Below are 57,671 nucleotides of genomic sequence, written 5' to 3'. Positions count from 1 at the left end.
TGTATACTTCAACGAATTCATCTTCCACTTATTATCTTGTTTTTTAAATTGATAGGCTACGAATCCGCCAACCGTATAGCCATTTTGGAATTCCACTGTGTTTACATTCAATGTAGTGGAATCAGGTTGTGTAAAATCGAAACGTACCAATGGCTCATTATTAATATATGGCAAAACGTTCACATAGCAGTCCTGGCATTTAGGATCGTAGTAACCTTTCAGATCCCCGTCTACTAACGCTTTTGTCGCATTCATACGTAGAGTAGATTCTATATCCGAATATCTCCACTGATTCATCCGGGCGTCGCGCATAGTCTTCTCCAGTTCAAACGTTGTCCGATTGACGAGATCCCACGCTTTACCTTTTGTTACTTTATCCGTAGCTGGACGCGCTTCCTTCACTTTGATAGCTGCGTATAAAAACTGTGCGTAGTGCGCGCGTGTAACGGGTTCGTCCGGCCTGAATTCACCGTCTGGATAACCACTCGAAACTCCACTAGCTTTTAGCGCATTGGCATGTGTGTAACCCCAATGCTCAATATACACATCATAAAATGAATTTTGTTTCGTCATGTATAAATCAAATGCGATATCGAGTACTTTCGCCATTTGAATCCGTGTAATCGGTGCTTCAGGATTGAAATAGCCATCCGTTCCACCACTGAAAATACCTGCTGCTGTCAATTTCATGATCGAGCTATAGTATGGATGATTCTTCGGTACATCATAATACGTCACCGCTGTTGTGGCTTGTGGTAATTTCAGTGCTTGATCCAGTAACTTCGCCACGTGTTTACGAGATATTTGTTCCTTCGGTCTGAACGTGCCGTCCGTATAGCCCCCTATAAAGCCTTTATCCTGTAAATAATGGATCGCTTCATAGTTCGGGTGATTCTTCGACACATCCTTGAATTCCTTTGTTGCTGCTTGGGCAGAACCCAATGATACAAACGAAAGCATAACGATCAATACAGTCCAAACGAAAATCCGACTAGTCTTCTTCATAATCTTTCCTCCTCAGTGATTTATTTTGTCGGCTGTTGGTTACTTGTTATTAATATTCTACCAAGTTTCAAATGATTCGTATATATTTATTTACGGAATAATCCAAATATTTTAACTATATTTTTACTATTGTCATAATTCAGATGGAAGTGCCTTAAAACAGCACACTATCGACAGTTTAACAGACTTAACTTTTTCTGGAACTCACTATTTGACCAATAGTTTTTTGTTTGATAGCATGACCATATTATATGGCTTTCGACGGAATTCGACAGTAATAATTTCGCGATTGAAAGAACTGTAGTATACTTAAGAATAGGCTCTTGGCAACGTATATTTTCCCGTGCAATGTTTAACGATTTCATTGGGAATAATTCGCTTCACAACAGTCTACACTTCATTTAAGGTACATGGGAAACTTATTTGTTGTAGGTGCAAGAAATTTCAATCATAATAGAGATAACAACCACCGCAACTGTAGGTCCTCTTGCGTATCGTTTAGAAAATGAAATTCGAAACAATATAAACAGACGGATTTCTCGTCTAATATACTCAAGAAAGGATGGAAACTTTATGAATTTAGCAGCAATTGGTGTACCTGGGCTTATTATCATCTTGGTTATCATCTTGATTCTCTTCGGACCTCGTAAATTGCCTGAAGTCGGCTCAGCAGTCGGCAAAACGTTGGCAGAGTTCAAGAAAGCTACAAAAGATATTATGGGTGATGATGAAGAGAAAGACAAAACAACTGTTACCCCTGCCAAGACTATCGAAAACGACAAAAAAGATATTAATTAAGTAGGTGACATGATGGATCCGCATAGTGATCAGAACCGTAAAGATCTCAATTCGTTAGATAAAAAGGAAGAAGCTGCGCTACCCGATCACTCTGCGGAGACTTCTTCCACTACACAATCTGTTCCAGAAAAACTAAAACCAGAACCAAAACCGGAAGAGCCTAGAATGCCACCTCCAGAAGAACCAAAAGAACAAAAGGAAGATGTAGACCCAGCGCTCATCGACCACCTCACGGATCTTCGGAAACAGCTGATCAAAAGTGTCGTTGTATTCCTAGTTTTCTTCATTGCAGTTTTCAGTACGATCAATCTATGGTTCCCGTACGTTACGCGTGGCTATACACTGATCGTCTTAAGTCCGCTTGAAGTCATTTCGTTCTATACGACGATTTCTGCAGCCATGGCATTCGGTCTATCTGTTCCGTTCGTCTGTCATTTCCTTTGGCAGTTCGTCAAGCCAGGTCTTACGCAGAAAGAGGGTCGCTTCTTAAGCCTCTACTCTCCTGCGATCCTGCTCTTGTTCGTCGGCGGTCTGGCATTTGGTTATTATGTAGTCAATCCTCTGAGCTATAACTTTTTAGTAAAGCTCGGTAAAATGAACTTTGATGTGATGATCACAGCAAAGGAATATGCACGTTTCCTATTGATGACGACAATGCCGATCGGTTTATTGTTCGAACTACCGATCGTCGCGCTTTTCTTGTCCGCTATCGGAGTTTTGACGTCAGCCACGATGAAAAAAGTGAGAAAGTGGTCGTATGTAACACTCGGTGTAGTGTCTGCATTGATTACGCCTCCTGACTTCTTAAGTCAATTGATCATTTTGATTCCGATGATTGGCTTGTATGAAGCGAGTATTTTCATTGTCACGAAAACAGAAAAACGTTTGGTACCGGATGCCGATGCATCGTAAAGCTATAAAAAAAGAGTTATCCTGAACATCGCACTTGCGATCTAAAGGATAACTCTTTTTCTGTAGTAGAATCGTGTATTTGCGCTTCCGAAAAGACGCTTTTTCTACTCCTCGATTATGTCCTGACCATTCATTGCTCGCTCCATTCCACGATTAAATACTTTAGCAATGTCGATGAACGATTGAAAGTCTTCTGTTGCATAGTCGTTAAGGTTCATTAAATGCTTTCCGTATTCTGCTTCGTCTAGCTTCCTGTGGTATTCATGCACGATTCTACCTTGATCAGTAAGCTCAATAATCAATTCCCGGTAATTATTCGGATTGCGGTATTTAACAGCCAATCCTTTTTTTATAATTTTTTCTACCATTTGCGATACCGCACTTTTAGTACGATTGGTAATCTCAGCAATTTCAGTTGTGGTGATTTTTTTATGATCTCCAATTAAACTGAGTGTATGAACTTCTACCATATACAGTTCATCATCCGTTCCATAAGTTCTCGGAACACTTTCGTAAGAACTGATCATCCGTGACGTTTCATATAAAGTATCCATCAGTTCATTAAACAACTTTTCCCTTTCCAAAATATCACCCCACGACTTGCTTTATTTAGTAAAAATAGCAGTATCTATATTCTAGCATAATCTGTATGAAAACCTCTTTGTGAGGGTAAATAACAGTTGACCCCATACAGTTAAGGTGCTAAACTTATAAATGATTAGAGTATTTTGATTAGTCCAAAGACACTGACAACATTTAGTTTTTGTCTGTTATCTATCTGTTACTCAACTACAAACAGTAACTGGATAAATCTACTCATCTATCGAATGTATCACCACATCTAGGGAGGAGAAACTATGAACCAAGACACTTTGTATCAAAAATCCAATATGAAACGACTGCCAGAAATGGCCAAGCTGGTACCCGATACCTTTAAGGCATTTGTTGCATTTGATCAGTTGGCGATGGCGGATGGATTGATCCCAAAGAAGACAAAAGAATTGATGGCAATCGCCATTGCACATGTAACAGGTTGTCCTTACTGTATCGATACACACGTAACTTCAGCAAAGAAGCTGGATGTCACGAAAGAAGAACTAGCGGAAGCGGTACTCGTTGCTACGTCTCTAAAGGCAGGTTCTGCTATGGCCCATGGTTTGAATGCCCTCCAATCCTATGATGGTGCAGATAATGAAGATCTTTATAAAAAGTCTAATCTAGGAAGGTTCATGGAATTCAAAGACCTAAGTCCAGAAGCATTCCGTGCATTTAATCAGTTCGATCAAGCAGCTATGAAACCCGGATTGATCGATAGAAAAGATAAAGAACTTATGGCCATCGCTATTGCCCACGTGACGGGTTGTCCATATTGTATCGAAATTCACATTGCCAACGCTAAAAAGATGGATATCTCGAAAGAAGAAGTGGCAGAGGCTATCTTTGTTGCGACGGCACTAAAAGCAGGATCAGCGCTTGCGCATAGTGTAAACGCTCTCAATAGTTTTGATGCATAATGAAAACTCAACCGAACAGAGATGTAGATATGGAAATCATTTTTACTGATCATGCAACGGGAGAAGTGGTCGCTTCATCGGACCTGTAATTCATGTGCAACTATGACAACCGGCGTACCTTATGCATCTGGTACACCGGTTTTTCATTGATTCATCATTCATCTCAGAAACTATACGCAACTATTCGGTGTCCTTATATGAAGTCGCAACACCCTGCCTTCATGCACTTTTTCATCCTGAACTCCACAGTTGCGATCTCAGTCTTTACACAAGGCATGCTACTTATTATATTCCTAGTGCTTTTTTTATTCAAAACCGATCTGAAACTGCTCCATGCAAAAGAATTATACTAGTAAAAAGCAGTGGACAGCCGATTATGCGGCGGTCCACTGCTTTTGTTCTTACTTTACTTTCCTTTGTAGCGCTTTTCCTAAACGATGCAGCGCTTCTTCAAGTGCATCTGTTGGCAGAGCAATATTAATTCGTTCAAATCCATTGCCCTCTTCTCCAAATACGTATCCTTCGTCCGTAAAGAATTCAGCTTCCATATGCAAGAATTCTTCCAACTCTTCGTTCGTCATATCCAGCTCTCGGAAGTCAAGCCACTGAAGATACGTCCCTTCCACTAATGGTGCTTTGATTTGCGGGAAGTTCTCTTTGAAGTATTCATGTACAAGTCGCTGATTGACATCTAGTAGCTTCAATAATTCATCCAGCCATGCTTCAGACTTCGTATACGCTAGTTCGCACGCTTTATACCCTAGGATTCCTACTAGGTCTCCGCGGACGATCCCTAGCTCATGACGGAACTTCTCACGTAATTCCTCGTTCGAAATAATCGTGCTAGAGTTCATCATGCCTGCTAGATTGAATGATTTAGATGGCGCTGTACAGGTGATGAGTAAATCATTCAATTTTTCATTTACAGTGGCTAACACGGTGTGCGTATAGCCTGGCATAACAAAGTCATACCAAATTTCATCTGAGATTACGTATAGACTATGTTTTACTGCTATTTCTGCTACCTTTTCAAGTTCGTCTCTCTTCCATACGCGGCCTACCGGATTATGCGGACTACAGAAGATCAATATTTTGTTCTTCGGATCAGCAGCCGCCTTTTCAAACGCCTCGAAATCAATTGTGTACTCTCCATCCTGATACAACAGAGGCACATTCACTTCTGTGCGTTTATTATCATCAATGGCTGCACCAAATGGATAGTAAACCGGTCGGAAGATAATGACACCGTCTCCTACATTGGTATATGCGCGAATCGCTGTGTAAAATGCAGGCAAAACGCCAGCCGTATTCACTATCCATTCCTTTTTAATCTCCCAATTATGACGCTTCTTTTGCCAATTGACGACAGCATTCAAAAACCCATCAGTAGGTCCTGTATATCCAAGTACAGCCTCATCCAGATACTCTTTCAACCCTTCAATTACTTCAGGCGGGTTTTTCAGTTCCATATCCGCTACGGATAAAGGTATTACCTCTTCAGACACATCTGGATTCCATTCATACATTTGATTCCACTTCAGTGAACCTGCATTTTTTCTGTTGATTCTAGTTGTAAAATCGTATTTCATAATCAGCACTTCCCTTTTATTGATGTTTACTGGTTACTTCATTAAAAAGTCTACAGCAAATTTAGTTGTTGCCATCACACCGTTTACCAACGCATTTTCGTCTATATCGAATTGATCGTTATGATGTTCCGCACCACTACCGTATTCTTCATCACGCACACCGACAAACACAAATACAATAGGAGAAATCTTTGAATACTTATTAAATGATTCAGACGCAAACCACTTGATATCGTGAACGACGGAGCCTGGTAAAATTTCTTCAAAGCCGTTCTGGGCAAGCTCTGCCAATTGTTTATCATTGACGACGGGATCAGATGCAATTTTAAATATCTCCTTGAATTCCACTCGACAATTATGTGCTTGGGCAGTCAAATCAATTACTTTTTTCATGAGCTCCAATGCTTTTCTTCCCTCATCCATATCATAGAAACGTAAAGAGCCGCCAATATCAATCTTTTCAGGGATAATATTCAGTGCAGTTCCGCCATGTATTTGAGTCAGACCGAGTGTCACGGTCTTTGTTACGTCAATCTGATTGGCCCATGCGTTTGTCAGTCCAACTAAAATATTCGCAGCTGCGAACAATGGGTTGATGGAAAGGTCGGGACGAGAACCATGCCCACTTTTACCATGCACGGCAAAATCAACTAAAATTGCACCTGCCATTCTCGGTCCTTCATCTACGCAGAGTGTACCGCTATCCATGAATGATGCCAAATGGTTTCCATAGATCGCTTCAATGCCCCTGCCTTCAAGATGCTTGATCATAGCATCGATACCACTCCCGATTTCTTCTCCCTCTTCAAAGATGAAGTATATTTTTCCACTTAGAGAGTCTTTCATGCTTTCGAGAATTTTGATAGTGGATAAGACGATGGACATATGCCCGTCATGTCCACATGCATGCATGACATTCTCATTCTTCGAGAAATACTTTCTTGGTCCCGCCATATTCATCGGGTTCTCTGTTACAGGCAGTGCATCAATATCCGCCCGTATGCCAAGTGTCTTCCCTTCCCTACCCGTATCAAGCAAAGCAGTGAATCCTGTACTCCCCGGTACATCTTCAATTACTAATCCCAGCTTCGTAATTTCTTCTTTTAGAAACTTGGATGTTTCGTATTCTTTACTGCTCAACTCCGGACGTTCGTACAAGTATGTTCGCACCTTGATCGTCTCCGGTTCCAGTTCCCTTGCTTTGTTTTTTACATATTCATTTACATTTGTTGAAGTTATCATGTATTTCGTCCTCCCTCAATCTTTTTTATGTTCACTAATTTAAATAGCTCCGCCTGTCCAACCAACAGTGGTCATGATATACAAAATAACAAAGCTTAGAAGTAAGAATAGAATCACAGCAGGCAATACCCAACGAACCCATTTAAAGAATGAAACGCCAGCCAATACACAAGAACCAATCGTCCAACCAAGAACAGGTGATACCATATTCGTGAATCCATCTCCGAACTGGAAAGCTTGAATTGCAACTTGCTTTGTTAGACCTAGTGTTTCAGCAATTGGCTGAATGATCGGTATTAAGATAGCCGCCTTACTTGTAGCCGACGGGACGAGCGGATTGAGTAACGAAACAATCATGGAAATTCCTATTGTCGCGAAACTCTTGTTGATATTCATCAATGGTGCTGTCAACGTAGCAACGATCGTGTCCAAGATATTACCTTGTGTCAAAATCAGTGACATTACGCGAGCCAATCCGATGATGAAGGCTATAAATGCCATGGCAGCTAGGCCTTTCGAGAAGCTTTCGCCTAAATTATCGAATGACATACGAGTCAATAAACCAATTACAATAGCTGTAAGTATATTAATCACAATGATAAAGTTGTAAAGGAACTCGGGATCTCCACCAAACGCGGAGTAACCTATAATCACTAAGTATTGAACAATGAACGCGACCAACGCAAAAATGCTTGTCAATTTAAGTTTTTCTTCCTTGATTTCATCTTCAAGATTGATCTTGCCAATCAAATTGGCTCTCCAGCCATCTTTATACATTAAAGAGGACTGTTCGTTTTTCTGAATCTTTTTGATGTACCGCATTAGATACAATAATCCGATTATCATGAAGAAATTCATGAGCATAAAGCGGACACCAAATCCGGAATAAGGACGAATTTCAATCATCATTTGAGGAATGAATAGCCCCTGTGGTCCGGTACCGAATCCAATCAAAGCTGGGAAAGTTGTAATTCCAATAGCAACAAGTGGATCGAGCTTTAGCTTCTTAGCAAAGATTACACCAATCGGAACCAATGCGATCAATGCGTCACTTCCAGCAAATCCACCGATGTATACGATTAAGATGAACATCGCACTTACAAGAAGACCCAATCCTTTATCCTTCAGTTTGAAAATAGCCCAGTTTAAAATATTATCAATTGCACCCGACGCCAATAAAACGCTGATTGTAGCACCGGCAACTAGTACAAGGAAAATAATAGTACCTGATTGATTCAATCCATCTAGGAACAACATCATCATCTTCCATGGGCTTACAGGCGTTTGATGACCTATATATTCAAACTGGTCTCCTAGTATTACCCCATTTTCATCTACAGCAAAGTTCCCTGCTGGAATTACATATGTAGCCAAACTTGCTAGTAACAATAAGCTGAACATAATCCAGAGTAAGTGAGGCATTTTTAACTTCTTTTTCTTTTTCAGCTCTTCATTTGGCGTTTGTTCCACGTTGACATCATTTGTCATAATGTTTTTCACTCCTTTGATTAGTATCTATTTGAATACGTTGAAAGCAATTTTGTTATTCACTAATAAAACCAACAGCTTATTTATCTTAATTACTCTTCGTCACTTAAGCACCTTAACAATGACATAAAAAAATCATTGTAGCTTGTCATTTATCGCTTAAGCACCTTAACTATGTTACGTAGTGAAAGCATTCCCATGCATTTCATCTCCCCTTCGTATGTTTCATTTTTGTAAGCGCTTTCTAATTCTATACTATTCTGAATACTGAAATCTGTCAATAGCAAATATTCTATTATTTCTATTTTTCTTTTAATACTAATGATTGAGTAAGGAAAAGCGATCCACTGAGTAATTTCAGTGAACCGCTTTTTGATTTGTTGTATCGATTAGGAGACTATATTATAGTTCAGACAACACGATAAACTCTACATAGAATTGAATTCACCTTAGTCTACGATTGTGTAACACACCATCAATACATCAGACCACTATCGGAATGGAACGTCACATGATCGCGACCGATATTGCTATCCACCGTGAACTTATACTGATCTAATGTATAAGGTTCATGAGTGGAATAGTCTTGACTTGTAACTTGAGATTTTGACACGAATTTCACTTGTACCTGTTGGAAACCATGACGCTTATATTCGTCTTCAATTGCAAACTTCGCTTCGTCTACTGTCAGTTGGAAATTCTTGGTCCCCGGATAGTCGACATCGTAATCGGCAATTCTCCATTGTCCTTTTTCTCGCGTAAATGCAGCGTGCACAAATCCGCCCGTGTCGTCGTTTATATTTCTGAATTGGATCGTTTCAACATGTAGTACATCTGCGTCGGGTTGCGAGAAATCGAATCGCAAACGTACTTCAGAGTGCAACGGATGATTTACATACTGCAAATAGTCAAACTCTCCTGTATACACTTTTGCAATGACGTCATCCACGTATCTTGCCGTTGCGTATTGAAGAAATTCTGGGCGGGCTTTAGTGAACGTTTGATTGTTCTCTTTGCTTAGCACGAAAACACGTTCAATTGATGAGGTTAATCGATTTAATTTGTCCAAGGCGTCGTCTTTATTCATCTTTGCACCACCCGGTTGAGCAGCTCGTGCGGCAATGGCGCGATTCAGGAATTCTGCATAATGCGCGCGCGTCACTTTGTCATTCGGCTTAAACTGTCCGTTATCCCCTTTCGTTACCCCTTGGGAGAATAATGCATTCGCATGAACATATCCCCAGTGCGTCACAAGTAGATCATAAAAACCCGCATGCTCTGTCATATTGAATTCAAATGCCAAATCCAGCATTTTGGCCATTTGGATACGGGTAACAGAAGCTTCGGGATTAAACTTCCCATTGGAGCCACCTACAATTCCTTGATCGTACAACTTCATGATGGGGCTATAATACGCATGATTTTTCGGCACATCTGTAAAAACAACTTGCGTAGTAGAAGGCTGTGGCAACTTCAGCGCTTTATCCAGCAACACCGCCACATGCTTACGACTCACCGGCTCATTCGGACGAAAAGTCCCGTCAGGATAGCCATTAATGAACCCCGCTTTTTGCATTTCTTGGATTGCTGCATAGTTCGGATGCTTTTTTGATACATCCTTGAACTCTTTTGCGGACGCTTCATTGATTCCGGCATGAACAAACGACAAAGCAAGCAACAGTAACGTCCATAAACCAATCCTGAACATCTTCTTCATGCTTTCACTCCCTTTATATTTTATTCATCGACAGTCTCCTACTACCATACTACCAAGTAACTAACTAGTTTGATATACATTATTAGAATAATCTGTTACTTATCCACTAAAAACGTTCCACTGGGAGTATTCAATCCAGTGGAACGTTTTCGTAGTTGTACATTACAACCTCAAGTGTTGGCTTCCATGTTACCCTCCTACTCCTTTATTCTACTCCGCGCCGGCGTCGACGTAACACGACGAACACACTCACAATAGCTACTGCCAACAATATGCCAAACCCTACCAACCAGCCAACGGAAGGTCTAGCAGATGCCTTTGCGGTATTATTACCCGCCGTACTATTCGCAGCTTCGATCTGAGAGGCATTCGTGTAGACTTTACGATTATTCGACAACACGGCCACAGTCGCCACGTCATCCGTCAACTGTAAGAAATCCACAAGCGGACGGTCAATCTGCGACTCAGCCGTCAATGAATCGATCACCATCATTGCACGATTCGAATTGCCCCACAAACTTCTTTGTATAAAGCTGACCGACTTCGATGAACCTTCCATGAAACCGAGCGCTGCCAGATCCGGCTTACCTGTAGCATACGACACAGCAAGCTCTTTTTGCTTCGCTTTCAACAGCGGTTGCACACTAGGACCACCCATAAATAACGCGTGCTGGCTTTTCAATTCTTCTTCCTTCAATTCTTCGCCATCCGCGAGCTTCCAATTCATCGGGTGTGAATTTACATAGAGCTTGCGATATAAATACAAGAGTTCATCATCAGCGACAGTAGTCTTTGGTAGAACGACTAATGCCTCATCTGCTTCATCCACGAATGGAGATGGGAACTGTGCAATGGAAGGAGAATTCTCGCTATCCGTTTTCTCTTTCGGGAATGTGATAAAACTATCCTTTTCGATATAAATCCAACGATTATGATCCGTCGTCACACATGGGTTTTTCGCCATCAATCCACTGGCCTGCAACTGCAAACTGATCATGCGATTCTCTTTCATTGCACTCTTATCAATCGGCAACTGCACGGAATAGACCCCCTCTTGCGGATCACTCATGTCATCCAAATTTATTGAATGCGGTACATCATTGACGAGTACCGTTAATTCGATAGGTCCTCTAAACACTTCTTCTGTTGCGGTCGTTTCACTTGTATCACGCGCTGAGCGCTTCAGATGCAATTCAAGTACAGCCTGACGATTTTTATCCATGGCGAACGGTGTGTAATGAAAAAATTGCTGGCTCTCACGATTCGAACCATTCAGTGTTATATCTTCTATGCCGAATTGACTGAGTTTCACTGTGTTTCCCGTCTCTTTGGAATGACGAACCGGCATCGTACGAACGCGGAACTGTCTACCTGTCATCTGTTCATATAACTTCGGTTCTGTCAGTACAGAGACTCTTTCCCCTAGCGCTGCTGGAGTTTCTGAAATAGCGAGTAATGCGTCGACTTGACCCTCGCCGTCCGTTATGGTTTCGTAGGACAAAATCATGGAATTTTCAACCGCTGTTAAAGAAGCTTGTTTTAGTAGACTCTTCATAGCGGAGCTTGAGAATTCATCTATAGCACCCATAATTATCACATTTGACGATAATGATTCCACATCATCTTCGCGCTTGATTTGTATAGGGAATTTCTCGTCTGTCGATTCAGACAAGAACGCACCTACCTTTAATGCGCTGTCGAGCGTCTCGACCGATGCTTTCTGCGGAATGATAATCGCGACGGGGTACTTCCCTTTCCCAATGAATGCTGCAGGATAGTCCGCCAAGTATCTGTCAGACGGTTGCTGTCCACTTAGTTGTAAATAGGAATCTACTTGAATCGCCAACCAGTTAGCGGATGTGCCTTGTTCTACACAAATGCCTTCCTTGATGACGCCGTAAAATTGTACCGTTATTTCGTGCACTCCTTGCGTAAGCGCTTCTTTCTGTAACGGAATCACCAACTCTTTGGATTCCTTCTCTCCATTTAATGGCTGCGAAGTGATCGGCTTGCCATCGACTTGCACAGTGAGCGACGAAGGAGCCATCAATAGCTCAGAATTTTGAAAGCGCAAAACGAATTCCTGATCTCGTTCCGTACTATCTGATTTCATCTCATAGAAGAACGACACTTGTTGTTCAGGCCCCCGTAATTCAATGACTTTATTCGTTATAGGTTGCCGTGTTGTAGTCGAACGGTCTGCGTCAATCTGAATTTGTTCTATACGAAGAGACGCTTCACTGTCGGTAGCCGTGAATGTAAACGTCAAAGCCAACGCCAACAGCAACATGAGTACTGATTTCATTGTCATTCCCCCGGTTTCTTGCGGACATAGCGCTCCGTCTTATACCAACGCGCTTCTTGCCCGAGAATCATTCGTTTCGTTTCTAGAAAAAGCGCATGCATGACAAGGATAATCCACATCTGCGAATACGTGAAATACATCAAAAAGATATAAAAGAAGTTTTTGCGGGTCATTTCGGTTCGTTCAATGCTCAACGCAATCGTCACTTCCGCAATGAATAATAAGAACGCGAGTCCCCATAATACAAGCGCGACATTTCCGATACCTAACTGGATATCGAAGAATAGACTGGCGACGAAGATCGTATTCGAAATGATGACACCCAAGAAGAATAAGAAGTAAGTAAAGAAGAAATAAAACAGGTCGAAGACGATGCGTTTACGTTTTAATTTAAAAAGCTGTGTCATGAATTTCAGCACGACGTATTGATTGCCACGCGCCCAGCGTAAGCGTTGATTCCACCAAACCTTCAGCGTTTCAGGCTCCTGTTCCCATGTGACTGCTTTCGGGAAGAAGCGAATGTGATAGCCAAGATTATAGACACGGATCGTCAGCTCAGTATCCTCTGCCATCGCTTTGACGTCCCAGCCACCAAGCTGCTCCATGATAGATCGGCGAATGGCGAAGTTCGTACCGGGAATCGTCGCCACTTTAAACCATCTCCAGCGTCCAGCCTGTGCCATCCACTGAAAGCAAATTGTTTCGATATTAATGAAACGCGTCAGCCAGGTTTCTTTCGCATTGATGACACGGAATTTCCCGACAACAGCACCCGCCTTCGGATCATTCAGCAGCCCCATGACCAAATACCAAACCGCCATTCGTTCGGGCGTATTATCGGCATCATAAACCGCTATAAATTCGCTTTCCGACTGAACCAGCGCTTCATTCAGCGCAGAAGACTTACCGATTCCTTTATTCGGTGGTTCTGTTACAACCATACGAATGAACGGAAACTTCACCGTAAATTCTTGTACAATTTCTCCCGTTCTATCGGATGAATTATCATTGATGACGATTACATCAAGCTTATCTTTCGGATAATAAAGTCGTGACACCGCCTTTAGCGTCTGTGCAATGACGACTTCTTCATTATGTGCAGGAATAAAAACTGCGACAGTTGGTAGCTCTCCCATGTTTTTTTCCCATTGCGGAATGACTTTTTCAAATGATCGATAATGCCGATACCCGCCTTGCATGAGGAACATATGATAAAGCAACATGATCCAGATTAATGATAATGATGTATAAAACAGGATATTAATCAAGCTGATCACGCTCCTCAAACAGACGTTTTTTTAATCGTAACCGCAGACTGAGCACATACACCGCAAACGCTACTAGAAATAACACAACCACGACGACGATCACCCAGAGCGATGCATTGACTGGATTTTCCTTAATCGTCTTCACCAGCTTCTGCCGTTTTGTAATAGTGGACGTGGATTGTACGCCTTCTTCTGTGTAGCGAATTTTACTATCAGGTGTTTGCACGCTAAGATTCATTTGGGAAAATTCCACCCACTCCATGCCAGGCACCGATTCCATAAGCCGAACCATTTCAGGCAAATACGATGCACCGATATAGGTGTGATACAATCCGCCGATTGCTGAACCAGGTACCGCTTGCACGTTCCTTATAGTTTGCTCCATGTCTTCAAACGGCTCCGACTTATCTACATTGACATAACCGATTGTTTCCGGGTACAGCGTCATGCCCGACAATCTTCCCGGCTTTGTGATAAATAGTGGCATATTGATCAAGCGGCCGTCCGTATCGCTCACTTGCATCCTGCCGAACATCGCATTAAAGTACTCGGAAGTAGCTACGTATCCATTCGCACTCATCGTATACTGCGGAATTTCCACACCTAACGGATAAAGCCCAACGTCTAGCAGACTTTCAATTGAGAGTCGCTGTTTTGTATGAACTATATTTGATTCTGCCTGTAGATCTGCCGCGCGATAGTTCGCATAGGCTTGATCCGACGAAAATAGGGTAGGAGGTTGAATAGGTGACGGCAAGTCGTCGACCGGTGAAGCGCCAATCTGTTGATTCAGCTTCATATCCCAAAATTCGTAACCGATAAACTGTTCATTTAAACGGTAGCTATGATTATAGCCATTGACAATCACGATACCGCCGCTTGCCTGAAGTGATTTCAATTCTTCTACTAACTCTTTATTGGAAGACAAATCCACCTTTTCAGAGGTCTTTGCGTTCACATGCACTGGCGTGACGGATAGGATGAAAGGAATGTCACGCTCCGCCAAATACCTTCCCGCTTCTCGAATATCTTGAACTTTAGAAATCGGCGTAATGCCTTCAAGCTGAATATATGTTGGATGTGTCGGCGGCGGCTTTATATCAAAAACATCATAGAGCGCACGTGACAAAATATACTTTTCTTCTGTGCTGAATGCGGTTGTAGCAATAAATGAAATATTTTCATGCTGCACGATGAACGGTATACGTTGTTCAATTGTTTCTGCTTCCGCTAGTCGTGTCGCATTTTTCGGCGGACTCGCGTGGACAATGGATTTCACTGCATCGAGCAGTTGCCCTTCGACACTAGCGATGCGTTGATCCTCCTGGAAATCCCACTTTTGAAACTGTGGCAGTTGATCCGCATTATATCCAAATGCCAGTACCGTTCCGTTGAACTGCCGCATTTCGCGCTGTAGATTTTCTGGAATTGTCCCGATGGTATCGCCGAATAGCACGACACGTTGGTAGGCTTCTACAGTCCCCGGCTCGATGTCTTCAGCTGCAATCACATCGATCGCGTCGACGAAAGCCGTTAGATTCGCTTCCGCCATAACAACACGGTCATTCATTTCTCCGTTAGCAGTCATATACAGCAATAAAAGACGATCAGATGAATCCGCTTGTGCGGGAATAGGAATCAGCAACAGCACGAACGACACGAAAACTAGAAGTTTATAGTTCACGAGCCAACATCTCACTTTCCAGTCGCTCAATCAATTCCACATGCCCTCGCATGTTCTTCTCTTTCATGTACATTTCATGCGCTACACGAAACGTCAGTGTGACATACTTCTCATTAAGTAATTGATGATTTTGTAGCGACTTCCTTAACTTTTCATACACGATATCAATGGACCCATCATCCGTATGTGTTAGCAATAGAGCAAAGCGATCGTCGTCGTAGCGGAACTTCCTATCCGTTAAACGGATGACGGACTGCATATGATCCGCGAGAGAAGCTAGCAAATACATGTGCTCTTTGTCTCCGTAAAGATTATGGAATTCTTCAAGGAAATCCATCTTTAATACGATGAGCGTAAACGCGCCGCCATACCGATTGGTTCTAGCAACCTCCATGTCTAGTTCACTTTCCATACGATGACGATTATCGAAACCTGTTTCAGAATCCACAGCAACCAACTCCCGCAATTCCTTCTCCGATTTACGTGTATAGTGATTCTGTTGGACGATTTGATCATGAATGACACCCGCCACTAGAATTGTCAACAACAGCACAAAGCCGAAAATCAGCAACTCTGCCAACGAAACCGTCAATGGTCTAATGAATGTATCTGGCCGTAAAAAGAGTATGATCAACAACGTGCCCATGATGAAAATGGAAAACACACTGCCCATCAACGCAATGACCGGACCCGCTAGAAGCGCCAAAACCGTCAGTAACAGTAAGAAAACGGACAGCAACATTCCCGTCTGCCCTTGTTGCACAAAGTAAAATACCGCAGCTTGCATGCCGATTACTAAAAATGAAAGCGACAGCAGTGTTTTAGTTTCTTGCTTAAAAAATCCCTTCATCGTACCCCTTCCTTTCAGCAATCAAGGCTAAAAGATTATCAAACGGATGCGTACTTTTTGAAGCTACATCAATATAACCTCCGTAATAAGGCTTTTTCGAATCCGTTTGCTGCATCGCTTTCATATTTTTATAAAGCGCGACCGCCAACTCATCCTCTTTAGTTTCAATCGCAAGTAGAATCGCCAGCGCATAGACCGATACAGCTTCAAACTCCACTATGGGCTTTCCTTCATTCAGATCATATCGACCGAATAACTTCCCTTCATCCGCGTATGTCTGACGGACAAATTCCACTAATTTAGAAACGTCCCCTTCCCACTGCGCACGATGATAGCCCATATATAGCTGATCGATCATATTCGCTTCTGTTTCAAATATATAACTATGCGTCGACAGGTCGTATGTTTTGGGCAAAAAGCCGAGAGAGTTATTTGGCGCGTTAGTTAATAATGAACGTGTTTGCTCATACGCCTCCTTGTCGCAGGCTTTCATTTTGTCTACTGCAGATGGAATTAAATAGCTCAGCGTGAGTTGTTGTCCTTGTTCCTTCGTTTTCACATCTACAAAATCAACGAATATATTTTGATTGATTTGATAATCCACAAGTGCGTTTTCTATTTTCTTTGCTACTGTAAGATAGGAAGAATCCGACCACTTCTCTTCCGCGTCATAGAGAGCATTCATAATCCGTATATCGTCAATGAAGGCATTGGCAGTGGCTTTCTTTTTCCCTTTCACTTCCCAAGCGATCAATCCATCAGGCGTCATAAAGTACTTTTTCAGCACATCCACTTGTTGATCAAAAGATTCTTGATCATCCGCGAGCAATAGATATTCCATCCATAAACCTACCGTCTCAGATAAGTACTCCTCTTTCCGTGATGTCAAACCCGTCGCAATTCTTCCATCGGTCTTCATTAAGTGATGCCGGACGAATTGTTCAGTCGACGGAGCATCTTCCTTACTAATAGGCGGCTTACTAGTAAAGAGCGTGTAATATTTGAGTCCTAGTAACGCCAATAACACAATAGCTAAAATCCCTATCCATTTTTTCATGTTACACGCCCTCTCTATCATTTAATTAATACTCGGTACCATATGCTTGTTAATTAAATACATGACTACTTATGCTAAATAGTTTATGAGGATGGAACTACTATTTCATTCAAATTATGAAGTCCTTTCCTTTTAGTCGATTATTATATACTATAATTTGGAATCGCATGAAGGTTACTAAATAGTATCATTGTGACTATATGTCTTTATGCTAAAAAATAGTATAGAAACTGAGCAACTATTCAGCAAAGAAAAAACTCCTACAATCCACTTTCTTGTGGTGTAGGAGTTTTTTCTCTTAGTCTATCCATAGATTTGGATCAGTACGTAAAGCCATCGTCTGAATTCACAACAACCGTTTCCCGACCGTCTTCCGTGTCTACAGTGAATTTATATTCAGTAAATGGATACTTTTCTTTCGTTGCATAATCTTCGCCTGTCTTTTTCGCTTGTGAAACATACGTTACCTTAACCTTTGAAGAGTAGCGATAATTCATTTCCACTACACGCTTAGCTTCATCTTTCGTCAGTTCAAAATTCTTTTTCCCAACGTCCTCACCTGAATAATCGTCCATTTTCCATATACCTGATTCATTCTTGAACACGTAATGAACATAACTAGCAGACGATAACATATTACGTAATGAAATCGTGTGCACTTGAAGTGTCTTGGCATCTGGTTGCGTATATTCGAAACGCAGTGAAGGTTCAATTGTTAAATCTGGGAATAAAAACGAATCACAATGTGTACATACATCCGGGTAATCGTCTTTTAACAACCCCTCGACAAATGCTTTTGTAGCATAAGGCAACTGCTTTGAACGAAGCTGGCTGTATGTTTGCTTATCCAACTTTCCTTGAACGCGAATTCCTTCAATCACAACAGGAAGGCGCATAGTCAAATCAACGGCTTTTTCTTTACTAACCACACTACTAGAAGGCGTTTTCCCCACTTTCATAGCGCGATATAAAAACTCCGCATAATGCGCACGTGTAACGGATTGATTCGGTAAGAACTTTCCGTTATCGCCTTTCGTTACGCCATTGGCATACAGCGCACTTGCATGGACGTATCCCCAGTGCAAGAAGTTTAGATCTTCAAAAATTGCAGGTTCTTTCATATTAAAGTCAAATGCCAAATCGAGCATCTTCGCCATCTGGATTCGTGTAATGGATGCATTCGGATTAAACTTCTTGTCCAGTCCTCCACTAATGATTCCCTTGTTGTATAACTTCATGATGGGCGTATAGTACATATGGTTTTTCGGCACATCGGCAAAAACCAATTTATCCGTTGGCGGTTGCGGGAACTTCAACACTTGATCAAGCAACGAGGCGACGTGTTGACGACTGACTGGTTCACTTGGGCGGAACGTTCCATCAGGATACCCATTGATATAGCCCGCTTTTTGCATCTCTTGAATGGCCGTGTAGTTCGGATGCTTCTTCGATACATCTTTGAACTCTTTCGCCGACGCTTCATTGGAATCTGCATAAACTAGCGATAAAGCCAACATGCACGCTGTCCATACTAGAACTCGTAAAGTTTTTTTCATACTCTTCCACTCCCTTAATAGTTAGTAGACTAGTCATGACTAGTTATGTACATAATACCAATGAACATCCTATTATTGTAGGGTATTTAGAACGCTTTGTAGAGGATCTATAACAGAAAAATCCACTCAATCATAAAATCATGATCAAATGGATTCCTATCATCCTCGTAAATAACTCAACGCCTGAATGGTATTCTGCAAACTCCGCATAATATGTGCGCGCATCGCTGTTTCAGCGCCTTCTGCATTTCCGCTAGTTACGAAATTCATAATTTCTTCATGCTCATCAACTGGCTTCGTCGCTGGATACTCAGGATCTTTATACACCCCGACACGACGATATCTCGCCAATCTGCTTTTAATCTGGCGCAGCATATTGACTGCGGTTTGATTGTCGCTATGCACTTCGAGGATATTATGAAACTCGTTTCCATAACGGACAACGTCGGCTTGTCGCCCACTTTCTGCTGCATTACGCATCAGCAGCATTACGTCTTGCAAGTTATGAACGATGTCTTCTTTTGAAGGATGTGCAGCAATATGGATGGTCGCTAGACGTGCGATGAGTCCTTCCAGAATTTCCCGTACATAGAAGATCTCTTCTGCTTCCTTTTTTGATAATGCCGCTACGTGGATCCTGCCTGTCGTTTTTTTATAGACTAATCCTTCGAGCTCCAAACGATACAAAGCTTGTCGCAACGGAGTTCTACTTACCTGAAACTCCGTGGACAACACTTCTTCGATTAAATGTTCATTCGGCTCATAGGCCATCTCTACAATTTTCTCTTTAATCGCTTCATATACTGTATCTATTGTGGAGTTTTTCTTGTTTGTCATCATACGATCGACACCTGCCGTTATCTGGATTTACTTGTATAAATCGTCCAGTACGGTTTTGGAAATCGTTTCATCCAATTCTTCGTACTGATCATATAAAATTGTATCATATAACTCTTTTCGTGTTTGCATATCTCCCAACAAAGCAGACTGCGTACCTGTTTCATACAATTCTTTATACAGGCGTTCAATTGCTTTCGCCGCAATTCGCAATGAAGTCACAGGATAAATCACCATCTTATACCCCATATCTTCGAACTGTTCTGCTGTATACATAGGCGTTCTGCCAAACTCAGTCATGTTCGCAAGCAATGGCAATTTCGTCTGATCGTAGAAGCTTCTAAACTCTTCTTCCGTCTTCATCGCTTCCGGGAAAATGATATCCGCTCCCGCGTCATGATACATTTTTGCGCGCTCGATCGCCGCATCAAAGCCTTCCACGCCATTCGCATCTGTTCTAGCAACGATGACTAAATCTGCGTCTGCTTTACGTGCTGCTTTAATTTTCTGGACCATTTCTTCAGCCGTCACCAATTTCTTTCCATTTAAATGACCACATTTCTTCGGAAGATCCTGATCTTCGATTTGAATAGCTGCCGCCCCTGCTTCAACCATTTCATAGACTGTGCGCGTGACATTCAAGATGCTTCCGAAACCTGTATCAACGTCCACAAGCATCGGCATGCCAGTAGCACGTGTGATTTCACGTGTACGTTGCGATAATTCATTCAATGTCACGATTCCAAGATCCGGCATACCGAGACTTGCCGTTAACGCGGCACCTGATAAATAAATCATACCAAAGCCTTGTTTCTGTGCAAGCAATGCAGCCATTGCATCATGCGCTCCTGGAATCTTAATGATCCCCTTTTCATTCTCAAGCATTTCTCTCAACTGGACTACCGGATGTTCTTTCTTATCACGTACTAACCAACTCATCGTAATTCCTCCTCTTTAATTTGGAATATATAAATTCCCATCCATTATTCTTCTCGCTGTTCGATCTAAGCCTACATATAAGATGTCTTCAGAGTCAGGATCTTTCCCCACACGAATTTCGGCTACCCCTTCCGGATGTCCGACTCGGATCACTTGGTCTTGAATATCTTTATCCACAGTGGATAACTCATAAGGAATCGTATCTTTTAATACACATGACGCCGCTATATTTAATAATCCACTGACCGCAAATGTCCGATGCATTTTTTTCATCGACACCATACGTGCCAGTATATCGATCTCTTCTTTTCTGATGAGTTTGCCACCAGACGTTTTGTAATCCTGTGGCGCTGCGACATAAGCGACTTTCGGTATGGCCGGATACAAGTCACGCGCATCTTGCACGGTATCCGCAAGACCAGCAGAAACGGTGCCGATCTCCCGTATCGTTTCAAGCCGTTGCAAAATTTCAGGATGGTTCGTAATTTCTGCGTTTAATTCAGTCCCTGTCAATGAAAGATCATTCGCTTTCACATAAACGAACGGGTTGACGATATCGACGAATGAAAACTCCATTTCATCACTAGTTTTCCTAGCTCCGACGGGCAATGTGCTGCCTGTCTTCCCGCCACCTGGGTTCAGAATAGAAACAACATACTTCGCACCTGGAGATTTGATGCCCGAGATGGAATAGTCGCCCATAACTTTTGCTTTTCCTTCTATAAGAGGTACATCGATTTCGATCAACTTTTCCACATTCGTGCTCCAAGCTTTCACGACTATACGCTCTGCCCCGTCTGCAACATCTACTAAATTTTCATCTACCGCAAAGGCTCCAACCGCCGCCATCAAGTTCCCACAAGTTCCTTCATAGTCGATTGTATCATCGCCAATCCCCAATTGTATAAATGTATACAATATATCCGATGAAGAATCTGGACTCTTTTCTATGATGACTACTTTGCTCGTATGTGACGTAGCTGCACCTAGGCCATCAATCTGAGATGCATCTTCTGAACCAATGCCTTTTAAAAATATTTTATTCCGTATGGATGGATCTTCAGGTAAATCCTGCTTATGAAAAAACAAGCCACGACTTGTACCGCCACGATAGATAATACATGGAACTGTAAATTGATCCATTTTGTAACCACCTTTCCTTTTCATTTATAAATCCAGCATACAATATTGTATACAGTTATACAATATCGCAACTTCATTATGTCCAAAACTTTCAATCACTATGTATGGTGATTATAACAAAATAGGTTCATTCTATCGTTAGTAGAATGAGGGATACTATGATTATTATCATAATAAAAATACACCTACATAGTAGATGTATTTTTATTAGATCGTTATTTTTATAGTAATTACTTTTCGCTTAACCTTTCAATTAACTCAGCTAGAAGATTTGTTCTTTCTACTAGGGTAGGTACTTCTAAATATTCGTCTACACTGTGTGGGTTTCCCCCGACTGGACCTAATCCGTCGACTGTAGGAACACCAAGTGCAGAAGTAAAGGACGCGTCCGATCCTCCACCAGTACCTATATCCGTTATATTTATTCCTACTTTGTTTCCAACTTCCCTGATAATATCTAGGAAACTAATCGTTTCATCATTTTTTACCATTGGTGGGCGATTTAATCCACCCGTTAACTCGATAGTTGTACCTTCAACATCTGATTTCGAACAGATTTCACGAATCTTTTCATCTATAAACTCGGCCTGTTCAATTTTACTGATTCTAACGTCCACATGCGCTACAGCAGAAGGCGCAATTGTATTTACAGAATCTCCACCTTCAATGAGACCTACACTGACATTTATACCTTCATCATGATTAGTTAGTGCGTGTAACTGGAGTACTTTATATGCAACTTCTTCAATTGCACTAATTCCATTTTGCGGTTCTATTCCTGAGTGAGCAGCTTTTCCCTTCACAAATAAAGTATATCTGCCCCCACCCCTACGTGAACTAACTAATGAACCATCTTTTCTAGCCGGTTCCATAATTAAAGCATACTTCTTCCCTTTCGCTTCCTGCTCGATCAGATGACGCGAAGTACCAGAACCTATTTCTTCATCGCTGTTCAATACAATACGAACGTCTTTGAAACTTTGTTTGTTATTCTCTTTCAATGCCTTTATAGCGTAAAGCAGGGCAACTTGACTCGACTTCATATCAATGACACCTGGCCCATACGCTCGCTCATTTTCTATCTTAAATGGTCTTTCACTCGCTGTGCCATCTTTAAAAACAGTATCCATATGCGCTACAGCAATTAAGTTCGTTTCCTTAGAATCACTATGCCGAATCAGTAGATTATTACCATTATTCTCTTCCTTTACTACCTCTACAGTAAAATTAAGTTTCTTATATTCTTCGCTCAGAATTCTACCTACCTCATCGATACCATCTTTGTTATGAGATCCAGAATCGATATTTACAAGTCTTTCAATTAATGCAAGCATTTCATGTTCTTTGTCGACTAAGTAGTTCTTCACAGATTTCATTCCCTTCAATTAATTACTTATAATATTCTCCACATTTAACGGGAAATGACACGCCACTAAATGATTTGTCTCTCTCTCTATCAATGCCGGTTCATCTACTTTACATTTATCTTGTGCGAATGGGCACCTTGTATGGAATCTACAACCAGAAGGTAAATCCACGTTACTTGGCATATCGCCTTCCAAAATGATACGTTCTCTAGTATCCCTACTAAAAGGATCTGGCAGGGGAACTGCTGAAACTAAGCTTACTGTGTATGGATGCATTGGTCGATTGAACAATTTATCTTTTGTTGTGATTTCTACAATTTTCCCTAAATACATAACTGCGATACGGTCACTAATATACTTTACAGCAGGCAATCCGTGTGCAATGAAAATGAATGTTAAGTTAAATTCCTTCTGAAGACTGATTAATAAATTCAAAACCTGCGCTTGAATGGATACATCCAATGCAGAAACAGGTTCATCACAAATAATTAATTTCGGGCGCAATGCTATGGCTCTGGCGATTCCTATCCTTTGCCTTTGTCCACCACTAAACTCGTGTGGGTAACGTCTAGCGTAAGATCGATCTAATCCTACAGCATCCATTAGTTGATAAACTTCATCTCGTAGTTGTTTTCTACTCAACTTTTTATGTGTTTTTAATGGCTCTGCAATAATATCATTAACACGCATTCTTGGATTCAATGAAGAAAATGGATCCTGAAATATCATTTGTATATCTGCTCGCATCTTTCTAAATTGTTCCGTATTTAACGAATCCATATCTTGTCCATTAAAGACAATAGTTCCTTCTGTCTTTTCAAGCAAATGAATTAGTAAATTTCCAGTCGTTGATTTACCGCAGCCTGACTCCCCTACAATACCTAGAGTCTCTCCTTCAATTACTGTGAAATCAATGCCATCTACTGCCTTCAAAGTCTTTTTAGATCGCAGACCGTCTGGAACTTCAAAATGCTTTTTTAAGTTCTTTACTTCAAGTAGAACCTTTTTATCTATTAGAGGCACTGTTTGTATGTTAGTCATTTAAATAGCAGCCTCCTTATCATTATACAACCAGCATCTGACATCCTGATCGGCTAGGCCTTCTATTTTATCCAAAGTAGGTTCTTGTGCAATACAAATATCCATTGCAAATGGACAACGCGGATGGAATTTACATCCTTTTGGCATAGAATCAGGAGTAGGAACAGTTCCCTTTATAGACTCTAGCTTTTCATCCGAGTCAAAGAATTTTGGTGTACTGTCAAGTAAACCTTTTGTATATGGATGTTTCGGACTACTGAATAATGTGAATACGTCTGTGTATTCTACTACTTGGCCTGCATACATAACGACTACCTTATCAGCCATTTCGGCAACTACACCCAAGTCATGGGTAATCAATAAGATTGCTGTATCTTCTTCTTTGGCTAAGTCTTTCATTAGCTTTAAGATCTGCGCTTGTATTGTTACGTCTAACGCAGTTGTCGGCTCATCGGCAATAAGTAGCTTGGGCTGACATGACAATGCAATTGCAATCATTACACGTTGTCTCATACCACCACTTAGTGTGTGAGGAAAGGAATCATAGACTTTATCCGCCCGTGGAATCCCAACATGGTTCAGCATTTCAATACTTCTTTTTTTTGCTTCTTTCTTATCCACATTCTGGTGTAACTTGATAGATTCAGAAATTTGATTACCTATTGTGAACAACGGATTTAAAGAACTCAGTGGTTCTTGAAAGACCATTGCAATATCGTTACCGCGTAACTTTCGATATTCTTTATTACTCACTTTTGTTAGATCTTTATTCTGAAATAAAATTTCTCCGTCTTCCACTTTTCCGGGAGGCTCAATTAATCCCATGATGGATAGTGAAGTAACACTCTTTCCAGATCCCGACTCCCCAACAATAGCGAGGGTTTCCCCTTCTTTAACTTCAAATGAAACACCGTTTACAGAAGGTATTAAACCATGTTCTGTTCTGAAATACGTATGCAGATTTTTCACTTTTAATAATGTATTGTCCTTCATTGGTTTACCTCCTTAACTTCGACCTTGTGAACGGGGATCAAGCACATCACGTAACCAGTCCCCCAAGAAAATAATACCTAGAACCGTTACGGTGATGGCAATGCCCGGGAACGTAGCCAACCACCAACTAGTTGCCAAGTAATCTCGTCCATCGCTTAATATTCCTCCCCACGAAACAGTAGGAGGCTGTACGCCAAGTCCTAAGAAACTAAGAGAGGCTTCTAATATAATTGTCGTGGCAACACTTAATGTGGAGATGACAATAAATGAAGAGATAACATTCGGCAAAACATGTCTGCCTATAATTTTATTGTTCTTCACACCCATTGAACGGGCTGCCTTAACAAATTCTCTTTCCTTAATAGAGAGTGTCTCTCCTCTAACAATTCGTGCGTAGGCAACCCAATTCGTTACCCCCAATACAACAATCAATGTAGGGACACTTGGACCAAAAACACTTAAGAATACAAGCGCAAATAGAATATTCGGGATAGAGAGAAATGAGTCTACTAGTCTCATTAAAACTGTATCTAGCCATCCGCCATAATATCCTGCAAATAAACCTACGATTACCCCAATAATTCCAGCGAGTATTACGGAGGCAACACCAACTAATAAAGACACTCTAGAACCGTAAATAATTCTACTTAGTATATCCCGACCTAAATTATCTGTACCCAACACATTCGCAATGCTTCCACCATCCAACCAAAAAGGCGGCTTTAATATCTTAGTAGGATCGATCAAAGCAGGATCATATGGCGCTAAAACATTTGCAAAAGCAGCTACAAATATAACGGCTAATACAATCAACATCCCCACCGTTCCCGTCTTACTTTTCAACAACATTCTAATCCATCTTTGGAAACTACTTTTCTTTACCGACTGTGTTGTTTGTTCAGAGCCATTTATCGCAGGATTATGTAAATTAGACATGAATTCACCTCTTAGTTATATTTAATCCGAGGATCTAAAACTCTATATAAAATATCAGCTATTAGATTCGACAAGATAACAAGAACTGCTATGACAAAGACACTTGCTTGCACGATTGCCATATCTCTTGTATTCACAGCTTGTATTAATAATTGACCCAAACCTGGCCACGAAAATACTGTTTCTGTAATTAATGTTCCTCCTACAAGCGTAGAAGTTTGTAATGCAGTAATTGTAATGACGGGAATTAGTGAGTTTCTAAATGCATGCTTATACACAACAAAGAAATTCCGAATCCCTTTACTTTTTGCTGTTCTTACGTAATCTTGACTCAATGTTTCCACCATACTTGAACGGATGAGTCTCGTCATTTCTGCCGCTATTCCAGTACCTAGCGTAATAGCAGGTAAGACTAAGTGAGCTAACGTTCCCCTACCGGAAACTGGCAGCCACCCTAGTGTTACAGAAAATAATAAAATTAGCATAATTCCCAACCAGAAGTTAGGCATTGCTTTACCAAGTACTGCACCACCAGTTGCAAATAAATCAATAGAAGTATTCTTTTTCGTGGCAGACCATATTCCAAGTGGTATCGCAATAATAATAGCCAGTAATAGTGCTGCTACACCGAGTTCTAATGTGGCTGGCAGCCTCTCTAATACTAAAGGTAATGCATCCGTATTGTATTTAAAGGATTGACCAAAATCACCTTGTACTAGATTTAACATATACTTTCCGTATTGGACGACAAAAGGTTGATCTAACCCAAGCGCGGCTTCGAGTGCAATAATATCCTCAGTAGAAGCGTCTTCAGGAAGCATAAGAGCAACAGGATTACCTGCAACAAATACAAGAGTAAATACAATAAAAGATATAATTAGAAGAACAGGTATTATTTCCAGTATTCTTCTCAGCAAGAATTTAACCATTGCTTTCCTCCTTCTTAAATAAACTAGGGGTCAGGGTATACAGCTCCCCTAACCCCCAGTAGATTATTTAGTTTCGTTTGATATTCGGTACGTAAATCATTTCATCTTTTGTTGGTTCAAAGTTCACACGATCACTAACGCCTGTATTTATGGATTCCTGATATAGAATTACGTGAGGCACGTCTTCAGCAGCAATTTCTTCGATTTTCTGAATTTGCTCTTCGCGTGTCTTCTCATCCATGTTTACAGCTGATTGATCAAGCAATTCTTCGATTTCATCATTCTTGTAGTCTGTTTCCCCTTCGAAACGTTCCGCGCGGTACCAATCTACCGAATACGCTCCATCAAACATTGAGTTACCTAACCCCAGTAAGTAAGCATCGCCGTTCTTTTTCGCAGTACGCATCTCTACAAAGTTACTCCACTCCATGAATTCCAGTTTCGCTGTTATACCTACTTGTGAAAGCATTCCTACAATCATTTCGGATACTTCAGCATCTTGTAAATAACGTCCACGTGGTGATTGGAACGTCATTTCAAATCCATCTTCATACCCTGCTTCTTTCAGTAACTCCTTGGCTTTATCAATATTATAGTTGTACGTATCATACAAATCCGGGTTGTGACCAAAGTTTCCTGGGCCAACTCTTGTACGCGTTGGAACTCCTCCGCCTTTTAATGCATGTTCTGCTAAAGCTGCATTATCAATAGCATAGTCAATAGCTTTTCTAACTCGAACATCAGAAGTCGGATAACCTTCTGTTGATCTTAACATTAGCAAAAGTGTACGATTGGAAACTTCTGTTTTCATTGAAGTACCATCGTTGTCATTAACACGGTCCCAATCACTTGGTGGGATATTGGTTGCAATATCAACACCACCAGTTAATAATTCTGAAACACGTGTTGAATTTTCGGGAATAACACGGAATACTACTTCATCCCACTCATCGACTTTACCGTCGTAATAATCTTCAAATGGCTCTAGAACCACTCTGTCGTCTCTAACCCATTGTTTAAACTTGTATGGCCCTGTACCTACTGGATTTGAGAGATAGTGATCCCATCCATTCTCATCAATATAGTTTTTAGGTAACATACCAGATCCTAGTCTGGACAATCTATGGAATAATGATGGCTCAGGATCATGTGTAATTACATTGAAAGTCAAATCATCTATTACTTCAACTTCTTTAATTTGCTTATAGTTAGCATGTTCTTTTAGCTTTTCATCTGTTGCTACTCTTTCAAGTGTAAACTTCACGTCTTCTGAAGTTAAATCATCTCCATTATGAAACTTCACACCTTCTTTTAACTTCATTTTAACTGTAAGTTCATCTACCTGTTCAAAACTTTCAACTAATTCAGGTTGAACAACATTATCTGCATCTCTTTTAAACAAGTAATTATACATATTGTCGTGCACAGACTCAGTAGAGGTATTATTATGATCATGAATATCGAAACTGACAATATCTGATCCCATTGCTACCGTTAACACTTTACTGTCCTCATTTTCTTTACTACCACTTTTGCCATCTTTGTCCTTAGAGCCATCGCCCGAACAAGCAGATACTACTAGCATCGCAACAAATAATGTTAGTAATAAACCTAGCCTCTTACTCATAGCCATCATCTCCCTATACTATTCTATTGCTTTTTGCGTTGTAAGCACTTACATTTGAACATTCCCATATCACTTATACAACGTACTATAAATATATAATATTTAAAAAAGACAATATGTTCATTCTATTACAATAATCAAAAATCGGTCAATATCACTTTATACCTATATACACATCTGAATTTAATTACAAATCAAGATCTCTAGTTAAAAGTAATCATTTAAATGCTAAATGACTATTTCAGGGATCAAGTTACCCAAAATATGTATATATTTTCAGGTGCTTAACTTAATAACCTAAATTAAGTAGCATGAGATATCCCCCTCTGTAACTTTTACACTGTATTAATTTAAATAGAAAGATAGCCCTATTAGTTATATAACTCTTTATGTGGTTTAGAAGTATTTTCACATTGCTACTTAAATTATATATTCTAGCTTGAAATAGCCATTGAATCAGAATAAAAAAATTAAATAAACGCTCAATAACTTTATATCGTTTATCATTCGTTTTATTGAAATCTTCTTGACATAGCATGATGAATTAGGTAAAACTGTCAAATCGCCAAATTATCTATTTAACATTAAAGCACTTTTGAAATTAGGGGGATGGAAAATGGCCGATCATAAAGATGTAAAACCAGGCGGGTCCAATGCTGGACAAGCACCCGATACAAGTCGTCGTCAATTTATGAAAAATTCCGGCTTAGTTGTCGGTGGAGTCGCAGGTGGTTCATTGTTAGGTGGACTACTGACTAACCAATTTAAATCCGATAAAAGCGCACCCGTACAAACAGATACGAAAAAAGTAGAGTTAACTGAAGCACGTATGTTCTTTTCGAGATATGAAGACTTCGTCGTTCTTGAACAAGCAACTGAGCGTATATTGCCAAAAGATGATAATGGTCCAGGAGCGATTGAATTAGGAGTTCCTTACTTCATCGATAAACAAATGGCTGGATCTTGGGGCATCAATGGTTCCGATTACAGACAAGGACCATTTTTAACAAATGATCCTCCCGTTGATCAAACTAGTCTAAACAGAGGCCAAGTAATTATTACTGGAATTAGAAAAATGAATGATGAAAGTAGAAAACGTTTTGATGTAACGTTTGATAAAGCAGAAGAAGAGCAACAGATCGAAGTTTTGCAAGACTTCGAGTGTTCCAAAGTGAAACTTCGTGGCGTAAATGCGGGTAGTATGTTCCAGTTACTTCGCGAATTGACAATGGAAGGTGCATATTCTGACCCACTATACGGTGGAAATCGTAATATGGCTGGCTGGGAAATGCAAGAATTCCCTGGTGCTGTACCTTCATACGCAGACATCATCGAAAAAGACGAATTCGTTAAACGCGATCCAATTAGTCTAACAAGTTATCAACAAAAATCGTAATGTAAGGGGTTTAATACATGGCTGAAAAACTAGAAAAAGTAGACGTTGTCGTTGTTGGAAGCGGTTGGGCCGGAGGAATCGCCTCGGCTGAATTAAGTAAAGCTGGCTATAAAGTGGTCTGCCTAGAACGTGGTAAGGAAAGAAGCACAAAAAATTTCATCGGTTCAAAAGACGAACTTCGTTATACAAAACGTCATGAGTTAGCTCAAGATTTAACGAAACAAACGATGACGTTCGAAACAATATAGGTGATGATGCAATTCCTATGCGTAAACATAATGGATACCCAATCTATGACGAAGGTACAGGCGGGACATCCGTGCATTGGTCAGGTTGGTCGTATCGCTGGCTTCCCTCCGACTTTGAAGTCCGTACTAAAATCGTAGAAAAGTACGGTGAAGAACGAATCCCTAAAGATATGCCGATTCAGGACTGGGGCGTTACATACGATGATATGGAACCGTATTATGATAAGTGGGAAAAAACGGCGGGGATCTCAGGTGAAGTGAATCCATTAGGACCACCACGTGCTAACGATTATCCAAACCCACCGATGAAAGAGTCTCCACCTATCAAATTATTCAAAGAAGCTACGGCTAATCTTGGGTATCACCCATTCCGCATGCCAGCTGCAACGATTTCACAACAATATGTAAATCCAGATGGCGAAACAATCAACGCATGCGTATTTTGTGCATTTTGTTCTATGTACGGTTGTGACTTTGCGGCAAAAGCAGATCCGATCGTTACAGTTCTTAAGACAGCACAAAAAACTGGAAACTTTGAGATCCGTAACAATGCACACGTAAAACGCATTCTACATGACGGGAAAAAAGCAACTAGCGTATTATACGTTGACCCACTTACTCTTGAGGAATTCGAACAACCGGCAGACCTTGTTGTATCGGCTGCATTTTTCTCAGGTAATAACCGTTTGATGATGCTATCTGGAATCGGAGAACAATATAATTCCGAAACTGGAAAAGGCGTAATTGGTAAAAACTTCACTTCACACTACACAGGAACTGGCGGAAACTCCGCTACTGCATTCTTTGAAGACAAGAAGCTCAATACATTCGCAGGAGCTGGTGCACTCGGTTGTGTAATCGATGACTTTAATGGAGATCATATCGATAACACGGCTACAGACTTCCTTCTTGGATTTAACATCAGTATTTTCCAAGACGGTGCGGCGGCTATCTCGAATAACCGTGTACCTCAAGGTACTCCGTATTGGGGTAAAGAATTTAAAGAGAAATCCATTCATTATGCACATCGTTATTTAAATATTGGTGGTATGCAAGGTACGTTACCACGTACGCATAACTACCTAGACTTGGATCCAACGTATAAAGATATTTACGGTGATCCTCTTCTACGAATCACAGCTAAGTTTACAGACCAAGAACGCAATATGGCAAGAGCAATCGCTGAAAAATGTGCTGAAATCGCAGAAGAAATGGGCGCGGATATCGTCAATACTCCTCCTGTATCGGACGATGTAGAAATGACTTCATCCAGCGTCAATACACATGCAGCAGGTGGCGTGATCATGGGTACAGACCCAGAAATCTCCGCTGTTAATACGTATTCACAAGTATGGGATATGGAAAACGTATTCGTCGTGGGCGGATCATCATTCCCTCACTTCGGTAACTCGAACCCTACAGAAACGATTGGTGCATTCGCTTATCGTGCTACAGAAGATATGATTAACTACCTTAAAGGTGACGGTGGTTTATTGGTTGAACCAAAGAGCAGTAAAGCTACAGTTTAATAGTATACAAGCCATGCAAAAAACCAGACATCTTCGTCTGGTTTTTTTGTTGTTTTCCTATCCTTCTATATCCCGATTTGTATAGCGATTGATGCCAATTATCATCAACAAGATCGCCATAACTATCAACCCGCCAGCATACAACCAATTCATATCCTCTATCGGCAATTTTGAAACGAATCCGAAAGGTGACAACTTTTCCATCCACTCAGGAAATTGGAACAGCCCGCCTAAATAGAGCGTCATAAATCCATAGAAAAGATATAGCCAAACCAACCCGACCGCTTTCTTGGCAATGCCGATCAAACATGAACTGACTCCTATCAACACCGCAATGGCTGGAAAATGGACGAGTGCTGCCTGCCAAACCGTTTGGAAAGAAAAAGGTTCTTCCATTGAAGTAGTTCCCGCTAGCCATAAACCAAGTGCTGCAAAACTCAACATCATAACAGCCGTAATACATGCAAGCACTAGATACGACATAAATAACGCAGTTCTAGAAACAGAACGGCTAAGCAGTATATCCACACGTGACTTACGTTCTTCCCCCACCACTTTATGAATCGACAACAATGCGGGAATCGTACTGATGAATGCTAACACCGCCATGAGCATGGGCAAGAATTGGGCAGTTAACGAACTGTTTTCATCCGCCACTATCATCGAAGCGAGCATATCATTGTCTTGGAAAAACGCATCTAAATCACCAAGGACTGAACCATACGACACACCGAGCACCAACATGCCGATGGACCACGATAGGAATGTCGTCCGTTGTAATCGCCAAGCGAGGCCAATCGGTGAACGCAATAAAACAGATGCATGCGCACGACCGTTTCTTGACGGAATCAAGCCAGATCCAATATCCCGTTTTCCTAGTAACATCACCGCAAATAAAAACAACACAGCACCCGCGACGAGTAAGCCACCTACAGGTAACCAGTTATTCTCACTGTACGGCTGAACTTGCGTCAACCAGCCAAATGGCGGGATCCACTCGGTGCCTGACCGCAGCAAATAGCAGGCGATCATCACCGTAAATGACAACCCGACCGCTCCCCGCGAACTTCCGGCCAGTTGGGAACAAACGGCTGTGATACTCGCAAAAAACATCCCGATCACACCAAGCGCCGCGCCATAAATGAACGACCCCGTTACTCCCATACTATCGAATGACAGACTAGACAGACCCACACCAATCAATAAAGCTAGCAGTAGATTCACTCCGGTCAACGTCAGCATCGAAGCCGTCAACTGCGAATCCCGGGCGACTGGAAATGACCGCAATAACTCCACTTGCCCTTCTTCTTCCTCTGCTCGCGTATGTCGCACCATCAATAAAATATTCATGACAGCGACTGCGATTGCGGTCATCAATAGCATCTGATGTGATACCATCGCACCCAGCGTGTAATTCGCGAGGTCACCAGGACCGACCATCGTCTCCATCACTGGGTTTTCCATCGTTTCCGCTAACACGTCCCGGTCTTGCTGTGTTGGATATAATTCATTAAGAGCCGGTGGAACAATGAGCGTCAGCACAATGATACCCATAAGCCACCATACATATCGCAGTCGGTCTTGGCGGATAATGAACATTGATAGACGAGCGACTCCTACAAACCGCCCCTTCATCACGACTCCCTACTTTCCGCTGTTTCTTCATAGTGTCGCATGAATAAATCTTCAAGCGTTGGCGGTGCACTTTCTATTCTTTGTATGCCGTAACTGCTCAGCTTCTGCATAATCGATTCCATTTCTTCAGCGTCCGCATGAAATGTCCAACCCATTTCCGTCTGTACTACGTCATGGACGCCTTGCCAGGAAGCGAGCAATTCTATTGGAACTTTCGTTTCCACCGTTAGTTGCATACGTGTTAAATGTCGCAGTTCATTCAATGTGCCGCACTCGATTAGCCGACCTTGCCGAATAATACCGACTCGATCACACAGTTTCTCGACCTCGGATAGAATATGGCTCGACAGCAACACTGTCTTCCCTTCCGCCTTCACTTCCGCCACGCATTGTTGAAAGACTTTCTCCATTAACGGATCGAGTCCAGACGTAGGTTCGTCGAGTAAAAACAACTCCGCATCCGAAGCAAATGCCGCTACGAGCGCAACCTTCTGTCGATTCCCTTTCGAATACGTCCGACACTTCTTCGTTGGATCTAGCTGAAAACGCGCCAGTAATTTATCACGTTTTTGCGTATTCATTTTCCCTTGAAGACTTGCGAATAAGTCAATCACTTCCCCGCCCGTCAGCTGCGGCCATAAATTTACGTCCCCTGGCACATACGCAATACGACGATGAATCTTCACCGCATCGCGCCATACATCTTCACCAAAAACCGTCGCCGTCCCACTCGTCTTACGGAGCATGCCAAGCAACACCCGAATCGCTGTCGACTTTCCTGCCCCATTCGGCCCGATAAAGCCGAATACTTCCCCTTTCATTACCGATAGATCCAGTTCATCTAACGCATGATGCGCACCGAAAGCTTTCGTCACTTGCTTCATCTCAATCACGTTCATCTGCATGCCCTCCCTAAGTCCAAGTCAGACTTTTCTATTAATTATAGTGTAGCATAGGACTATGCCGCTCGAGATACTTTTTTGCAAACACCAAAAAGCAGACATGTGATCCATGCCTGCTTTGCTCCTTAATATTCTATTAATTAAAAATCATATCATCTTCTTCACTAACCGTTGCGTCTACATGCAGGTAAGGGCCAAATTGACTGACTCTCACCCGGATACCATCGTACACCCTGTGATTTCCCTGCGACACTCCCTTAGCTTCCGGGAAGTCGACAAAGAAATCTCCTGGCTTCTTCGGTGTGATACGGAACACATTCGTCCCCGGGTCCCTTGTCACCGTCGCAATCTGTTCACTTCCTTTAGGCAGCACATGCTTGCCCAGTTTAGCGCCTTCCCATATGCTCAGCACTTCATTCGGTTTGATTGACGTGACATGGACGGAATAATAAAATTGTTCTTTTACTTCAGTCGATGCGATATAATAACGTGTTTTCACGCCGTCAGCATACGTAACCGTCGCAATAAATTCGCCCGGCTGATCCATTTGGATGGCATTACAATATTGCAACGACTGATTTCCGCATCGCTTAAATCCTACGCGATCATTCACCAGTTCTCCTTCCGCTGTCGAAAGAGTAATCGACTTAGCATCTATGAACGGTTCGTTATTTTCTCTTCTTTCATAATACTTCCACAGCTCTACAGGTGTGGAATAGATATCTGCCGTCTCTTCCAATGAAATATCCCATGCATCATTCACTTTTTTGACATGTACGTAGTATTTTCTATAATTTTTATCGAATGTCTCGGATGAAGCTACCCCTGAAAAAGTCAGTGTAGCCGTTCCTTCTTTCTTTGGAACAATATGAATCTTTGTATTCAAATTGGGCCGGCTTGGAATTTCACTGTCTGCCACGACATCGAATACATTCGAATTTGTTTTGCTGACATTGTTGAATCTCTTCCATTTAAAATCTTTTGCATGCATCGTAAGAATTCCAGGCTTTACATCTTCCGCCGCTTTGAGTAATTTCGCTGCTTGACCTCTTGTAATGGAAGCGTTTGGACTAAATGTCGTAGGAGACGTCCCTGTTGTAAGCCCGAGTTGATACAGACTATATATTCCTTCACGGTGGCCATTTTTATGCGCAACATCTAAAAATCCATAATCCGGATCATGATATAGTGGCAATTCAAACGCTTTGATGATGATCGAAGCCATTTGCGCACGCGTAATCGAATCGTTTGGTCCGAATCGTCCGTCGCCATAGCCGTTGATGACTCCTTTTTCCGCTAATACCGCAATCGCTTTATAATAGCCATTTGCAGTCGATACGTCTTTGAATTTCGGATCTTTTATATTCGTAGTAGGCAGTTTCGTCATCTTCACGATAATGGCAGCTGCTTGCCCTCTCGTGATAGAGTCGTTCGGCCGGAATGTACCGTCTGGATAGCCTCCAATTATATTACGGGCCGCCAAGTCATTCACTGCTTCCGCGAAATGTTTCGTAGCGGGAACATCCGGAAACCCCGAATCACCTGCAGCTGCGCTTGATAAAGGCACACTGCATACTAGCAAAATCGCACCGAGTACCGCTATGATTTTATTCTTCATTCGACTTCATCCTCTCCATAATCTAGTAGTATGCCGTACAGACGTAGAATTACAGAAATAGTTTCAAAGCTTTTTGAATTCATTTCCCTCTAGATTCATGCATAACAGTATAAATCAAATTAAAGACCCCTCTCGCAGAATGCTTTCTATCTGTAAGGGGGTCTTTTAAAATATAAATCTGTGTATTTGGTCGTTTCTTACGCTGGTATCATAAAGTCATGATTCGTGAAACCAATTATTTTCTCCAGATTTCCCTTGCCAAGTAACTCCACCGTTCTGGCATTCTTTCTGAAGTCTACGTTTAACGCTGCAGAAGCGATATCGATCAAGCTACTGCAAGTAGGTGTTTTAATACCCAACATTTGTCCGAGAGATTCTAATAAAACTAAGCCTTCGGGTACGTCTTCTGTAATAAATCGGGAATCCGCTACAAACGGACCTTCTGGCGAACTGTTCTTTGCGTACGTCAGAAACGCTTCTTTCGCATCAATAGTTAGATCTTCAGAATTACGGTACCTACACGCTTCCACATAAGGTAATCTTTCTGCCCCAATCGCTTCCAGAACATTCATTTTTTCATCATCTAAACTGTTGACGATGTTCCAAACATGCGGTGTAAATACTTCTTTATACATCCAATAATCACCTTTTGTATGTTCAATGCGAGGAATACTCATAATCCCACCGATTGTATGAACAATTAAATTAGGATTATGAAGAGCCGCTTCGATAATCGAATTCAAATACACGAAGTTATAGTCTAGTGTATTCAATTTCTCCTGTATTACTTTTTCATTGCGATTGGTAAATATCGCTACAGGATTTCGCACATTCTTGAATAAAACTTTCACTTTCCCAGGTTCTACAATTCGACAATCAATTGGAGAACTTTGTGCTTCTACGATCGTGAAACTTTTCTCTTTTTCGTGTTTTAAGAAATAAGCAGTAGATAAGTAACCTGGTTCCAGCAACACAATTTGATCTTCATTCATGAATGGAATAATACGTTTGATTACGTCCTCATGGTAATTTGTTTGCACATATATAATAATAATTTCCGCATTTGTGATAGCCAATTGTACATCCGTTGTGACTAAATCGAGATGCACAGTAGTTTCTACGGAATGATCTAGTAATGTGATTTCGCCTTTATTTCGCGCAATATGATCGAAATGTTCAGTATGCAGCCCCTTGGATGTTTTCAATAAGGTGACCAAGTGACCTTTCATTTTTAAATCTGCTGCAATGGTTGTACCTCCGTGCCCTGCTCCTACTACTGTAATGTTCATAAAGTTCCCTCCAATGATTTGATATCAAGATTCATCAATTTCATAGTTACGGGCCCATTTTATATAAACCTTTTAGAGTGTTTACAAAGAGTCTATTATAAGGTTTTTTAGAATACATTTTCCCTCATTAAAATGAAGACAAGTTTCTACCAAAAAAGACTGCTTTCTTTTTTCAATTTATTAACTTTTTTGTATTACTTCCCTAGCATACACCATATCGGAAGATTTAGATAACTCCAGTGATTTCTACTAGATCATCAACTAGACAATGTTAGTCGAATTAAAGAATGTGGTGATATTATGTGAAAGACCTCTTCAACTTGTATAAATAGAATGTTTAGAACGATAGTAGATGATGATTGATTAAATAATTTGGAAAAGATATTGAAATAGTAGGTAAGGTTACGTAGTATTGTAAAATATAGACAGATACACAAAGCCCGAATTTAAACTTCAAGTTCATAGAGATGATAATAATATTAGTAAGTAGTTGCTTATTTTGTTTTCTATGGAGCTGGACCAGGACCATGATGATGTTCCGCAATCGGGCCAGATTATGCTGTAAGTGCACTATTCAGAATCCTTCCTATATTCCATTACTACATGGAATAGCAAACTTTATTATAATTCGAGGATGTACTGTAGCAAGTTAATGTTTACTCTTTACTTCATTCACCCTTTTTCATTTTTTGTTGCAAATGCAACAAAAATACATTAAATTTAATACATCGACTTTATTGCATTTGCAACAAAATAGTTACTAAGGAGTTAATTTATGAAGGAGATTCTTCGTGAGATTGGAATGATAGCAAGAGCGTTAGATTCTATAAGTAATATAGAATTTAAAGAATATGACCTTACAAAAGGACAGTATTTGTATCTTGTGCGAATATGTGAGAACCCCGGAATCATTCAAGAAAAGTTGGCTGAGATGATAAAAGTAGATCGAACAACAGCCTCTCGAGCTATAAAAAAACTTGAAAAGAATGGCTTTGTTGAAAGAAGGGAAGATAAGTATAACAAGAAAATTAAAAAAATCTTTCCAACTATGAAGGGGAAAAATGTTTATCCTAATATTAAAAGAGAGAATGATCATTCGAATAGTGTCGCATTAGCAGGTTTTTCCGAAAGTGAAGTAGAAATTATTTCTCAACTTCTTCAAAGAGTTAGAAAGAATATAGAAGTTGACTGGGAATATGTAAAAAAGGGAAACAAGAGAAACTATTGAGATTATATAAAGGGGAGAAAAAGTAAAATGACTATAAGAATGAAAGAGTGCACGCTGGAGGATTTACAAACACTTCAAGAAATAAGTATAGAAACATTCAATGCAACATTTAAAAATCAGAATTCACCTGAAAATATGAAGTCCTATTTGGAAAGTGCATTTACCTTAAAAAAATTAGAAAAGGAACTATCCAATACTTTATCACAATTCTTTTTCGTTTATATTAATCATGAGATTGTTGGATATTTAAAGGTCAATATTAGTGATGCCCAGTCTGAAGAAATGGGTGAGGAGTCACTTGAAATTGAGAGGATCTATATAAGGAACAAGTTTCAAAGACATGGCCTTGGTAAAGTTCTGCTTAATAAGGCACTGGATGTTGCGAGGGAACATAATAAAAAGAATATCTGGCTAGGTGTATGGGAAAAAAATGAAAATGCTATTGCTTTTTATAAGAAAATGGAGTTTACTACCATCGGAACCCACACATTCTTTATGGGGGATGAAGAACAATTAGACTTGATCATGAACAAAACACTCGTATAACCTCTTGGAAAGGTGGAATTCTATGTATATTCCAAAACATTTTAAGGTGACAAATGTTGATGAAGTGTGGGAATTTATTCAAAAAAACTCTTTTGGTACGGTTGTTACAACAGATCAGGGGAAGCCAATTGCCACTCATGCACCGTTACAATTAATCCGAACAAGCGATGGTGACTACATTACTGGGCATATGGCTTATGCGAATCCTCAATGGAAAGCGTTTGAGGTAGAAAAGGAAAACATTCTTGTTATATTTCAAGGTCCTCATGGGTACATTTCATCATCATGGTACGAACATGAAAATGTGCCAACATGGAATTACCAAGCTGTCCATGTATATGGAACAGCGAATATTATGAGTGAGAAAGAGTTGGAAGAAGATCTTATATTATTATTACAAAAATATGAAGGGCATCGTAAGAATCCAGTGTTATGGGAGAATCTGTCTTCTCAAACGAAAAAACAAATCAAAGGTATAGTCGGATTTAAAATAAAAATTCAAGAAGTACAAGCAGCTTATAAACTAAGCCAAAATCGAAATAAAGAAGACTATCACAACATTATTGAAAAGCTAAGTACGGAAGAAGATATACATTCTAAGACATTGGCTGAAGTGATGAAAAATAGAAAGTAATTTCGTTACTCTCCATATATCCAATTTGTAAGAAGTGGCTTCCACAAACGGGCGCGTTTGCTGTACAAAGAATCGTGTCCATACCGCAATCGGGCCAGTAAGTTAGGTAAGTGACAAGATGCAATTGTTATAATCACTAGTAGCATGATCAAATTTTATTTAAAATCTAAAATAAACACACACCCTTTTCACATAGAAGTAAAAAGTGTGTGTGTTTTGACGTAGATTTGAAATTTCTTACATATTACCAGATTTCTTTCGACAACTTAATAATATGTTCCATTTTCCCCCACTGCTCTTCTTCTGATAGACTGTTTCCTTCTTCGGTACTTGCAAATCCACATTGCGGTGATATTAATAAACGTTCCAATGGGAAATGCTCCGAAGCTGCTTTCACTTTTTCTTTCATCGCATTTGCATCTTCTAATTCTGGAGTTTTCGAAGTCACGACCCCTAATACTACTTGTGTACCCTCATTTTTGATGTTCGCTAATGGTTCAAAACCGCCTGAACGTTCATCATCATATTCCAATAAGTACACATCATAACCAAGCTCATCGAAATACTTAGAAACAGTTTCATAACCACTTGTATATAAATAAGCAGACTTATAGTTTCCCTTACACATATGTGTCGCCACAATCATATCTTCTGGTTTATTCTTTAATGACTCCTTAATCACCCTAACGAATAAATCTGTTGTGTCTGTTAATTTTAATCCTGTGAAATTCTCCATAATGTTTGCTAGTTTTGGGTCATCTAATGCGGATAAGATACACTCATCAAACTGTAAATATCTACAACCGGCATCGTAGAAAGCCTGGATCGCATCTTGGTATACTTTAATTATGTCAGCTGCTAAATCTTCGATAGTTGGATAGATTTCTTTTTCCTTTTCTGTAAGGACTCGTTGGAAAAACATGGTTGGTGCGGGAATCGTATACTTTGCAAATTGCGATCCATCCCCATACTCTTCAACTAAGTCAGCTAGAAATTTTAAATCATTTACCATTTCATGATTTCCAAATGAAATTTCACCTGTTACTTTAAAGGATTCCGCCCTAGTTGTTTGTCCGACAAAATCATAACCTTTTTCAACCGCTTCAAATGAAACGCCTTCTAAGCCCCAGAAAAAGTCATGCATAAACCATGAACGTCTAAACTCACCGTCTGTAATGGCCTTTATTCCTAAATCAATTTGTTTCTTTACTAATTTTTCAATTTCTACATCTTCAACTGACCGCAGTTCCTCTGCCGTCAATTCATCATGTATGTAGGATTTTCTCGCATCTTTAATGGCATCTGTTCTTAAAAAACTTCCAACATGATCATGTTTACCGATTTGTATCATTATTCATTGTCCCCCTAATAAAATAAACTTTTTCTATAGTAGTATTTCATCCACTTAGATTTTACACTTACAAATCTACTCGACATTTGCAAGTCAGGTAGAGAACGACACCATCAATGTAGCATTATCTGCATTAACTTGCAAGATTAATCCAACCATTCTGAATATAATCAAGTGTTCGTATGTAGTACCTCTTTTAATTTGAGTAAGGATTCTGTCGTTTGGGGTTTAATGGATAATATAAAGTACATAAAATAATAAAACTAAGGTGGAGTTATGGTGTAAGAATTACTACGTCTCAATCCGGGCCATTGTGTAACATAGTTTATTCACACATCTCCAATATCAAAATTTCAAATCACATAAAAGTCCTCCTCAACGCATGTTGAGGAGGACTTTTAAGAATGGTCATAGAATTTCACGATTGCTTTAAAAAATCTACTTCTACTTCATTTTTCCGCGGTTCACGCTTAAAGAGATAGCCACCATTTCTCACAGACATCAGCACTTCTGCTCGCTCACGAATAGCCTCATACGGATCCTGTGCATCCAACACGATAAAGTTGGCAGGCTTCCCTACTTCAATACCATACGCATCATTTACTCTCATAATGTTTGCACCGTAATACGTGATCAAATCCAATGCCTTATTGATCTCGTCAATATGTGTGTAATGCGCTAAGTGAATCCCATTGTCTAAAATATTCATCATATTCCCATTGCCTAACGGATACCAGTAATCCGCTATGGAATCTTGCGCAAACGCCACATTGTTTCCGTTATTCAATAGCTCTTTGACTCGAGTTAAGCCACGACGTTTAGGATAGCTATCGCCGCGTCCTTGTAAATGGGCGTTTTCAGTTGGACAAGAAATAAAATTAATTTGTGATTCTTTAAAAAGACCTAACATTTTATTGGCATAGCTATTATCGACTGAACCGAAGCTACATGTATGACTAGCCGTTGTATACTTACCGTAGTCTTTTTCCATAACGAGCGCGTTTAACACTTCTAAAAAACGACTATTTGGATCATCGTTTTCATCACAATGAATATCAATCATCACGTTATGCTTTACCGCCATGTCGACAATACGTCGCAATGACTCCACGCCATGCTCATACGAAATTTCAAAGTGAGGAATCCCCCCTACTACGTCCGCACCCATTTCAAGCGCTTCTTGCATTAAACGCTCTGCCCCTTCATATCTAAAAAATCCTTCTTGAGGAAAAGCTACGAATTGTAATGTAACGAGGTCTTTCAATTCTTCGCGCAGTGTAACTAATGCTTTCATTCCCGTTAAATTTGGATCTGTAATGTCTACATGTGTACGAATGAATTGAACTCCTTTACTCACTTCTTTTTGAATTCCTTTTATCGCACGTTCACGCACCATTTCTTCAGTCAATGATTTCTTATTATCACTCCAACGCTGAATGCCTTCAAATAATGTTCCGGATACATTTGCATTTCCTTCGCCTAGTCCCGAAAAGATATAATCCAAATGTAAATGAGGGTCCACATAAGGTGGCAATACTAAACGTCCTTGCAGATCAATTACTTCATCTGCGTTATCTAGATCATTACCAATTGCGGTAAACTGACCATCTTCCACTAAAAACTCATGGGAATCTGGGTCACCGTATATATTCGCATTTATATATTTCTTCATAAAATACATTGCTCCTTTATCCGTTGGTATAGTCATGAGTATAGCAGTTACGAAACAAGAAAAATAATTCTTGCTCTCAACAGCATGTGATCAGCTTATTCTTGTCTATTTTTAAAATAAAATCCAAACTTTTTGCAGAAGCTGTCCGTCAAAAGAGTAAGACGTGATCGCGACATGTTTAAAATTGAAGAAGGTGAACCTTTTGTCATGACAAAAAACAAAAAAATGGAGCAGGTTGAGCAATTTTTAATTGAAAACCAAAATGCTCATTATCGGCTCGCCTATAGCTATGTGAAAAACAAGGAAAATGCGCTGGATATTGTGCAAGACTCGATTTTCAAAGCATTGAAATCCATTCATCGTCTAGAAGAAATGAAGTATTTAAAGACGTGGTTCTATCGCATTCTCGTGAATACTTCCATCGATTTTATTCGTAAGCATCAGCGGGTGATGGTGATGGATGACGAAGTTCTAGATGTCTATTTACCAAAAACTGAAGATGAACCAACTGATATAGATTTATTAGATGCGCTAGAGACTCTTTCTCCAGACGAAAAGTCGTTGATTATTTTACGCTTCTTTGAAGACTTGAAGATTGACGAAGTAGCAGCCATTTTAGATGAAAACAGTAATACCGTGAAAACCAGGCTTTACCGAACTTTAAAAAAACTGCGGATAGAAATTGAAAAGGGGGATTTGGAATGAAACGGATGAACAAAATGAAGAAAGAATATGACGATATTGAAATTCCTCCCGAATTAGATAATTTAGTGAAAGATTCAATTCAAAGAGCTAAACTTTCAAAAAAGAAGCCTTCTCCACTGAGAAATTGGTCACTCAGTGTAGCTGCGGCGGCGGCTTTATTCGTTGGTGGTATTAATGCTAGTCCAACTTTCGCCAATTCGCTAGTGAACATCCCGGTTCTTGGTTCGATCGTGCAAGTTTTCACGATAGAAACCTTAACAATGGAAAAGGAAACGTATCAAGCAAACATGGAAACGCCGGCCATCGATGGTTTAGAAAACGAAGGATTACAAATTGCCCTAAATGAAAAGTATATCGAAGAAAACAGAGCGCTCTTTACGAAATTTGAGGAAGAGATCGCCAGACTGGAAGAGGCGGGTAGCGGACATTTAGGCATGGATTCAGGTTATGAAGTAAAAACGGATACAGAACAAATCCTATCCATTGCGCGTTATGAAACGACTACGGCTGGATCCTCTTCCACTGAAATGCAATACGATACGATTGATAAACGACATAATATCCTTCTTACATTACCAAGTCTCTTTAAAGACGATTCCTATGTCGGGATCATCAATACGTATATTAAACAAGAGATGAAGCGACAAATGGAAGAATATGAGAACACTGCGTATTTAGCTATTGAAGGAGCGGACGTTGAATTCAGTTCAATCGAAGCAAATCAAGACTTCTATATTACTGCGGATCATACACTCGTCATTTCTTTCGATCAGTACGAAGTAGCACCAGGTTATATGGGAGTCGTCACATTTGAAATCCCTTCACATATTTTACAGGATGCCCTAGTTGGGGACGCGTATATTCAGTAAGTTATTTAACAGCAGCAGATGATGGATTTCGTCTGCTGTTCTTCCTATAAGCAAAGGAATTTATATACATACATAAGATAGTCAATTGAACACATAATGATAGGAGATGTAAATTTCATGAATACGTTGCATCAACAAGTCGGAAAGAAAAGAAGAAAGCTGAAGAAAAGATATTTTCTGCTTCTGATTTTTCTTCTCGTTCTATCGGGTACTGTTCTTTTTGTTGGGACGTCCTACTCTTTCCGTGAAGTACCTAGTACACCGGATCAACCTGTAACCAAACCAGCACCAACTGAAACACCACCATCAAATGATCAGCCAGAACCTATTACACCGCCAGAAGAATCTAGTCCTGAACCTGAAATATTCCCTACAATAGAATCCGATGAAACAGAAACACCTACCGAAGAAGAAACAGAGATATCTTCTGAAGGACCAACGGAAACGCCAGCTGAAGAAAACACGGAGCCACCAGTAGAAGAGGAAAAAACAGAAAAAGTAGTGTATTTAACATTTGATGACGGTCCAAGCAAATGGACTGAGCAATTTTTAGACGTCTTGGATGCACATGATGCCAAAGCTACATTCTTCATGCAAGGCAGTAACTTGAAGAAAGAACATCTTCAGGAAAGCGTAAAACGTGCAACACAAGAAGGTCATTATATAGGCGGCCACAGTATGACTCACAATTATCAAGCGCTTTATACGAATCAACAGTTTGTACCCGAAATGATTGAAACACTAGATCTAATTCATAAAATCACAGGAACTACTCCTAGTCTAGTTCGCCCTCCTTATGGATCAGCGCCTGGATTGAACGGTGGACAAATACGGAAACAATTAGCTGACGCCCATATTAAAATTTGGGATTGGACAATCGATTCGCATGATTGGGAACTACCCGGTAATCCCTCTCAAATAATACAAAACATCAAACGGGACACTACTTCTGATAAAGAAATTGTATTGATGCACGAAAAATCACAAACTTTAGAAGCACTTCCTGGAGTTTTGAACTTTTTCAAAGAACAAGGATACGTTTTCGGAGTGTACAATGACGCGTCTCACTTTGTCATGAACTTCCAAAATGATGCCGCGCTTTAACATCACGATGTATTAGAATCTACTAATAGATGATAGTGTATGGAGGCTATTCACTACGTACCGTTAGCCTCCCCTTTCGTTTACACCTTTTCCATTTGAAATGATGCAAACTTTTTACGTAGTAGAGATCTTGTACAAACGTATGGGTTGACATCGTAAAGTGAATATTATATGATTACCTTGAATTCGAGATAAAAGGAGAGCGTCATGGACAATCAAAATAAAGAAGTTTATGAAGAAGATTTGTCTCTAAAGGCATTCATTGTTTTAACTCGAGCATTGCAATCCATTAAGGTGCGTGTGGAAGAAGATATAAAACGCTCCGGATTAAATCCAACAGAGTTTGCCGTTTTAGAATTAGTCTATAGTAAAGGTGATCAACCGATACAAAAAATCGGTGAGCAAGTATTGATTGCTAGCAGTAGTATCACCTACGTTGTAGATAAACTAGAAAAGAAAAACTTAATCAAAAGAAAGCCTTGTCCAAAAGATCGACGTGTCACACATGCGTCCATTACAACGGATGGGACGGAACTGATGAATGAAATCTTCCCTCCTCATAAAAAGGCGATCAAAGAAATATTTAGTGGACTAGATATACAAGAAAAAGAACAACTAATTACACAATTAAAAAAGTTAGGTTTACATGCACAAAATATGTAATGGTAAATCTAGTTTTTTTCACAACTAACATCTCGAATTAGTAATATATCAACTAAACATAATTTAAAAAGGGGTTTTATAACATGACAAACGAATTACTAGGTATTCACCACGTTACCGCAATGACAGATAACGCAATGAGAAACTATGACTTTTTCACAAACGTGCTAGGCATGCGATTAGTTAAGAAAACGGTAAACCAAGATGACATCCACACGTATCATACATTTTTCGCGGATGATGTCGGTTCGCCAGGGACTGACATGACGTTCTTCGACTTCCCGAACAACCCGAAAGGAACATCGGGAACGAACTCGATTTCTAGAACGGGACTACGAGTACCTAATGACGCAGCACTTGAATTTTATCTAGAGCGTTTCAAAGAGTTTGGTATAGATAACGACGGTATTCAAGAGCTATTCGGCAAAAAAGTACTACCTTTCCAAGAAGTAGACGGACAGAAATATCAACTGTTCTCTGATGAGAATAATGAAGGCGTAGCACCCGGCAAGCCTTGGAAAAATGGACCCGTACCTGAAGAGCACGCGATTTATGGTTTAGGGCCAATTGAAATCACAGTTAGCTACTTTGAAGATTTCAAGAAAATGCTGACGGAAGTATACGGTATGAAACCAATTCTTGAAGAAGAAAATGTAGCGCTGTTTGATGTAGGTGAAGGTGGCAACGGCGGACAGGTCATTTTACGAAATGATGATACAACACCAAGTCGTCAAGGATATGGACAGGTTCACCACGTATCGTTCAGAGTGAAAGACCATGAAGCGATTAAAAACTGGGAAGCTAAATATGACGAAATGGGTATGCAACATTCCGGTCATGTAGACCGCTTTTACTTTGAAGCGCTTTACACACGCGTCGGTCATATTCTGATCGAGCTATCAACAGATGGGCCGGGCTTCATGACAGATGAACTATATGAAACATTAGGTGAAAACCTATCCCTTCCACCGTTCCTTGAGCCTAAGCGTGAATATATTGAATCACAAATTCGCCCATTCGATACAACACGTTCATAACAGTTTTAAAAGGAGTTTTGTAAATGGAAGCAATTAAAAAGATCCACCATATTACATCGATTGTAGGAGACCCTAATGAAAACTTGAAGTTTTACAGGGATGTTTTGGGACTCCGTCTCATAAAGCAAACGGTAAACTTTGAAGATCCAAGCGTCTATCACTTGTACTTCGGAGATCATAATGTTGCTCCTGGTACGGTCATTACATTCTTCCCTTGGACCAATACTAATCAAGGTAGAAAAGGTAGCGGTCAGGTCGGACGAATTGCTTTTAGAATACCTAAAGGCAGCATGGACTATTGGAAAGAGCATTTAACTGCTCAACATATCTCCATTGAAATGACACAGCTTTTCGGTAAAGACACACTCGAGTTCGATGATATTCATGGACTCGAGCTCGCAATGGTCGAAGGTGAAATTGCTGCAGATCATTATGATATTGTTGATTTCCACGGTGCGGTTTTATTGTCCGGAAATCCTGAAGGCACAAAAGATCTTCTAACCGGCCTCATGGGATTACATGAGCTAACTATAGATGATCAGAATCAACACTTTGAAACAGTTGGCAAGGAAAAACACCATATTATTACGACCATTCCTCCGCAGCCTGCTGGAAGATTCGGCATCGGAACTGTCCACCACATCGCGTGGTCCGTGCCGCATAAGGATGCATTGAAAGAATGGCAGTCCGTACTACAAGATGAAGAATTCGGGGTCACTGTAGTAAAGGACAGAAATTACTTCAACTCCATCTATACCAAGGAAAAAGGAAAGATCGTATTCGAGTTCGCAACAGATGGTCCTGGATTTGATATTGATGAAGACATGAAATCGCTAGGCACGATGCTGAAATTACCGGAGCAATACGAACATAAAAGGCAAGAATACGAAACTCCGCTTCCGAAATTGGAAATATAGTATAGGAAAAAATACTATAAGCAGACTTGCCAGTAATGATTAGCGGGAAATAGGCAAGTCATTTACAGTAGAACGGCTTGATATCTATTGAGAGGAGTTGTAGAACAGTGAAATATATTTACAATGAAAAGAAAAAAGGCGCACCGGTATTTGTATTGCTCCACGGCACAGGCGGTACAGAAACGGACTTAGTATCTCTTGCCGAACTACTCAATCCCGAATACAACGTTTTAGGCATCAGAGGCAATGTACAGGAAAATGGCATGAATAGATTCTTTAAACGCCACGGTGAAGGGCAGTACGACTGGGAAGATCTTGAGTTCCGCGGCAATGAACTGTATGAGTTCATTGAAGAAAAAGCAAAAGAGTATGATTTCAAAATGGAAGATATCGTGCTAGTCGGGTTCTCAAACGGTTCGAATATTGCGATTCAAATGATGCTCAAGCAACCAGAAACATTCAAAAAAGCAGCCTTATTCGCACCACTGTATCCTGCAGATATAGAAAAAAAACAAGATTTCAGCGATGTGAAAATATTCCTTTCACTAGGCGAAGGCGATCCAATTGTACCTGAATCCGAAAGCAAGCGCGTGATCAGTCTCTTTAAAGAAAGAGGTGCAGATGTGACAACTGCTTGGGTTCATGGTCATAGCTTGACGCAGGAAGTCGCGCAGAAAGCGAAAAACTGGTTGAAGTAAATACTATCTAAATGTTTGGTTTTTGCTGGTTTGTTAAATGGAGTTAATGGATTTTAAAATAAAAACACACATTATTGGAGGAGATTTATATGACAAAAGCAAAATGGAACGTTGACACTGCACACAGCACAGTAGAATTTTCCGTACGACATATGATGATTTCAAACGTAAAAGGTACATTTAACGAATTCCAAGGAAACATTGAAGCAGATCCAGAAGATTTAACAGGAGCGTCTATCGATTTCACAATTGACGCGAACAGTATTGATACACGTAAAGCCGATCGAGACAATCATCTACGTTCAGCTGACTTTTTCGATGTAGAAAATTACCCGAAATTATCATTCAAAGCAACAAAAATTGAGAAGACTTCTAAAGATACGTACGACTTAACTGGCGACTTCACGATTAGAGATACAACAAAGCCTGTCACGTTCAATGTAAAGTATGAAGGTATGGCTAAAGATCCGATGAGTGGAGACGAAGCTGCTGGATTTACAGGTAAAACAACGATTAACCGTAAAGAATTCGGTTTAACATGGAACGCTGCACTAGAAACTGGCGGCGTGGTCGTAAGTGATGAAGTAAAGATCAATATCGAAATTCAATTACGTAAATAAGCTAATCATGCGACGAATGCCCCTACTAGTAGATTTTATCTTCTACTAGTAGGGGCTTTTTTGTACAAAACAAATCCTACCTCAAACTATAGAGCGAACTTTCTCCATCACAATATGCGGTATGCCATCTTCCATGAATATATCAGATGTAGTCTCGTATCCAAGTTTACGATAAAACTCCTCTGCATGCGTTTGTCCATGCAACTTCAACCGCTCAATCCCTTTGTCATTTGCGATTTCTTCCAAGCCTAGAACAATTACCTTTCCAACGCCAAGACTTCGATGAGTGGCTAGCACACAAATGCGTTCTAACTTCCCGATCCCATCTACAACTCTTAATCTGCCTGATGCGATCGCTTGTCCTTCATGTTCTACTAAAATATGTTCACATACTTCATTCAGCACATCAAATTCATCAAACTCATCTTCTTCTGGAACCTGTTGTTCTTGGACAAATACCGCTTTTCGTATGTCAAAAGACTTTTGAAGGTCTTCTTGTGTACGGATTCTCTTCGTTTTCATCAAACGTCCACTCCTTTTTCTACTTTTATTCCGGAAACAAGAAACTTCCACAGATGATCTCTCAGTCTGTGGAAGTTTCTTGTTCTATCTCACATTTCAAAAATACATAGCCATCTTTTTCGATAGTCTCGCTCATCTTCACAGGGATACGTTCCTTGAAAATCGGTCCATCCACGACGACCGTATGGAATTCTCCTGACTCCCCACAGCTATCGATGCCGAGCGCTTCAAGTTCATCCAATAAGTCAATCGTGAAACGTCTGCCGAGAAATTCAGCAGGCATCATTTTAGTATTGACGACGACTACATAGGCTTCAAAGTCTTCCGCAATGAATTCCTCGAGTAGCTTACGTCTCGGTTCTTCCCAAAGTGGATGATACGCTTCCATACCCACTTTGGCACACATGGACTGTACCCACAACAAATGATCTTCTAAGTCAATATCTCCAAATACGGCTTTGTGAATACCATGTGCTTTAGACACGCGCATAGCGTCTATGAATTGCACTTCATAGCCTGCCCAGTCTGCTTTTCGAATCATCAGCGGGATATCCATCTGCTTCGCCTGCGCTTGAACAATCTCCAGTGGCAATGCGTGAGATTTAGAATGTGGCTGTTCTTTCTCGAACATCGTCCACAGCATAGCCGGCGTATTTCCTTCTTGGATTGCACGATACGTTGCAAGTGCCGAATCCTTGCCGCCACTCCATGATGTGACGAACTTCACGCCCGTCATTGTCCGTCCGCCCATGAGATGCGTGCATCCACTGTACGCGCCATACGAATCATATATGAACGGAATCCTAGCTTAGGCCAGAAATACGACGCCAAATGATTCGCCGTCAACCAATCCGTCATGACATATTTATAGCCCGCGTTTTTCATTTGAGTGAAACTGTGGTTCGCAATCGACTTACCGATCCCTTGGCCACGCATCTCGATATTCGTCGTCGCCTGAACCAGCACTGCCGACTCATCCGGTGTTGTCATCGCATGACGCGCGTCCGCCGGTGTGAATAGATGAAACGCTACAGGCGCACCGTCTTGTTCTGCAACCCAGCTACGCGTGCCTTCCTTGCCTTCATACGCTGCAAATACATCGCGCTCCGCATCTAACGCCTCTTGTGTAATCGGTTTCCACGCCGGTGCTTTCGCTTGATGCAAACTATTCCACGGCGCCATCTTGTGCAATACTTTTTGCTCGTTCCCCACCAGTTCCTTCATCTTCACGAGACTATTCTCTCCAGGCTGTGCACGATAATGTTCAAGCGACAACGCCGCAAAGCGCTGTTCGAAATGAAATGACTGCTCCAGCATTTCAAGAATTAATTCATCGTTACCGACCGGTATATCCATGATATGTTCGAAGTAGCCATTACGAACCCACTCCGCACCAGCTTCTGTGTACATCAACCGTGCTAGTCTTGGATGCTCGTCCTCATGAATGACAAATGATGGATATCCAACATACACCGTACGTCCATGTGAAACGTCTTGACGGTATTCGTATAGTAGATAGCCAATGACTTCTTCATCCCGCAACGTCACGAGCCCTCCCGTATAAGGTTTCTCCAATTCTTCACGTAAACGTTCTTCCGCTTGCTCGACATGTTCAAAACGTTCCTGCAAAAACGGAAAACGTTGTCGTTCATCTGCATGCCTTGCTGCTAATAATAAGGCCATCTTCGGTATATACTGCTCTTCGAACTGTACAAAATGAATCATCAGAATCCCCTCCTGCCTAATTTAACTAAATTATACCATACCCTTTTACCTTTCCAATGAAACGAATGGCCTATGTGTTTGGTTGGTCGAATATCCGGCTATGAGCGGTTACATGCGTGTATAGAGCGCATAGATCGGAACTATGAGCGAATTCAGCTTGCTATAGAGCAGTTACAGCCATTCTATGAGCGCTTAAACTGTCCGATAGAGCGCTTACCCACAATCAATGATCAAACGCAAAAAAACTGCAGATCCACTCCCGTTAAAAGAGTAAATCTGCAGCCTATATTATCGATTATGCAGGCATTGGAGTATCCGTCGGTTTCGCGTAATCGGGTGGTTGGGTGGTCGAATATCCGGCTATGAGCGGTTACATGCGTGTATAGAGCGCTTAGGTCAAAACTATGAGCGGATTCAGCTTGCTATAGAGCAGTTACAGCCATTCTATGAGCGCTTAAACTGTCCGATAGAGCGCTTACCCACAATCTATGATCAAACGCAAAAAAAACTGCAGATCCACTCCCGTTAAAGAGTAAATCTGCAGCCTATATTATCGATTATGCAGGCATTGGAGTATCCGTCGGTTTCGCGTAATTTCCATTACCATACTCTGTATCAATTGCGTCACGGATTTCTTTCATCGACTTGCCGTCTTGCTTCATTTGTACGGATTTCACTGCGATCTCCAGACAAACTAGGCAACGTGTGCCGTGATCATCCCAGACGACCGAGCCGTCTTCGCGCACTTCATCCAAGAAGCAATTCATATTACTCTTGTGTCCAGCACTATCTCCGCAACCACAATAGCAAGGCATGTATTCCAAAACGTCCGTTGCATTGGCCGCTACTTGATAGACCATACGCATATCTTCTGGCTTATCATCTAGAAATGAAGGCAAGATATCCGCTGAAGCGGTCACTTCTTGCAAGTCTCCGTTCGGCAAATGTTCTGCGTGGTCATGTCCTGCTTCTGCCCGTACGTCTTTCGGATCGACTTCAGCAGGCTTTTCTGTAGCGCCGTTTCCGCATGCCGCAAGCGCCAAAGTCAGCGCCGCCAGTCCTGCAAGTAACTTCTTTTTCATGTATATTCTTGACTCCTTCGTATAGACGTTATGCCTTTAGTATACAAGGTTTGCGGGAAAAACAAGCGTACAAATTCATGACAATTATGAGTTGCCCGTCATTTTGCTTGGATCTACATATTCGTCAAATTGCGCTTCTGTCAATAAACCAGTAGATAGTGCCGCTTCTTTCAGCGTAGTACCTTCTGTATGAGCTTTCTTCGCAATTTTCGCCGCATTTTCATAGCCAATATGTGGATTCAATGCTGTAACTAGCATCAAGGAATTCTTTACTTTATTATCGATTTCTTCACGGTTCGGTTCAATTCCAACTGCACAGTTATCGTTGAAGCTGATCATACCGTCAGCCAATAATTTCGCTGATTGTAGGAAGTTATAGATAATAACTGGTTTGAAGACGTTCAATTCAAAGTTACCCTGACTTGCGGAGAAGCCGATCGTCGCGTCGTTACCCATAACTTGAGCCACAACCATCGTCAACGCTTCACTTTGTGTTGGATTCACTTTACCTGGCATGATCGAGCTGCCTGGTTCGTTTTCAGGAATCGTAATTTCGCCAATACCTGAACGTGGACCACTTGCTAACCAACGTACGTCGTTTGCTATTTTCATCAAGTCTGCTGCCAATGCTTTTAGCGCGCCGTGTGTGTAGACAACTTCATCATAACTCGTCAATGCGTGGAATTTATTCTGTGCAGATGTAAAGTCGATTCCAACTGACTTCGAAATCTCTTCCGCAACTTTCTCACCGAATCCAGCTGGTGCGTTCAGTCCTGTACCGACTGCTGTACCGCCGATTGCGAGTTCTTTCATCGTCTCGACACTAGTTTCTAGCATGCTGTGCGTTTTTTCAAGCATTCTGTGCCAACCGCTGATTTCCTGACCTAACGTCAATGGCGTCGCGTCTTGCAAGTGCGTACGACCAATTTTAATAATGTCCGTGAAGTCTTCAGATTTTTTCTGAAGTGTTGCTGCTAATTTATCAATTGCCGGCAATACTTCGCGCTCTACCGCAATTACACCCGCCACGTGAAGTGCTGTCGGGAACGTATCATTCGAACTCTGTGATTTGTTGACGTCGTCATTCGGGTGCAGGCGTTCTTCCTCGCCCCACTCTTCAAGCAACTGGTTTCCACGGTTAGCGAGTACTTCGTTCATGTTCATGTTCGATTGCGTACCGCTTCCTGTTTGCCAAACGACTAACGGGAAGTGCTCGTCCCATTTGCCTTCAATGACTTCCTCTGCTGCTGCTTTGATAGCTTTCATTTTGACTTCGGATAGATTGCCGAATGAATGACTTGCGATTGCTGCTGATTTTTTTAAATGGGCAAAGGCTTGGATTACACCAAGCGGAATGCGTTCCCCGCCGATTTTAAAGTTGTGCTTACTGCGCTGCGTCTGCGCTCCCCATAACTTATCTGCTGGTACTTGTATTTCTCCGAACGTGTCATGCTCAATACGATATTCCATCTTTACATCCACCTCTCAAAGTAATAATCAGACTCTCTATCTCTATCATGCCCTATTTTCGCGCAAATTTGAATTAAAAAGGATTGGAGGTGAGTTACTTGGTGAGTACGAGGAGATCGAAGCTCCAGTTGGCTCACCGCGAGCCCTCTAGGAAAGCGTCCCCTCCGAAGCGCCAATCCCCCTACCCCATCACACTGCCAGCCTTATCCACTCAAACTCCTTGCATCCGAAACGCTTTCTGAACCACTGCAAAATAAATCACTAACGCCGCGGTACTGCATGTCAATACGATAATACTAAGCGGCCACGCCGAGCTGTCTCCCGCTAGTCCTACTAGTGGCGAAACTATTGCACCGCCGATGAAAGGCACCAGTCCAATAAACGCCGACGCGCTTCCTGCTGACTTCCCCTGACTCTGCATCGCTAGCGAAAATGCCGCAGGCGACACCAAACCAACACTCGACACCATAAAGAATAATGCCGTCGCAATTACAGCAAGCGACCATTCATTCCAGACCGTCAACAAAAGTACAATACTCGCTGTGAATGAAAGCAACACACCTGCGCGCAGAAACTTCAACTCGTGAATTCTACCCGAAAGCCGCCCCGTCACTTGTGCCGCTGTAATGATTCCGATACCATTCATTGCGAAAAACAGAGAAAACTGTTGCGCAGTGATACCATAAATATTCTGTAAAACGAACGGAGACCCCGCAATGTACGCGAATAGGCTTGACATGATCAAACCTTGCGTTAACGCGATGCTTAAGAACCACTTATCCCTCAGTAGACCACTAAACGTCTTGATGACTGCCAGCATTCCACTCTCCGAACGTGCTTCAACCGGCAACGTGTCCGGCAAGAAAAACGCTGTGGATAAAAACATCAACAAACCGATGACTCCCAGTAACAAGAACACCGTTGGCCACGAAGCATAATTCAGCACAACACCGCCTATTATCGGAGAAAGTATCGGTGCTGATCCACTGACGATCGACAACATCGCCATGAATTTTGTTAATTCACTTCCTACATATAAATCACGTGCGCAAGCTCTCGCAATTACAATTCCAGCAGCGCCTGTTAAACCTTGAACGAAACGCAATGCAACGAAAATCCAGATATTCGGACTAAACGCACATAGAACGGAAGCGATTGCGTACACGCTAAGCGTAATGACGAGCGGTTTCCGTCTGCCATAAATATCACTTAACGGTCCAAAAATGAGCTGTCCTACGCCTAAGCCGAGCAGACAAGCCGTCAGACTTAATTGAACAAGTGAAGTCGAAGCATTTAAATCCTCCGCCACAATAGGCAATCCTGGCAAATACATATCCATCGACAGCGGACCGAATGCCGACAACGAACCGAGCAATATAACGAGCCAAACAGTTGGCATAGGAATCTTTTTTTGTAATGAAGTTTTCAAATGTACATAACCCACTTCTTCTATAGAATTCATTTAGTATAACAAAAGTAGTTGTATTTGGTTACTTTTATACTATATAGACAATAAAGCTCCGCCTACCGCACCGAATAGCACAACGATCCATGGAGGCATCTTCCAAAAAGTCAGCATACTGAATAAAACGGCCGCCAATGCAAAGTCTTCTGCTCGCAAAATCGAGCTTGTCCAGATTGGATTATATAACGCCGAAAGAAGTATTCCAACGACTGCAGCATTGACACCCATGACCGCACCTTTGATTTTCGGATGATTGCGCAAAACGTCCCAAAAAGGCAGCGCTCCGACGATCAATAAAAAGGCAGGCAAGAAAATCGCGACGGTTGCGAATAATCCACCTTGCCAACCGTTCATCACGGCTCCAAGATAGGCTGCAAACGTAAACAACGGTCCTGGAACCGCTTGCGTCGCACCATAACCTGCTAAAAATGATTCATTTCCAATCCATCCAGCCGGTACCAGCTCCTGTTCCAATAAAGGCAAGACAACATGTCCCCCACCAAATACGAGCGCACCCGACCGATAAAAGCTATCGAATAACGCGATCCAATAAGATCCTGTCAGTTCCCGAAGCAACGGCAACATGCCAAGCAAAGTAAAGAACAATGTTAAACAAATAACTCCCATTTTCTTTGACACGAGGAATTTCGAGGAACTAGCATCTGACGAATCCTGAGCTTTGAACAACCATAACCCTACTAAACCCGCTACTATAATCACTCCAACTTGCGTAAAAGCCGCTTGCCATAAGAGCGTGACAACGAGTGCTAATAATGCGATCGCTTTTCGCTTAATATCTGGCGTTAAATTCTTTGCCATGCCGAGGACCGCGTGCGCGACAATCGCCACCGCCACGATCTTCAATCCATGGAGCCAGCCTGCATCACTAATATCTGAACCCGCTAGAAGCGTAGCAAATAAGATCAACGCCACGACAGATGGCATCGTGAAACCTAGAAAGGAAACAAAGCCGCCGACTACCCCTGCACGCGCCACACCAATTCCAATCCCTACCTGACTGCTTGCTGGACCTGGAAGGAATTGAGCTAATGCTACTAAATCCGCATACCCTTTTTCATCCATCCATTTACGTTTTCGCACATACTCTTCATGGAAGTAACCTAAATGCGCGGTTGGTCCACCAAATGAGGTCAGTCCTAGTGTAAGAGAGACGATAAATAATTCCGTTAGCCTTTTTATCGAAGAAGCCACATTACTCTTCATTTTGATCTCCTTTCGGCTTTTATAATGCTTTATTGCCGATCATCTCATGTCCCAATTTATTTTCAATAGATTTAGTAGAATTTAACGATAACTTAACAATCATTGGACAAACTAAGGATTAATTGAAAATCCAAATAAATTTCGCCCAAATTCTACAACGCTCGCTATCTTTTTACACACGATTTTTGTATGATGTAATAACTATCGATGTCAACAATAGATGGAGGAATTTAGATGCTAGGTCCACGTAAACCCGATCCTTTTTTTACAGCGTTATTGGACATCGCCAAGCATGTGCAAGAATCCATGCACTATGCGAACGAGTTTAAAGTCGATTCTGTCTCGGACTTAAAGGATGTCAGCATTCGCATGAAGGAATACGAAACAGCTGGTGATACATTGATTCATGAATTAATCACGAAATTAAATACATCGTTCATGACACCGATTGAGCGCGAAGATATTTTGAATATCGCGATTGCAATGGATGATATTCTTGATGGCATGGAGCATTTCCTTGCTAATCTTGAGATGTTTTCTCTCATTGAAGTCGATGAGTACATGCAGAAGTTCATTATCAACATTATGAAAAGTACTGATGAAATCGTTTTGGCGATGGAATTGCTGACGAAGAAAAAGCTAGTGGAAATGCATATGCATGCTGTGCAAATCAAAGAGTATGAACGGATTTGCGACGAAGTGTTACGGACTTCCATTAAGCAAAT

General features: G+C 41.1%; 52 protein-coding genes (2 of these 52 running past the window's edge). 18 read left to right on the top strand and 34 right to left on the bottom strand.

What is annotated here, in order from left to right; genetic code table 11:
• A protein-coding gene (locus CSV76_RS09580) for an S-layer homology domain-containing protein (protein WP_099625425.1) crosses the window boundary here: on the bottom strand, positions 1-1,005 show its 5' portion. 249 nt of this gene lie to the left of the window's left edge; only the first 1,005 of its 1,254 coding nucleotides appear in the window; it begins with the start codon at positions 1,003-1,005; the stop codon falls past the left edge of the window.
• Between the two features lie 573 nt (positions 1,006-1,578).
• On the opposite strand from CSV76_RS09580, the gene tatA reads away from it, so the two are divergent.
• The gene (gene tatA / locus CSV76_RS09575; protein ID WP_085427954.1) at positions 1,579-1,803 is read left to right on the top strand and encodes a twin-arginine translocase TatA/TatE family subunit; all 225 of its coding nucleotides are present in this window, start codon (positions 1,579-1,581) and stop codon (positions 1,801-1,803) included.
• 12 nt (positions 1,804-1,815) lie between these two features.
• The gene (gene tatC / locus CSV76_RS09570) at positions 1,816-2,715 is read left to right on the top strand and encodes a twin-arginine translocase subunit TatC (RefSeq protein WP_099625424.1); all 900 of its coding nucleotides are present in this window, start codon (positions 1,816-1,818) and stop codon (positions 2,713-2,715) included.
• A gap of 104 nt (positions 2,716-2,819) precedes the next feature.
• On the opposite strand, the gene CSV76_RS09565 is transcribed toward tatC, so the two are convergent.
• Complete coding sequence (locus tag CSV76_RS09565) at positions 2,820-3,269, bottom strand: MarR family transcriptional regulator (protein ID WP_143560808.1); 450 nt, start codon at positions 3,267-3,269, stop codon at positions 2,820-2,822.
• Positions 3,270-3,572: 303 nt separating this feature from the next.
• Here CSV76_RS09565 and CSV76_RS09560 point away from each other — a divergent pair, with 303 nt between their 5' ends.
• The gene (locus tag CSV76_RS09560; RefSeq protein ID WP_085427951.1) at positions 3,573-4,229 is read left to right on the top strand and encodes a carboxymuconolactone decarboxylase family protein; all 657 of its coding nucleotides are present in this window, start codon (positions 3,573-3,575) and stop codon (positions 4,227-4,229) included.
• A 401-nt stretch (positions 4,230-4,630) separates the two neighbouring features.
• Here CSV76_RS09560 and CSV76_RS09555 read toward each other — a convergent pair whose 3' ends face one another.
• The 19 genes from CSV76_RS09555 to CSV76_RS09465 form a co-directional block, all read right to left on the bottom strand.
• Complete coding sequence (locus CSV76_RS09555) at positions 4,631-5,818, bottom strand: MalY/PatB family protein (protein ID WP_085427950.1); 1,188 nt, start codon at positions 5,816-5,818, stop codon at positions 4,631-4,633.
• Between the two features lie 33 nt (positions 5,819-5,851).
• Complete coding sequence (locus CSV76_RS09550; protein ID WP_099625423.1) at positions 5,852-7,060, bottom strand: amidohydrolase; 1,209 nt, start codon at positions 7,058-7,060, stop codon at positions 5,852-5,854.
• 39 nt (positions 7,061-7,099) lie between these two features.
• The gene (locus CSV76_RS09545; RefSeq protein WP_198166149.1) at positions 7,100-8,548 is read right to left on the bottom strand and encodes an AbgT family transporter; all 1,449 of its coding nucleotides are present in this window, start codon (positions 8,546-8,548) and stop codon (positions 7,100-7,102) included.
• 475 nt (positions 8,549-9,023) lie between these two features.
• A complete protein-coding gene (locus CSV76_RS09540) occupies positions 9,024-10,265 on the bottom strand; it encodes an S-layer homology domain-containing protein (RefSeq protein ID WP_099625422.1) in 1,242 nt (413 codons plus the stop codon).
• Positions 10,266-10,470: 205 nt separating this feature from the next.
• Complete coding sequence (locus tag CSV76_RS09535) at positions 10,471-12,570, bottom strand: cellulose biosynthesis cyclic di-GMP-binding regulatory protein BcsB (RefSeq protein WP_158232775.1); 2,100 nt, start codon at positions 12,568-12,570, stop codon at positions 10,471-10,473.
• Positions 12,571-12,572: 2 nt separating this feature from the next.
• On the bottom strand, positions 12,573-13,838 hold the full coding sequence (locus tag CSV76_RS09530) for a glycosyltransferase family 2 protein (RefSeq protein ID WP_099625420.1): 1,266 nt from the start codon (positions 13,836-13,838) through the stop codon (positions 12,573-12,575).
• Entirely contained in the window at positions 13,831-15,522 is a 1,692-nt protein-coding gene (locus tag CSV76_RS09525; protein WP_099625419.1) for a DUF2334 domain-containing protein, read from the bottom strand. Before CSV76_RS09525 ends, CSV76_RS09530 begins: the two co-directional genes overlap by 8 nt.
• Positions 15,512-16,372 carry a GGDEF domain-containing protein gene (locus CSV76_RS09520; protein WP_085427944.1) on the bottom strand — a complete coding sequence of 287 codons (861 nt, stop codon included), beginning with the start codon at positions 16,370-16,372 and terminating at the stop codon, positions 15,512-15,514. Before CSV76_RS09520 ends, CSV76_RS09525 begins: the two co-directional genes overlap by 11 nt.
• The gene (locus CSV76_RS09515; RefSeq protein ID WP_099625418.1) at positions 16,356-17,429 is read right to left on the bottom strand and encodes a glycosyl hydrolase family 8; all 1,074 of its coding nucleotides are present in this window, start codon (positions 17,427-17,429) and stop codon (positions 16,356-16,358) included. Before CSV76_RS09515 ends, CSV76_RS09520 begins: the two co-directional genes overlap by 17 nt.
• Positions 17,430-17,749: 320 nt before the next feature.
• Positions 17,750-18,985 (bottom strand): S-layer homology domain-containing protein, encoded by a 1,236-nt coding sequence (locus CSV76_RS09510; RefSeq protein WP_099625417.1) that lies wholly within the window; start codon positions 18,983-18,985, stop codon positions 17,750-17,752.
• Between the two features lie 159 nt (positions 18,986-19,144).
• Positions 19,145-19,822 carry a GntR family transcriptional regulator gene (locus tag CSV76_RS09505; protein WP_158232624.1) on the bottom strand — a complete coding sequence of 226 codons (678 nt, stop codon included), beginning with the start codon at positions 19,820-19,822 and terminating at the stop codon, positions 19,145-19,147.
• A 30-nt stretch (positions 19,823-19,852) separates the two neighbouring features.
• Entirely contained in the window at positions 19,853-20,761 is a 909-nt protein-coding gene (prpB, locus tag CSV76_RS09500) for a methylisocitrate lyase (RefSeq protein WP_085427940.1), read from the bottom strand.
• Between the two features lie 15 nt (positions 20,762-20,776).
• Positions 20,777-21,904, bottom strand: coding sequence for a PrpF domain-containing protein (locus CSV76_RS09495; RefSeq protein WP_099625415.1), 1,128 nt, complete (start codon positions 21,902-21,904; stop codon positions 20,777-20,779).
• 230 nt (positions 21,905-22,134) lie between these two features.
• On the bottom strand, positions 22,135-23,280 hold the full coding sequence (locus CSV76_RS09490; RefSeq protein WP_232319643.1) for a M20 family metallopeptidase: 1,146 nt from the start codon (positions 23,278-23,280) through the stop codon (positions 22,135-22,137).
• Positions 23,281-23,289: 9 nt separating this feature from the next.
• A complete protein-coding gene (locus tag CSV76_RS09485) occupies positions 23,290-24,312 on the bottom strand; it encodes an ABC transporter ATP-binding protein (protein WP_085427938.1) in 1,023 nt (340 codons plus the stop codon).
• On the bottom strand, positions 24,313-25,305 hold the full coding sequence (locus CSV76_RS09480) for an ABC transporter ATP-binding protein (protein WP_099625414.1): 993 nt from the start codon (positions 25,303-25,305) through the stop codon (positions 24,313-24,315).
• A 12-nt stretch (positions 25,306-25,317) separates the two neighbouring features.
• A complete protein-coding gene (locus CSV76_RS09475; RefSeq protein WP_085427936.1) occupies positions 25,318-26,241 on the bottom strand; it encodes an ABC transporter permease in 924 nt (307 codons plus the stop codon).
• An 11-nt stretch (positions 26,242-26,252) separates the two neighbouring features.
• A complete protein-coding gene (locus CSV76_RS09470; RefSeq protein ID WP_085427935.1) occupies positions 26,253-27,170 on the bottom strand; it encodes an ABC transporter permease in 918 nt (305 codons plus the stop codon).
• Positions 27,171-27,237: 67 nt separating this feature from the next.
• Positions 27,238-28,797, bottom strand: a complete 1,560-nt coding sequence (locus tag CSV76_RS09465; RefSeq protein ID WP_085427934.1) for an ABC transporter substrate-binding protein — start codon at positions 28,795-28,797, stop codon at positions 27,238-27,240.
• A 616-nt stretch (positions 28,798-29,413) separates the two neighbouring features.
• Between CSV76_RS09465 and CSV76_RS09460 the strand changes: the two genes are divergently transcribed.
• Genes CSV76_RS09460 through CSV76_RS09455 form a run of 3 tightly spaced genes read left to right on the top strand, consistent with a single transcriptional unit; the run spans position 29,414 to position 31,970 of the window.
• Positions 29,414-30,193 carry a gluconate 2-dehydrogenase subunit 3 family protein gene (locus CSV76_RS09460; RefSeq protein ID WP_085427933.1) on the top strand — a complete coding sequence of 260 codons (780 nt, stop codon included), beginning with the start codon at positions 29,414-29,416 and terminating at the stop codon, positions 30,191-30,193.
• Between the two features lie 17 nt (positions 30,194-30,210).
• Entirely contained in the window at positions 30,211-30,441 is a 231-nt protein-coding gene (locus CSV76_RS17965) for an FAD-dependent oxidoreductase (protein WP_335696108.1), read from the top strand.
• A 17-nt stretch (positions 30,442-30,458) separates the two neighbouring features.
• A complete protein-coding gene (locus CSV76_RS09455) occupies positions 30,459-31,970 on the top strand; it encodes a GMC family oxidoreductase (protein ID WP_335696107.1) in 1,512 nt (503 codons plus the stop codon).
• A 57-nt stretch (positions 31,971-32,027) separates the two neighbouring features.
• Here the strand turns inward: CSV76_RS09455 and CSV76_RS09450 are convergent, their stop codons facing one another.
• From CSV76_RS09450 to CSV76_RS09435, 4 genes are all read right to left on the bottom strand, one after another.
• A complete protein-coding gene (locus CSV76_RS09450) occupies positions 32,028-33,605 on the bottom strand; it encodes an ABC transporter permease (RefSeq protein WP_099625413.1) in 1,578 nt (525 codons plus the stop codon).
• Positions 33,605-34,504 (bottom strand): ABC transporter ATP-binding protein, encoded by a 900-nt coding sequence (locus tag CSV76_RS09445; protein WP_099625412.1) that lies wholly within the window; start codon positions 34,502-34,504, stop codon positions 33,605-33,607. Before CSV76_RS09445 ends, CSV76_RS09450 begins: the two co-directional genes overlap by 1 nt.
• 139 nt (positions 34,505-34,643) lie before the next feature.
• Entirely contained in the window at positions 34,644-36,125 is a 1,482-nt protein-coding gene (locus CSV76_RS09440; protein ID WP_099625411.1) for an S-layer homology domain-containing protein, read from the bottom strand.
• 197 nt (positions 36,126-36,322) lie between these two features.
• Positions 36,323-37,414 carry an NAD/NADP octopine/nopaline dehydrogenase family protein gene (locus CSV76_RS09435; RefSeq protein WP_085427930.1) on the bottom strand — a complete coding sequence of 364 codons (1,092 nt, stop codon included), beginning with the start codon at positions 37,412-37,414 and terminating at the stop codon, positions 36,323-36,325.
• 775 nt (positions 37,415-38,189) lie between these two features.
• On the opposite strand from CSV76_RS09435, the gene CSV76_RS09430 reads away from it, so the two are divergent.
• The 3 genes from CSV76_RS09430 to CSV76_RS09420 are packed head-to-tail and all read left to right on the top strand — an operon-like array spanning position 38,190 to position 39,822.
• A complete protein-coding gene (locus CSV76_RS09430; protein WP_099625410.1) occupies positions 38,190-38,642 on the top strand; it encodes a MarR family winged helix-turn-helix transcriptional regulator in 453 nt (150 codons plus the stop codon).
• Between the two features lie 27 nt (positions 38,643-38,669).
• Positions 38,670-39,188: a spermidine/spermine N(1)-acetyltransferase gene (gene paiA / locus CSV76_RS09425; RefSeq protein ID WP_099625409.1), complete on the top strand. Its 519-nt coding sequence runs from the start codon at positions 38,670-38,672 to the stop codon at positions 39,186-39,188.
• Between the two features lie 22 nt (positions 39,189-39,210).
• Positions 39,211-39,822, top strand: a complete 612-nt coding sequence (locus CSV76_RS09420; protein WP_099625408.1) for an FMN-binding negative transcriptional regulator — start codon at positions 39,211-39,213, stop codon at positions 39,820-39,822.
• Positions 39,823-40,066: 244 nt separating this feature from the next.
• Here CSV76_RS09420 and CSV76_RS09415 read toward each other — a convergent pair whose 3' ends face one another.
• Positions 40,067-41,173 (bottom strand): 5-methyltetrahydropteroyltriglutamate--homocysteine S-methyltransferase, encoded by a 1,107-nt coding sequence (locus CSV76_RS09415; RefSeq protein ID WP_099625407.1) that lies wholly within the window; start codon positions 41,171-41,173, stop codon positions 40,067-40,069.
• Positions 41,174-41,591: 418 nt separating this feature from the next.
• Complete coding sequence (locus CSV76_RS09410; protein WP_099625406.1) at positions 41,592-42,845, bottom strand: amidohydrolase family protein; 1,254 nt, start codon at positions 42,843-42,845, stop codon at positions 41,592-41,594.
• A gap of 207 nt (positions 42,846-43,052) precedes the next feature.
• Here CSV76_RS09410 and CSV76_RS09405 point away from each other — a divergent pair, with 207 nt between their 5' ends.
• The 8 genes from CSV76_RS09405 (at position 43,053) to CSV76_RS09370 (ending at position 49,458) form a co-directional block, all read left to right on the top strand.
• Complete coding sequence (locus tag CSV76_RS09405; RefSeq protein WP_199173051.1) at positions 43,053-43,550, top strand: RNA polymerase sigma factor SigV; 498 nt, start codon at positions 43,053-43,055, stop codon at positions 43,548-43,550.
• The gene (gene rsiV, locus CSV76_RS09400) at positions 43,547-44,419 is read left to right on the top strand and encodes an anti-sigma-V factor RsiV (protein ID WP_085427924.1); all 873 of its coding nucleotides are present in this window, start codon (positions 43,547-43,549) and stop codon (positions 44,417-44,419) included. Before CSV76_RS09405 ends, rsiV begins: the two co-directional genes overlap by 4 nt.
• A gap of 420 nt (positions 44,420-44,839) precedes the next feature.
• Positions 44,840-45,523: a polysaccharide deacetylase family protein gene (locus CSV76_RS09395; protein ID WP_233204447.1), complete on the top strand. Its 684-nt coding sequence runs from the start codon at positions 44,840-44,842 to the stop codon at positions 45,521-45,523.
• A gap of 207 nt (positions 45,524-45,730) precedes the next feature.
• Entirely contained in the window at positions 45,731-46,186 is a 456-nt protein-coding gene (locus tag CSV76_RS09390) for a MarR family winged helix-turn-helix transcriptional regulator (protein ID WP_099625403.1), read from the top strand.
• A gap of 83 nt (positions 46,187-46,269) precedes the next feature.
• On the top strand, positions 46,270-47,223 hold the full coding sequence (mhqE, locus tag CSV76_RS09385) for a ring-cleaving dioxygenase MhqE (protein ID WP_099625402.1): 954 nt from the start codon (positions 46,270-46,272) through the stop codon (positions 47,221-47,223).
• A 23-nt stretch (positions 47,224-47,246) separates the two neighbouring features.
• Positions 47,247-48,140, top strand: coding sequence for a VOC family protein (locus CSV76_RS09380; protein ID WP_099625401.1), 894 nt, complete (start codon positions 47,247-47,249; stop codon positions 48,138-48,140).
• 107 nt (positions 48,141-48,247) lie between these two features.
• Positions 48,248-48,838 (top strand): alpha/beta hydrolase, encoded by a 591-nt coding sequence (locus CSV76_RS09375; protein ID WP_099625400.1) that lies wholly within the window; start codon positions 48,248-48,250, stop codon positions 48,836-48,838.
• A gap of 89 nt (positions 48,839-48,927) precedes the next feature.
• Positions 48,928-49,458, top strand: coding sequence for a YceI family protein (locus CSV76_RS09370; RefSeq protein WP_099625399.1), 531 nt, complete (start codon positions 48,928-48,930; stop codon positions 49,456-49,458).
• 81 nt (positions 49,459-49,539) lie between these two features.
• On the opposite strand, the gene CSV76_RS09365 is transcribed toward CSV76_RS09370, so the two are convergent.
• From CSV76_RS09365 to chrA, 7 genes are all read right to left on the bottom strand, one after another.
• Positions 49,540-49,980, bottom strand: a complete 441-nt coding sequence (locus tag CSV76_RS09365) for a GNAT family N-acetyltransferase (RefSeq protein WP_099625398.1) — start codon at positions 49,978-49,980, stop codon at positions 49,540-49,542.
• A 61-nt stretch (positions 49,981-50,041) separates the two neighbouring features.
• The gene (locus CSV76_RS09360; protein WP_085427916.1) at positions 50,042-50,716 is read right to left on the bottom strand and encodes a Dph6-related ATP pyrophosphatase; all 675 of its coding nucleotides are present in this window, start codon (positions 50,714-50,716) and stop codon (positions 50,042-50,044) included.
• On the bottom strand, positions 50,713-51,705 hold the full coding sequence (locus CSV76_RS09355) for a GNAT family N-acetyltransferase (protein WP_232319515.1): 993 nt from the start codon (positions 51,703-51,705) through the stop codon (positions 50,713-50,715). The genes CSV76_RS09360 and CSV76_RS09355 overlap by 4 nt, the downstream gene beginning before the upstream one ends.
• Positions 51,706-52,262: 557 nt before the next feature.
• Positions 52,263-52,787, bottom strand: coding sequence for a PCYCGC motif-containing (lipo)protein (locus tag CSV76_RS09350; protein ID WP_099625397.1), 525 nt, complete (start codon positions 52,785-52,787; stop codon positions 52,263-52,265).
• Between the two features lie 84 nt (positions 52,788-52,871).
• Entirely contained in the window at positions 52,872-54,257 is a 1,386-nt protein-coding gene (gene fumC, locus CSV76_RS09345) for a class II fumarate hydratase (protein ID WP_085427914.1), read from the bottom strand.
• Between the two features lie 211 nt (positions 54,258-54,468).
• Positions 54,469-55,719, bottom strand: coding sequence for a multidrug effflux MFS transporter (locus tag CSV76_RS09340; protein ID WP_099625396.1), 1,251 nt, complete (start codon positions 55,717-55,719; stop codon positions 54,469-54,471).
• A gap of 39 nt (positions 55,720-55,758) precedes the next feature.
• Positions 55,759-56,946, bottom strand: coding sequence for a chromate efflux transporter (gene chrA / locus CSV76_RS09335; RefSeq protein WP_099625395.1), 1,188 nt, complete (start codon positions 56,944-56,946; stop codon positions 55,759-55,761).
• 234 nt (positions 56,947-57,180) lie between these two features.
• On the opposite strand from chrA, the gene CSV76_RS09330 reads away from it, so the two are divergent.
• Positions 57,181-57,671, top strand: the 5' portion of a protein-coding gene (locus CSV76_RS09330) for a DUF47 domain-containing protein (protein WP_099625394.1). The gene runs 130 nt beyond the window's last position; 491 of the gene's 621 nt are visible here — the first part of the coding sequence; its start codon is at positions 57,181-57,183; its stop codon lies beyond the right edge, outside the window.

Origin of the sequence: Sporosarcina sp. P17b (assembly GCF_002743115.1) — a bacterium.
Classification (GTDB): domain Bacteria; phylum Bacillota; class Bacilli; order Bacillales_A; family Planococcaceae; genus Sporosarcina; species Sporosarcina ureae_C.
Note: the sequence above shows the minus strand (reverse complement) of the source record. Positions and strands in the feature narration are given on the sequence as shown.

Coding starts and splice junctions, on each gene's coding strand:
- fumC (WP_085427914.1), bottom strand. CDS start 54,257: ATGGAATATCGTATTGAGCATGACACGTTCGGAGAAATACAAGTACCA.
- CSV76_RS09565 (WP_143560808.1), bottom strand. CDS start 3,269: ATGGATACTTTATATGAAACGTCACGGATGATCAGTTCTTACGAAAGT.
- CSV76_RS09520 (WP_085427944.1), bottom strand. CDS start 16,372: ATGAAGGGATTTTTTAAGCAAGAAACTAAAACACTGCTGTCGCTTTCA.
- CSV76_RS09495 (WP_099625415.1), bottom strand. CDS start 21,904: ATGGATCAATTTACAGTTCCATGTATTATCTATCGTGGCGGTACAAGT.
- CSV76_RS09360 (WP_085427916.1), bottom strand. CDS start 50,716: ATGACGGGCGTGAAGTTCGTCACATCATGGAGTGGCGGCAAGGATTCG.
- CSV76_RS09515 (WP_099625418.1), bottom strand. CDS start 17,429: ATGAAAAAATGGATAGGGATTTTAGCTATTGTGTTATTGGCGTTACTA.
- CSV76_RS09420 (WP_099625408.1), top strand. CDS start 39,211: ATGTATATTCCAAAACATTTTAAGGTGACAAATGTTGATGAAGTGTGG.
- CSV76_RS09370 (WP_099625399.1), top strand. CDS start 48,928: ATGACAAAAGCAAAATGGAACGTTGACACTGCACACAGCACAGTAGAA.
- CSV76_RS09550 (WP_099625423.1), bottom strand. CDS start 7,060: ATGATAACTTCAACAAATGTAAATGAATATGTAAAAAACAAAGCAAGG.
- CSV76_RS09485 (WP_085427938.1), bottom strand. CDS start 24,312: ATGACTAACATACAAACAGTGCCTCTAATAGATAAAAAGGTTCTACTT.
- CSV76_RS09555 (WP_085427950.1), bottom strand. CDS start 5,818: ATGAAATACGATTTTACAACTAGAATCAACAGAAAAAATGCAGGTTCA.
- tatC (WP_099625424.1), top strand. CDS start 1,816: ATGGATCCGCATAGTGATCAGAACCGTAAAGATCTCAATTCGTTAGAT.
- CSV76_RS09470 (WP_085427935.1), bottom strand. CDS start 27,170: ATGGTTAAATTCTTGCTGAGAAGAATACTGGAAATAATACCTGTTCTT.
- CSV76_RS09410 (WP_099625406.1), bottom strand. CDS start 42,845: ATGAAGAAATATATAAATGCGAATATATACGGTGACCCAGATTCCCAT.
- CSV76_RS09415 (WP_099625407.1), bottom strand. CDS start 41,173: ATGATACAAATCGGTAAACATGATCATGTTGGAAGTTTTTTAAGAACA.
- CSV76_RS09350 (WP_099625397.1), bottom strand. CDS start 52,787: ATGAAAAAGAAGTTACTTGCAGGACTGGCGGCGCTGACTTTGGCGCTT.
- CSV76_RS09435 (WP_085427930.1), bottom strand. CDS start 37,414: ATGAACATTACAGTAGTAGGAGCAGGGCACGGAGGTACAACCATTGCA.
- CSV76_RS09490 (WP_232319643.1), bottom strand. CDS start 23,280: ATGAAATCTGTGAAGAACTACTTAGTCGACAAAGAACATGAAATGCTT.
- mhqE (WP_099625402.1), top strand. CDS start 46,270: ATGACAAACGAATTACTAGGTATTCACCACGTTACCGCAATGACAGAT.
- CSV76_RS09405 (WP_199173051.1), top strand. CDS start 43,053: ATGACAAAAAACAAAAAAATGGAGCAGGTTGAGCAATTTTTAATTGAA.
- CSV76_RS09450 (WP_099625413.1), bottom strand. CDS start 33,605: ATGAAGGGGCGGTTTGTAGGAGTCGCTCGTCTATCAATGTTCATTATC.
- CSV76_RS09545 (WP_198166149.1), bottom strand. CDS start 8,548: ATGACAAATGATGTCAACGTGGAACAAACGCCAAATGAAGAGCTGAAA.
- CSV76_RS09455 (WP_335696107.1), top strand. CDS start 30,459: ATGCGTAAACATAATGGATACCCAATCTATGACGAAGGTACAGGCGGG.
- CSV76_RS09355 (WP_232319515.1), bottom strand. CDS start 51,705: ATGATTCATTTTGTACAGTTCGAAGAGCAGTATATACCGAAGATGGCC.
- CSV76_RS09475 (WP_085427936.1), bottom strand. CDS start 26,241: ATGTCTAATTTACATAATCCTGCGATAAATGGCTCTGAACAAACAACA.
- tatA (WP_085427954.1), top strand. CDS start 1,579: ATGAATTTAGCAGCAATTGGTGTACCTGGGCTTATTATCATCTTGGTT.
- CSV76_RS09365 (WP_099625398.1), bottom strand. CDS start 49,980: ATGAAAACGAAGAGAATCCGTACACAAGAAGACCTTCAAAAGTCTTTT.
- CSV76_RS09560 (WP_085427951.1), top strand. CDS start 3,573: ATGAACCAAGACACTTTGTATCAAAAATCCAATATGAAACGACTGCCA.
- CSV76_RS09535 (WP_158232775.1), bottom strand. CDS start 12,570: ATGAAATCAGTACTCATGTTGCTGTTGGCGTTGGCTTTGACGTTTACA.
- CSV76_RS09460 (WP_085427933.1), top strand. CDS start 29,414: ATGGCCGATCATAAAGATGTAAAACCAGGCGGGTCCAATGCTGGACAA.
- CSV76_RS09540 (WP_099625422.1), bottom strand. CDS start 10,265: ATGAAGAAGATGTTCAGGATTGGTTTATGGACGTTACTGTTGCTTGCT.
- CSV76_RS09510 (WP_099625417.1), bottom strand. CDS start 18,985: ATGAAAAAAACTTTACGAGTTCTAGTATGGACAGCGTGCATGTTGGCT.
- CSV76_RS09480 (WP_099625414.1), bottom strand. CDS start 25,305: ATGAAGGACAATACATTATTAAAAGTGAAAAATCTGCATACGTATTTC.
- CSV76_RS09440 (WP_099625411.1), bottom strand. CDS start 36,125: ATGAAGAATAAAATCATAGCGGTACTCGGTGCGATTTTGCTAGTATGC.
- paiA (WP_099625409.1), top strand. CDS start 38,670: ATGACTATAAGAATGAAAGAGTGCACGCTGGAGGATTTACAAACACTT.
- CSV76_RS09465 (WP_085427934.1), bottom strand. CDS start 28,797: ATGAGTAAGAGGCTAGGTTTATTACTAACATTATTTGTTGCGATGCTA.
- CSV76_RS17965 (WP_335696108.1), top strand. CDS start 30,211: ATGGCTGAAAAACTAGAAAAAGTAGACGTTGTCGTTGTTGGAAGCGGT.
- CSV76_RS09505 (WP_158232624.1), bottom strand. CDS start 19,822: ATGACAAACAAGAAAAACTCCACAATAGATACAGTATATGAAGCGATT.
- prpB (WP_085427940.1), bottom strand. CDS start 20,761: ATGAGTTGGTTAGTACGTGATAAGAAAGAACATCCGGTAGTCCAGTTG.
- chrA (WP_099625395.1), bottom strand. CDS start 56,946: ATGAAGAGTAATGTGGCTTCTTCGATAAAAAGGCTAACGGAATTATTT.
- CSV76_RS09340 (WP_099625396.1), bottom strand. CDS start 55,719: ATGAATTCTATAGAAGAAGTGGGTTATGTACATTTGAAAACTTCATTA.
- CSV76_RS09445 (WP_099625412.1), bottom strand. CDS start 34,504: ATGAACGTGATTGAGATGAAGCAAGTGACGAAAGCTTTCGGTGCGCAT.
- rsiV (WP_085427924.1), top strand. CDS start 43,547: ATGAAACGGATGAACAAAATGAAGAAAGAATATGACGATATTGAAATT.
- CSV76_RS09380 (WP_099625401.1), top strand. CDS start 47,247: ATGGAAGCAATTAAAAAGATCCACCATATTACATCGATTGTAGGAGAC.
- CSV76_RS09390 (WP_099625403.1), top strand. CDS start 45,731: ATGGACAATCAAAATAAAGAAGTTTATGAAGAAGATTTGTCTCTAAAG.
- CSV76_RS09430 (WP_099625410.1), top strand. CDS start 38,190: ATGAAGGAGATTCTTCGTGAGATTGGAATGATAGCAAGAGCGTTAGAT.